Here is a 48,002-nt window from a genome sequence, read left to right on the forward strand (position 1 = left end):
CCGCCGCGGCCGGAAGGCGCAGCAGCACCGGGTCGACCGCAGCGGGACCGGAACCGGCGGCACGCGCGGCCGCCGTCGCGCCGGCAACGCCCGCGGAGCCCGCAGCACCAGACCGCGCCGTGCGAGTACGCGCGTGCACCCTGCTCATCCCTTCAGCCCCGTCGATGCGACGCTCTCCACGATCTGCCGCTGGAACGCCAGGAACACCACGAGCAGCGGCACCACGACCATGGTGATGGCGGCGAACACGATCACCGCGGGTGCGGCGCCGAAGCCGTTCTGCAGCGTGACGAGCCCGAGGGGCAGGGTCATGTTCTCCGGGCTGGACAGGAAGATGAGCGGCCCGAAGTACCCGTTCCACGAGGCCTCGAACCCGAGGATCGCGAGGGCCGCGACCGCGGGGGCCGAGAGCGGGATGAGCATCCGGAACAGGATCCACAGGTGTCCGGCACCGTCGAGCCGCGCGGCCTCGTCGAGCTCGCGCGGGATCGTCTTGAAGTACTGCGACAGGAAGAAGATCTGGAACACGTTGATCAGCGCGGGCAGCCACAGCGACGCGAGGGTGTCGACGAGTCCGAGCTGTCGCATCATGATGAAGATCGGGATGATGACGAGCTGTCCCGGCACCATGAGCGCCGACAGCATCACGACCAGCAGCACGCGGCTGCCGCGGAAGTCGATGCGCGCGAACGCGTAGGCGGCGAGCACCGAGAAGAACAGCGCTCCGACGGTGGAGATGAGCGCCAGCGCGAGCGAGTTGCCGAACTGCTGGAAGAACGGCATGTACTCGAACACGTCGGCGAAGTTCTGCGTGGTGAACGGGATCGGCAGCCAGCGCGGCGGGTCGGCGAACGCGAACTCCGGCTCGGTGAAGCTCTGCACGATCAGCCAGAACAGCGGCGACAGCATCAGGATGCCGAACACGACGAGCACCACGTCGACGATCACGCCGCCGACGGTGGGGCGGTGACGGCGGCGGCGGCGCTGTCGTTCGACGCGGGTGAGCACGTCGGTCCGCGGCTCCACGGTGGGGGGAAGAACGGTCATGATTCGTGCACCCACTTCCGTCGGCCGAGGAACTGCAGCACGGTGACGCCCATGATGATGACGAACACGAGCAGGGCGACCGCGGCGGCGTACCCCATGTCGAAGGCCTGGAAGCCCTTCTCGTAGAGGTACATGATGATCGTCGTGGTGGAGTTCTGCGGTCCGCCCTTGGTGATGATCTGGATCGGGTCGAAGATCTGGAACGCACCGATGAAGGTGATGATCGTGGCGAAGAACATGGTGGGCGACATGAGCGGCAGCGTCACGTTCCAGAAGATCTGCCACGAGGTCGCGCCGTCGGTGCGGGCGGCCTCGACGAGCTCGGTGGGCACGGTCTGGAGTCCGGCGAGCATGATGATGAACGTGAAGCCGACCGTGTGCCACAGGTCGATGAAGATGATCGCGGGCATGGCCCAGGCGGGGTCGGCGAAGAAGTTGGGCAGCTCGATGCCGAACGTCGCCGCGTACTGCGCCACGTAGCCGAACGTCGGGTCGAGCACGTACTTCCACAGCAGGGCGACCGCGGCCCAGGAGATCAGGAACGGGAAGAAGATCGCGACGCGGGCGAAGTAGCCGAGCACGCGGCTCGCGACCCGGTTGACCGCGAGGGCGAGCAGCAGCCCGAACACCAGGTGGGTGACGATCGAGGCGAACGCGAACACGAACGTGTTCAGCAGCACCTGCGGCAGGATCGGGTCGGAGAACAGGCGCACGAAGTTGTCGGCGCCGACGAACTCCGGGGTGGTCAGCATGTCCCACTTCAGGAACGCCAGGGCGATCGCGAACACGAACGGCCCGGCGACGAAGACGAGGAACAGCAGCAGCGCGGGACTGACGAACATCCAGCCCGCGGTCGCGGTGCGACGCCGCAGGAGCTCTGCTCCCGGGCGCCGCACCGTGGGGGCGGCGGCGATGCTACTCACCGACCAGCTGCTCCAGCTCCGCCTGCGCCGCGTCGAGGGTCTTCTGCGCCTCGCCCTGACCGGCGATGATCGTGCCCCACGCCTCCTCGATGACCTTCTGCGCCTCGGCGCCCTGGTCGATCGAGGGGATCGGGGTGGCGAAGTCCATCGCCTCGCTCAGCCGGATGGTGCCCTCGGGGGCGTTGTCGGTGAAGGCGGGCGAGTTCGCGACCGACTCCCGCGCCGGCACGATGGTGCCGCCGATCTCGGCGAAGTAGCTGCCGGCCTCCTCCGACATGAGGAACTTGATGAAGGTCCACGCGGCCTGCTTGTTGTCGCTGTTCTTGGCGATGTTCCAGGCGTCCCAGCCGACCGGCGAGCCGTTGCCGGTCTTGGTGGGCCAGTTCACGACCACGGTCTTGTCGACCATGTCGAGCTCGCGCACACCGAGCACGGGCCAGCGTCCTCCGCTGAGGATCGCGAGCTTGCCCTGCTTGAACGCGGTGTTGCCGTCGAACTGGCCGCCGGGCTTGGGGGCCAGGCCCATCTCGACGAGGCTGCGGGCGAACTCGGCCGACTCGACCGCCTCCGGGGAGTTGTAGGTGGGCTCGCTCCAGTCGGCGTTGAACGTGCTGCCGCCGTTGGTGGTGAGCCACGGCATCACGTCGACGAAGTAGCCGGAGCCGGCGCCGACGAGGTAGGCGCCGGTCTTCTCCTTGATCTGCTTCCCGGCCGCGACGAACTCGTCCCACGTCCAGTTGCCGTCTTCGGGGATGGCGACTCCGGCCTTCTCGAACACGTCTTTGTTGAGGTACATGGCCATGGTGTTGAACCCGCCGGGGATGAAGACGGTCTCGCCGTCGGGGCCCGCCGCGAACTCCTCGTTGAACTTTTGCAGGTTGGGGCTGATGTCGTCCCAGTAGTCGTCGACGACGTCTTGGTCCTGCTCGATGTAGGGCGCGAGGTCGGCGAGGATGCCCTTCGAGGCGAACAGCCGCTGCCCCTCGGTGGCGACCTGGATGATGTCGATCTTCTGTCCGCCGGCGAGACGCGTCGCGACCGTGGTGGAGAACGTGGCCCAATTGCCGCTGGGGATGCCGACGGCCTTGAGCTTGATGTCGGGGTACTGCTTGTTGAACTCGGCGAACAGCGCGTTGAACGCCTTCTGCTGGTCGGCGTCTCCCATGTAGACGAAGTTGAGCTCGCCGCTGTCGGGCTCCCCCTCGGCTCCGGCGCCTCCGCCCCCGCCGCCGCCCCCGGAGCATCCGCTGAGGGCGATGCCCGCCACCACCACGGATGCTGCGACCTTCCACATGCGACTGCGTGTCTTGCGCATTGGTCCTCCTCAGGACGTCACTCGTCTTCGAGTCATGCTGTGTCCCGGCTGCCGCCGGGTGGGGGTGCCGACCAGCTCGCGTCGATCCACTCTGATCGGGTATGCGCCAGGTTAGGCGAAATCGATTTCATGCGCAATAGTCGGCGACGGGCTGCTCATCCGTCGGCGCGGTCGAGGTCGGCGGCGAACCAGAACACGTTGTACGGATCCCAGAGCGAGAGCGTGAAGTAGATGCGCCGACCGTCGTCCGAGACGTACCGCGGGTCGAGGTAGGGGCCGTAGAGCCCCGGGTAGTCGTCGCCGGGCACGAGCTCGATCGGCTCGCCCCAGGGGCCCCACGGGGTGATGCCCTCGCGGATGTAGGCGTTGCCTGCGTCGGAGTAGGTCATGATCCAGCGCTCCAGGTACGTCGACCACATCACCGACAGCTCGCCGATCGTGCCCTCGACCACGACCTGCGCGTCGTCCAGGTCGTCCGACCACACCGGTTCGTCGCCGTCGAGGCCCGCGAAGTAGGAGTAGGAGCCCTGGTCCTCCACAGCCTCCTCGGTGGCCGGCACCCGCATCAGCCGCACCTCCCCGAACCGCCCGGAGGGGATCGCCCACAGGTAGATCCAGTCCTCGCCGTCGGCGGTGACGGGGGCTGTCGCGAACTGCACGAAGCCGGAGTCCCCTGGCCACTCGATGCCCTCGACGGGAGCCCAGGTCTGCCCGTCATCCCGCGAGACGACGAGGGCGGAGCGGTTGGCATCCCACGCGCCGGGGTCGCCCCAGTAGCTCACCGACATGTAGGAGACGTAGATCGTGTCGCCGATCGCGAAGCCCGCGGTGGGGATCTTGGTGACCTCGCCGGAGCCGTTGTTGAGGTCGTGGTCGCCCTCGATCAGCGGGGCCGCGAGCCCGATCCCGTCGGCCACCCAGCCGTCGAAGAAGATGCCGTCGGTCGGGTCGTCGTCGGTCGTCCAGGCGGCCACGTTGGAGCGCCACTGCCCGCCCTGACCGCCGGTCGTGCCCGGTGCGCGCTCGCCGAACGTGTCACCGAAGAAGAACCAGGTGCGGTCGGCCACGGTGGTCATCGAGCCGAGATCGGTGCCGGCGACGCCGACCGCTTCGGTGTCGTTGATGCCCGCCGGTCCGGTCAGCTGCGCGACCTCGGTGAGCCCGGAGATCCCGGTCAGCACGAACGGCTTGTCGGGGTCGGGGTCGAGCTCCACGGGCGCCCCTCCCCCGGCGCACGCGGCGAGGCTCACCGCCAGGGCGGTGGCGGCGAGCAGGGCGGTCGAGCGACGGGCACGGGTGCGGGACATGCGGCTCCTCGGCGAGCGACAGGGGTATGGAGGCCGACGATACCGAAATCGATTTCAGTGCACCAGAGCTTCTGTTCGGGGGCGGATCGCATGGAGCATGGTGGACGGCTTCGCGGTCGTCGGAGGCTCCGTCAGCCCCGGAAGGGACATGACATAATCTCCTCGTCCGGGTTCGCCGATCCTGGATCCGAGCTTTGCCTCAGTCCGAACCTGGCCGCCGACGACGACGTGGCGGCGTCCTCACCCGAAGGGCTATGCATTCGATGATCAGACACGGGCAGGCGGTCGCGGCCTTCTCAGCGCACGTGGCACCGCACTCACGTCCCGTCACACCGATCGCTTCCGCGTGATCACGCTCGGTGAGCTGCTTTCCGCGGAGACTGCAGGGGCCGCCAAGCACGAGAGCCCGCACGTTCGCGATGAGGATGCGTTTCTCGAAGCCCAGGTGAACGCCGTGCTCTTCGACGCCATCACGTCGACACTGGGAATCCTGTGGGATCTTCGGACCGCTCTGCACCTCGACGAAACGAACACGGGGCTTCTCGTTGTAAGAGGCGTGGAGCTGCTGGAGTGGTCCGGCGGAACCGACCAGCAGAGGATGTCGTGGAAGGTGGGCGGCTCCACGGTTCAGTCACTCGGCGCGGGCCTGGAAGTTCATCTCGCACTGACTCCGGGCGCAGATCTCCGGGTCCGTGGGAGGAGCGCTGTCTTCCATTCGCTCGACGTGGTGGCGCTCGGAGAGATTCCCGACTTCGGCTCGCATACGGATCAGGAGGTGCGCAGCATGTCCCCACGGTGGGACTCCGCCGCCCGCGTCGTCCGTACGACACCGTTGGCGCTGGGACCCGGCAGGGCTCCCCGTTGAGTGAAAGGTACGCAATGCCGGAAGGGGAACTGAAGCTCTACCTGAGCTCGAGCGAAGCACTGGTTCTTTACGATTGGTTGGCGTCGACCCATGAGAGAGGCCTACCCGGCCTCGATGATGCCAGCGCTACCGTGCTGTGGGATCTTGAATCTCAATTGGAGCCACTCCTGGTCGATAGCAAGGGGGCCTGATGTCTGCGGATAACTACTTCTCGCTCGGATTGGGGGTCGTCCTCCTTGTTTTCGGCCCGCTCGTGGTGCGCCACCGTCAAAGGCTCTTCGATATCACCGCGGACGCCAATCGCGCCCTCGGTGGCGCCCCGGGCCGCGAGGTCGCCAAACGTGGCAGCGCCGCGTGGGTGGGCGCGTGCGGCATCGCGATGATCGCATTCGGGGTCATCGCACTCCTCGCGGGCGTGTTCGTGCGGGGGTGAGGGAATGCACACGTTCGCGGTGGCGTGTATCGCCAGTGGCATCGCCATCCTCCTGGCGGGATCCACCATGCTCCTGGCACGAAAGCGCCTGCTGAGGTTCGTACGCGCACGCTACGCCGTTGTTCTGAGCGAGGACCAGCTCTCCCCGCGGGAGGTCTCCCGGAGAATGCCCCGAATGCGCGCCATCATCGTCATCGCGACCGGGTTCCTGCTCTTCGGTGGCGCCCTATTGACCCTGGGGTTGTTTCGAGTGCTGGCATGACCGCAGAGATTGATTGGAGTGCCATGAGCGAGGACCTCCTCAGCATCGATCTGGATGGCGATGACATCTCACGCCGGTCGCGGATGACGCTGCCCGAGTTGGATCTCGGCTTGCGGAAGGGGTGGGTCCGCCCTTCCGAGGGGATACGGCTCGTGGATCAGGCGATTCGCGAGGATCAGCGTATGCGACCCGAGGTTTTCGAGTTGACAGCGGCCGACGAGTGGAACTTCGCGGAGAAGGTGAGCCGACTCGTCCCCACGCCCACGGAGGAAAGCGACCGAAGTGCCCTGGGTATCTGGACCTACCTTTTCATGGCGTGGCTCTACGACAATCGAGACAGATTCGCCGACGTGCTCGGCATCGTCGAACTTCTGGCCGCAGATCTGGAGTTTCCGCCCGAGATCTCCGGAATGGTGAGGTGGATGCCGCCACCGGAAGGAGAGGAAGTGGGGATCGATGCTCTGATGCGCCACTGGGAACGGTATGTGGCGTCACGCCGCGAGGTGTATTCCGCACCGGAGCGGATGTTGGATGCTCCCCGTCGGACCTTTCCCGCATGAGCGGATTTATGCCACAGTGTCGGAAGAAACGCCACCATCGACAGGAGCGGTGAGAATGCCCGACATCAGTGTCGATACCGTCGTTCCGAATCTGCTGGTCGGGGTGCTGGTGATCGTGTTGGGCATTGTGGTGATTCGTCACCGCGCCCGTCTCAACGGGTTCATGTTCTCCGCGCAGAAGTCGATGCTCGGCGAGCGGTATGCGCGGGCGTCGGCAGGTCGGCAGACGCCGTGGATGATGGGCACGGTCGGGGTCGGCATCATCTGTATCGGACTGGCGATGACGGCAGCCGGGGTCGCCGGCGCGATCCAGAACATCGTCCTGTGACACGTCGACGGATGCACGGAGTACAGGCGTTCGGCGAGCGCGGCTTCCTGTCTTTCCTTCGCGACAACGCGCGCCCTTCCGGTGACGTCGATCGTGAGCTTCTCCGGGCACTGATTCCGGACGTCAGTATCGATCACCTTCCCGAACGGATCGACCCCAACGCGGATGGTCTCTTTCACCTGGCAGCGATCGTCTGGGATGTCGATGAACGTCTGGCGCTGTCGATGTTCCGTGAGGCCGCGAGCGCCGGGTCGTGGGATGCCCTCGCTGCTCTCGGCGAGGGCGAGAACTGGCTGGGTGATCACGACCAGGCGGTGGTGCACCTTCGAGCCGCACTCGATCTTCGCCCGGACGGTCACGCACGGCTGGAGGGCCTACTCGGGGAGAGCCTGGTCCTCACTACGGAACCCGGCGATCCACGAGAGATCGAGCGCCTCCTCGCGGCGGGCCTCCAGGAGTCTCCGGAGTTCGCGCTTCCGTTGGCGCGGCTCCTGCTGAGTGAGGGGCTGGTCGAGGAGGGGCGGGCATGGACGGAATGGGCCGGCGAGACCGAGGTATACGGAGCGGCGCTCCTCCTCGGCAACCTCCTGAGCGAAACGCCGGACAGCACCGACGCGGCCGAAGCGGCGTACTGGCGCGGGATCGCCACCGGTGACGCGCACAGCGGCCCACAATCTCGCGGTGCTGTTGCAGCAGCGGGGCAACGAGGAACGCTCCAGAGAACTCCATCGACTCGCCCGTTCGATGGGCGACCGTCGCCCTTGGACTGACGGGCGGGCCGTCATGATGATCGCGTCGTTCTCGTCCGCGCCCGCGGAGGCGGCTGATGCACAGAGCGCATCGACCGGAGCACGGATCGGGGCACTTCTGTGGGGAGCAACGGCGACCGGACTGTTCGTGCTGCTGGGGCACGAGAGCAGCATGTGGTGGATCGGGCTTCCCGTCTACGCATTCGTCGCCGCCGCGCTCGTGCGTTCCGCCTGGCTCGGCGTCTGGGTCTCGCCTGGAGCGGTGAAGGTGGTCTCCTGGTTCCGTACGCAGCGCTTCAGGGCCGGCGAGGTGTCGGCTGTGGAGCTGGTCCCCTACTTCGGCATGGGCGGTGCCTCCGTCGGATGGCTGCCTGTCGTCGGGTCCGTCCGGATGATCGAGGTCGAGTTGACGAGCGGTCGGCGCGTCTGGCTGCCCTCAACCATCGGCAGGGCGGAACGGCGTCCTCCGGCTCGCGAGGACGATGCGCGCGGCGCTGGGCCTCAGCATCCATTGACCTCAGCGGTGAGCCGGCAGACGAACACCCTGGCGCGGGAAGGAATGCGTGCTTCTCCCTCCCGGAAGCCCGCAGGCCGTTGCCACTGGTTGACCGACCTCACGGTCGGGAATGATGGGGTCGTGGAGACAATCACCCTCGACGACGTCGACGAGCCCGTCCTCGACCTTCATACGGCGCGCGTCAACGCCGGCGTCTTCGAGGTGGCGGGCTGCGCGGATCTTCAGGGCGGACGGCTTCTCTACGAAGCGAGGCAGGCCGACGGCCGCAGATTCCCCTGGTTTCAGGCGGCCCGCTGGGAGCGCGTTCCCTTCACCGTGTCGATCACCGGCGCCAGTCACTTCCACGTCCACGATCCGGAGGGACTCGGCACGATCGTGCTGGACCGCGTGACGCAGCATCCGGGCTCCGTCATCCTGCGCGGTGTGATTCCGGGCGAGATTCACATCGCGAGGACGGAATCCTCGGCGCCGGTGCTCACCATCGATCGAATGATCAGGCCGGACGAATGTCCACGCTCCTGACGGTCGCCTTCCTGACAATGGGTGCGCTTCTGGTGGCCTCCGCTACCGTCGTCGCAGTTCATCGCGAACGCGTGGGGCGGAATGTGAAAGCCGCGGGGATGGCGGGGCGGCTCGCGCTGCCTGCATCCACGGTCGGTCTGGGCGTGAGCCTGATCCAGTTCCTCGTGGCGATCGGCTGCTTCCTTCTCGCCGTCTCTCTGCCTCGACGGCTGGGCGATGGCCGAGGAGAGGCATCACTCGTGCATCTCGTGGAGATAGGGCCGCCGTGGGGTGAGGTATTGACCGCCGGCGTGGTCGCCGTCGGTCTCGCCACCTGCATCACTGGTGCACTCCTGTTGAGCCGATGCTGGTCGCACCGTGCGACGTGGCACACCGATCGCGGCCTGTCAGGGCTGCCACGTCGCGACCGCCGCCTGCTCTACGGCGGGAGTGGCCTTCTCCTGATCGGAACGGTGGCCTTCGTGGGCGGCGTGCTCTTTCTCTTCTCGGCCATCGCATGACCGACTGCCTCGCCGTCGTGAAAGGAAGGGAACCATGCTGACCCTCGACTACCGGATACATCGGGACGCGAGCGCAGACGACGTGGCGTGGGATCGGATCGACGACGTGTCGCTGGGCTACTGGCGTTTCCTCGGTGACATCGTGCTCACGACGGACGACGCAGACCACAGCATGCGGTGGGGCTGGTTGCCGATACTCGGCTTCGCGCTCCAGATGACGAACGCGGCCCACGTGATCCAGCGCGGTGAACCGCACACGCTGGAGATCCTCGGATCGGAGCGGTGCCTCCACTTCGCCCCGCGAGGAAACCGGATCGAGATCGTCACCGACGACAGCGAACGGCCGGCCTTCGTCTCGGCACAGGAACTGGTCGAGGCATCGGATCAGATGCTCTCTCGACTACGCGCGGAAGTGGAGGGACGGCACCCGGGCCTCCTCACCAACCGCCGCTACCGCGACCTGCTCTCGTTCGACCCGGAGTATCCGACGCGAGCGACAGAGGCGAACCACCGCGCCGCCGGCGGACAGGACTCCTCGTCGTGATGCCGCTCGATCCTGTCGCGCGAGTGCGGCCGGGCTGGCTCGGTGAGCGAGAGTACGAGGCGCCCACGGGCCGGGCGGGGCGGGCAGGTCGACTCGCGGTCGCCAGCGTGTTCACGCTGGCTCTCCCCGCTCTCGCTCTGGTCGGGCCGATGCCGCTGCACGCACCCCTCCCGTGACCGTGCTGCTGCTCGGGAGCATGGTGCTGACCGTGTGGCTGTGGGTGCGACTGCCTTTCACCGGGGTGATTCCGACGGAGCGGTCCGTCGTTGTTCGGTCCTGGTTCTCACGACGAGAGTACGACCGGGCGAGCATTCTTCGGTTTCGTCACGTCGAGTACAGCGGACTGTTCTTCTACCTGGCGTGGCCGAGCGACACCGGGTGGTTGGCGAGCGGCATGGTCGAGGTAGAGCTTCGCAACGGAACCCGAATACCGTTGCGCGCGACCGTCTGCGGGATCGCTGATGCCCGGCGAATCGCGGAGGCCCTCAATCGATGGGGGGGGGAGCGGGTGTCGGCGACGGCCGCGGCCCCCGCCGCCGCCGGGATTATGGCGCGCGTGGAGAGTCACCCTCGACGAGGTCTCAGTCCTGGCCCTGGGCAGGGACGATGACGTCGACCGGTGGAGCGAGAACGCGGCAGATGGATGGTGACACGGTGGCGGAAAAGCACTCCATCGGCTCGTGGGTGATCGCGTTCTTCCGAGAGGGAGTCCAGACCGGGCTCTTCTTCTGGTACATCGTCGGGTCCCTTCTCGCCGTGTTCGTCGTTCCGGGGGATCGTGCCTCCGCGTTGATCGCTGTCTTCGTCGTCGGGCTGCTGATGGCTATCGTCGTTGTCAGCCGTCTCCGTCGACGGTTGAGGACGAAGAACGAGGATGCGGGAGATCGGTAAGAATCCATGCGCACGCTCGGGTGGTTCCTCTTCCTCACGATTCGCGGGGTTCTGCTGTGGATCCTCGTCCCCTTCGCATCCCTCTCGTGGCTGTGCGTCCACTCGTGGCTTCAGAGAGCCACACTTCGGCAATCGATCTGCTGGTACGAGACGAACGTCAATCTCGTCATCGCTCGAGGACTCCTTCGCCCCTTCCTCGGTTCCGACGTCCGCAGCGGGAGATTCGCTCCCCTTTCGCAGATGGCCACGCTTCCTCCGCACAAGATCCATTTGCTACTCACGGCAACATAGGTGAAAGGACTCACCGTCGAATGATCCTCGGCGTTGTTATCGGGCTCGTGATCGTGACGGTCGGAGTCGCACTTCTTCTCGCCAGGCACGCGTTCTTGCGGTTCGCCCTGCGGTGGTTCCGACGGTTCTACGGTCAGCCCGTGGCCGACACGTTCGAGCATCGCGGAGAGAAGGGGATCATCGTTGGCGGCGCCGGATTCATCGTGTTCGGGATCGTGCAGATCGTCGTCACCGTTGTCGGGCACTCCTAGCGATCACCATCACAACCGTGGGTGGGGGCGAAGCCGCCCCCACCCACGCCCCTCCGGGGTCTCAGCCGGCCGTGGCGTTCTCGTAGGCGCGCATCGCGGCGTCCTGCGCATCCTTCAACGCGTCCTCGGGAGACTTGTCGCCGAGCAGCGCCGCGGTGATGGCGTTGTTCAGCTCGTTCTGGATCTCCTGCCCCGCGGGCGACGAGCCGAACGACTTCCCGTAGTCGACCACGTCGTAGAACGTGGAGATCACCTGGTCGAAGCCGGCGTTGCCGCTCTCGGTCACGAACTTCTCGCGGATGGCCTGGTCGGCCGAGGGCGAGCCGGTGAACAGCCCGGTGTTGATGCCACCCTCCTCCTCGATGGTCTTCGCCCGCGCGTCGCCCGCCGCCATCCACGCGTCGTCCGAGGTGAGGTTCACCATCCACGCGCACGCTGCCGCGGGATTCTTCGCCCCGACGGGGATCACGAACGCCGTGCCGGACGCGACCGAGAACGGCTCCCCGTCGCTGTTGAGGAACGGCACCGCCTCCAACTGGATCTGGTCGGCGTAGGGGCTGAGCACGTTGGGGTACCACTGGGCGTTCACCTGCGAGCCGACCTGCTGCGCCACGAACTGGTTCTGGTCGCCGAACGCGTCGAACGAGTCGGTGAAGCTCTTCACCGCCGCGAAGCCGCCCTGCGCGTCGGTGATCTGCTTGAGCATCTCGATGCCCGCGACGTTGCTCGGGTCGTCCAGGGTGGGAGCGCCGTCGGCGTCGTTGAGCTGACCGCCCATGCCGAGGATCCACAGCCCCGCCTGTCCGGTGGCGACCGGGTCGAAGCCGAGCCGCGACGGCACGCCGCCCGACTCCTGGTACATCTTCGCGATCGCGCCGAGCAGCACGTCGGGCTGCGAGGTGTCGATCTCCTCCGCGGTCACCCCGGCCTCGTCGAGCACGGCCTTGTTCAGCAGGATCGCCGGCGGCTGGTAGAACTGCGGCACGGCCCACACCGCATCCTCGTAGGTCACGTCGTCCACCACGAACGGGTACCAGTGGTCGCGCGGCGTCACGTCCTGCGCGGCGAAGCACTCGTCGAGCGGCATGATGAGGTCTTGCGCGGCGTAGGTCGTGACGTAGCGGCGGTCCATCTGCACCACGTCGGGCACGTCACCGCTCGCGATGCGGGTGGTGAACTTCTGCGCGTCGAAGGCCGTCGCGTCGAGGTCGACCTTCACGTCGCTCAACTGCTCTGCCGCATAGTCCATGCGCGAGGTGCCGACGTCGTCGGCGTTCTCGAACCCCCACGCCTTCAGCGTGCCGCTCGGCTCCGCACCGAAGTCGGCGTCGGCGGCCTGGTCTCCCCCTCCTCCCCCGCCGCAGCCGGCGAGGACGAGGACGGATGCGGCGGTGACCGCGGTGATTCCCCACATGCGTGTGCGCATGACTGCTCCTTTCGATCGGTGGTGCGTTGTCAGCCCTTGCGCCCCTGGGTGGCGACGCCCTCGATGAAGGAGCGCTGCCCGAAGGCGAAGAGGATGAGCATGGGCAGCGTCACCAGCAGCGACGCGACCATGACGTACTGGTAGTCGCCGTGGCCTCCCGCCGTGGGGCTGTACTTGGTCATGGCGTAGGCGATGCCGAGCGGGGCGGTGAACTGGTCGACCGACCCGGCGTTGAGGTAGATGAGCGCGGCCTGCAGGTTGTTCCAGCTGGCCTGGAACTCGAACAGGAACACGATCACGAACGACGGGATCGACAGCGGCATCGCGATCCGCCAGAACAGCCCCCACGCGCTCGCCCCGTCGAGCCGCGCCGCCTCGAACAGCTCCCGCGGCAGCCCGAGGAAGAACTGCCGTTGCAGGAAGATGTAGAACGCCGACCCGAACAGGTTCATACCCCACAGCGGCACCCAGGTGCCCAGCAGCCCGGTCTCCTTCCAGATCAGGTAGATCGGGATCATGGTCACCGCGCCGGGCAGCATCATGGTCGCGAGCACGAGGCCGAACAGCAGGCCGCGGCCGGGGAAGCGGAAGTACGCGAAGCCGAACGCCACGATCGAGCTGGAGATCGCCACGGTCCCCGCGGCCAGCAGGGCGATGGCGATGCTGTTGCCCATCCAGCTCAGCAGCGGCAGCTGGTTCCACACCTCGACGTAGTTCTCCGGCACGAACGTCTTCGGGATGAGGGCGTTGTCGAACACCTCGCCGCGCGGCTTGAGGCTCGCCGCGATCAGCCACACGAACGGGTAGAGGAACAGCAGACCGAACAGCACGAGGATCACGTTCAGCACGATGCGGCCGGCGAGGCTCTTCGGCTGGTGGAGCCGGCGGCGCCAGCGCCCGCGCGTGGGGACCGTGGTGGTGAACGTGCCGGGGCTCTTCTCCCGCTCGACCTCGACGGGTTCCGGGCGCAGTGTCTGCGACATCAGCGGTCTCCCTCGTAGTAGACGAAGCGGTTGCCGACCTTCACCTGGATCAGGGTGATCAGCATGATGATCACGAACAGCAGCCACGCCATCGCCGCCGCGAATCCGAAGTTGAACTGCCGGAACGCCTGCTGGAACAGGTAGATGGCGTAGAACAGCGACGCCTCCGGCGAGGAGTTGCTCTGGTCGCGCCAGAACAGCAGGTACGCCTGGTCGAAGATCTGGAACGCGGCGATCGACAGCACGATCACGTTGAAGAACATCGCCCCGGAGATCATCGGCAGGGTGATCGAGAAGAACTTGCGGACGGGCCCCGCGCCGTCGAGCGACGCCACCTCATACAGCTCGACGGGCACGTTCTTCAGCGCCGCGAGGAAGATCACCATCGTCCCCGCGACCGTCCACAGCGTCATCATCACGATGCTCGGCTTCACCCACGCCGGGTCGACCAGCCACTGCGGCCCCTCGATGCCGAACAGCCGGAGGAACTGGTTCACCGCGCCGGAGTTGCCGTTGAGCAGCAGGAAGAACACCGCCGCCGTCGCGACCGCCGGGGTCATCTTCGGCAGGTAGTACAGCACCCGGAAGAACCCGGCGCCCCGGCCGACACGGTTGAGCAGCATCGCCAGCACCAGCGCGAACACGATCTCCAGCGGCACGGCCATCACCACGTAGAAGAGGGTGTTCGCGAGCGAGACCCCCACCCGCGGGTCGTCGAACAGGTTGGCGTAGTTGTCGATGCCGATCGGGCGGGCGGTGTTCGTGGCCAGGTTGTAGCTGCTGAACGAGATGTAGAGGCTGTAGATCATCGCGCCGGCCGTGAACACCAGGAACCCGATGATCCAGGGCGAGATGAACAGGTACCCCGCGAGGGCCTCGCGGCGGTTGTAGCGATCGCGCGTGCGTGGCGTCCGTGCCATCCACCCGCTCCTTCCCTGCGATGATCCGGCGTACGGGGGCACGCCGGAGAGACCGTGGTGCCCGGGCTGCCGGGCACGCGCGATGCCGGATCGGGGCCGCCCGTGCTGCGCGACGGGGGGAGGCGCAGTCGGCGGTCCGAGCCTTGAATCGGACAGTAGGACCGGAGAAGCGTTTCGCCACGGGGCTTGCGCAGAACCGTTTCCTGTGGTTCACCTGGACGCGCCTTCGACGGCCGCACCACGCCGCCGATATTCCGCCTAGGATGACCGGAAGTGACCGTAGGAGGGGCGGGCGATGTTCGACGAGCGACGGCGCCAGGCAGCGCTCGAGGAACTGGGGATCCTTGACACACCACCGGACGAGCGAGTGGACCGGGTGGCGCGACTGGCGAAAGAAATGTTCGGGGTACCGATGGTCAGCGTCTCGCTGATCGACCGGGACAGGCAATGGCGCAAGGCGCAGATCGGCCTCGGGGGGAACGAGGCCCCGCGCGAGGACTCGTTCTGCGACTACACCGTGTCGCAGGACCGGACGGTGGTGGTGGAAGACGCGAGCGCCACCGACCTGTTCGCCGAGAACCCGTTCGTCACGGGCGACCCGCACCTGCGGTTCTACGCCGGGCACCCGCTGCACGCCCCGGGCGGAGAGCCCATCGGCACCCTGTGCGTGCTCGACACCGAGCCGCACGTGCTCACCGACTCGCAGCAGGATCTGCTCCGCGACCTCGCGTTCTGGGTGCAGACCGAGCTCGCGCAGGACGCCGACATCGACCACGCCGCGGTCGTGCAGCAGGCGTTGCGGCCCCGCGTACTGCCCGAGGTCGAGGGCTACACGATCGCGGCCGGCGCGGCCCCGCGGGGCATGCTCGCCGGCGACTACTTCGACTTCTCGCGGCACGGCGACGCCCTGCGCGTGACCCTGGCCGATGCGATGGGCAAGGGCACCGGTCCCGCGCTCGTGGCGGCCACGGTGCGCGCATCGCTGCGCACGGCCCCGGAGCGTCCGCTCACCACGGCCGTCGCCGACGTCGACCGGCTCCTGGAGGACGACCTCGCCGACACCTCGATGTTCGTCACCGCGGTGGTCGCCGAGCTGCAGCCCTCGACCGGTGAGCTGCAGGTGATCGATGCGGGGCACAGTCTCGCGTTCGTGATCCGCGCCGACCGCTCCTGGACCCCGCTGCGCTCCACCAACCTGCCGCTGGGCATGGGCATGGGCGTCGCTGACCCGCGGGAGCCGATCACGACGACGCTGGAGGCGGGCGACACCTTCATCTGCTGCAGCGACGGCCTGCTCGACGTGCTCGACGAGGACGACCCCTTCGCACACGTCGACCGCGTGCTCGCCGCACTCGGCCCCGACGGCGCGGTGCAGGAGGCGCTGCGGCTGGCGAACTCGGACGAGCGCGCCACCGACGACATCACCGTCGTGGTGGTGCGGAGGGACTCGTGACCGCCCGGTTCGCGACCATCCGCATCCTCGCGCTGCTGTCGGTGCTGCTCGGCGTCAACTACGTCGCCTGGCGCTGGCTGGAGTCGGTGAACTGGTCGGTGTGGTGGATCGCCGTGCCGCTCGTGATCGCCGAGACCTACAGCCTCATCGACACGTTCCTGTTCTGCCTGACGATGTGGCGCGCCAAGGAGCGCCCGGCCCCGGTGTCGCCGCCGCAGGGCACGGTCGACGTGTTCATCACCACGTACGACGAGCCGATCGAGCTCGTCATGACCACCGCGCGGGCCGCGAAGCGCATCGCCTACCCGCACACGACGTGGATCCTCGACGACGGGGCGCGCCCCGAACTGGAGGCCGAGGCCCGCGCCGCCGGTGTCGCCTACCTCACCCGCTCGGAGGACTGGACGGGAAAGCCCCGGCACGCGAAGGCCGGCAACCTCAACAGCGCCCTGTTCCAGACCGACGGCGAGTTCCTGCTCATCCTCGACGCCGACCAGGTGCCCGACCCGCTGATCCTGCACCGCACGCTCGGCTACTTCGCCGACGACCCCGAGGTCGCGCTCGTGCAGACGCCGCAGTGGTTCGTGAACGTCGACGAGGCCGACCCGCTCGGCAGTCAGGCACCGCTGTTCTACGGCCCCATCCAGCAGGGCAAGGACGGCTGGAACGCCGCGTTCTTCTGCGGCTCCAACGCCGTGCTGCGACGTGAGGCGCTCATGCAGCTCGGCATCGTCGGCTACGTGCGCGAGGTGACGGAGTCGGCCGCGAAGGCGCTCAAGACCTCCGAGACCCTGATCGCGAAGGAGGCGGAGGCCGCGACCGACCCCGCCCTGGCGACCGAGCTCGGGGCGCTGCGCATCGCGATCTCGCGCGGCCGGAAAGACCTCGCCGCCGGGGAGTCGGTCGCCGAGGTGGCGGCACGCGTGGGCGACGCCGTCGACAACGCCTCCCGCATCCTGGTCGCGCACGACCTGGACAGCATCCGCGCCGACCTGGCCGAGATCGGCGCGCTGCCGATGCAGCACGATGCCGAGCTCGGGCTCGTCGTGGTCGACGAGGCCGGGCTCGACGCCCTGGCGGCGTCGGACCTGTCGCCCATCACCGCGGTGGAGGCCGTGCGCGGACTGCTCGACACGCTGCGGCTCGACCGCGGTGACGAGGCGCAGCCGATCCTCCCGCTCGCCACGATCTCGGTCACGGAAGACATGGCGACCGCGATGCAGCTGCACGCCCTCGGCTGGCGCAGCGTCTACCACCACGAGATCCTGGCCCACGGGCTCGCCCCGGAAGACCTGCGCACCATGCTCACGCAGCGCCTGCGGTGGGCACAGGGCACGTTGCAGGTGATGCTGCGCGACAACCCGCTCGCCAAGCGCGGCCTCTCGGTCGGGCAGCGGCTGATGTACTTCGCCACGATGTGGAGCTACCTGTCGGGCTTCGCGGCGATCGTCTACCTCGCCGCGCCCGTGATCTACCTGGTCTTCGGGGTGCTCCCGGTGACCGCGTGGTCGGTGGACTTCTTCGCGCGATTCCTGCCGTACTTCCTCATCAACCAGGCGCTGTTCCTCGTGGTCGCGAAGGGCGTGAAGACCTGGCGCGGCCAGCAGTACTCGCTCGCCCTGTTCCCGGTGTGGATCCGTGCCTGCTGGACGGCCTTCGCGAACGTCGTGCTCGGCCGGCCGCTGTCGTTCGCCGTCACCCGCAAGGACGGCCGCGACCCGCGCGGCGTGCCGTGGGGCGAGATCTGGCCGCAGCTCACCGCCATGATCGTGCTCGCCGTCGCGCTCGTGATCGGGGTGGTGCGGGTGTTCCTCGGCACCGCCGATGGCACGGGCACCCTCGTCAACACCGCCTGGGTGCTGTACGACCTCGTCGTGCTCAGCGTCATCATCCAGGCCGCCCGGTACCGCGGTCCCGCCGCGGCCATCCTCGAGAAGGAGTCGAATGAACGTCAGCACTGACACCAGGGACGGCTACGCCGTCGTCGCCATCACAGGGCGCCTCACCGCGTCCGGCGCACCCCTGCTGCGCAACGCCGTGAGCGACCTCGTCGCCGCGGGGCAGCCGCGCATCGCGATCGACCTCAGCGGCACCGAGTTCGTCGACTCCTCGGGCCTCGGCGCCCTCGTCGGCGGGCTCAAGAGCGCCCGCGTGGCCGGGGGCGACCTGCGGATCGCGGCCGTGCCGGAGGCCGTGCGCACGGTGCTCCACCTGACCAACCTGGATCGCGTGCTGCGCGACTACCCGACGCCGGAATCGGCGTTCGATGGCCGCTGAGGTCCGGGCGTTCCACGTCGACGGGCCCGCCGGGCTCGCCCTGGTCGACAGCGCGCTCGACGCGCTCGACCGGCTCTGGGCCGACGGCCCGGAGATCCCCGCCGAGGACCAGGTGCTGTTCGCGCTGGCCGTCAGCGAAGTGACCACCAACATCGCGCAGCACAACGAGCGCACCGACGTGGTGTTCAGCGTCGACGTGCGCGTCTCGGCGGACGAGCTGCGCGCCTACATCCGCGACACCGCGCCGCCCGCCCCGATCGACTGGGACACCGTGTCCATGCCGGGCGAGGACAGCGAGAGCGGGCGCGGCCTGGCGCTGTCGCAGGCCGCGCTCGACGAGTTCCGGCACGTGCCGGGCGACGCCGGAAACACGTGGGTGCTGGTGCGGCGGGTCGGCGTCGACCGGGGCGAGGGCTGAGCGGTCAGGCGAGCCAGGCGGGAGCTCGGCCCCGCAGCACGGCCCCGTCGATCGAGAAGCGCCCGGCACCGGTGAGCGCGAGGGCCAGAGCGGCCGCGCCCAGCACGGCCACGAACTCGTAGCCGCCCTCGCCCACCCAGAGACCGGCGGGCAGGTGCACGAGCACGAGCGCGACCAGCATGTCGATCGCGAGCACCACGCCGACCGGGCGGGTGAACAGCCCGAGCATGAGCAGGATGCCGCCGATCAGCTCGACGAAGGCGACCACGGGCGCGGCGATCTCCGCGAACGGCACCCCCATGCCGGCGAAGCTGCCGACGGTTCCGGGGATCGTGTACTCGAAGATCTTCTGGGCGCCGTGGGCGGTGAAGATCGCACCGGTGACGACCCGGAGGATCAGGAGTCCCAGCGAGGGGGCGGGGCGGTGGGCAGTGGTGTTCGTCATGAGGAGTTCTTCCGTCGTGGCAGGACACCCGCGCGCGGCGCGGACCAGGGGGTTCCCTGCCCCCACGCTAGAAACAGCGGCTTTCCATCCCCTGAACGTGTCGGGCGCAGGTCACGCCGAGCCGCGCGGGTGCCACAGCACCAGCTCGGTCGAGCGACGCAGTCGTCGTCCGCCGGGCATCGGGACCACGCCGGACGAGCCGGCCGCGAACACCCGCACGCCCGGGCGGTTCTCCCGCTCGGCGCGCAGCGCGGCCTCGAGCGCGACGACGCGCCCGCGCAGCATCCGGTTCTCGTCCTCCAGGTCGAGGAGCTTGGCGATCGCGGGCAGGCTCATCCCCTCGGAGGAGAGCTGCGCGACCTCCCGCAGCTGCTCGATGTTCCGCGACGAATACCGCCGGGAGCCGCCCGGCGTGCGGCCGGGCACCACGAGCCCGATGCGGTCGTACTGGCGGAGGGTCTGCGGGTGCAGGCCCGACAGCTCGGCGGCGGCGGCGATCGCGAAGACGGGGGTGTCGGCGTCCATCACGCACTCCACCCCCGTCCCTCGGCGTTCGCACTCATCGGCGGGCCTTCGCCATCAACTCCGCCCGCGGGTTCTCCTGCGGCTCCAGCTGCTGGAACTTCTCCAGCGCCTCACGCGCGGCGTCGTCGAGGTGCGTCGGCACCGCGACCTGGAGCTCGGCGAGCAGGTCGCCCGTGCCCTTGGAGGTCGCGACACCGCGGCCCTTGACGCGCAGCACGCGCCCGGACGGAGTGCCAGGGGCGACGCGCAGCTTGACCACGTCACCGCCGAGCGTCGGCACCTCGATGGTGGCACCGAGCGTGGCCTCGGTGAACGTGACCGGCACGACCACGCGGAGGTTGAGGCCGTCGCGCGTGAACACGGGGTGCGGTCGCACCGTGATCTGCACCACGATGTCACCGCTCTCCCCGCCGTCCGGCGACGGACGACCCCGGCCACGCAGCCGGATCTTCTGCCCGTCGGCGACGCCCGCGGGGATCTTCACCTTGAACGGCTTGCCGTCCTCACCCTGCAGCGTGATGGTCTCACCCTGCACGGCAGTGGTGAAGTCGAGCGTGGTGCGCGCGGTCACGTCGGCGCCGCGCTGCGGTCCGCCGAAGCCGCGGAACCCGCCGCTCGGCTGACCGAACCGGCCGCCGCCGAAGCCGCTGCCCTGCCCCTGGTTGAACATCGCGAAGATGTCCTCGAAGTCGGCGCTCTGGCCTCGCCCCTGCTGTCCGAACCGGCTGAAGACGTCTTCGAACCCGCCCGCCCCGGAGCCGCTGGCCGTGAAGCGGGCGCCCGAGCCCATGGCGCGGATCTCGTCGTACTCCTTGCGCTGCTCGGGGTCGGAGAGCACCGAGTAGGCCTCGCTGATCTCCTTGAACTTGGCCTCGGCCTTCGCATCGCCCTGATTGGAGTCGGGGTGATACTTGCGCGCGAGCTTGCGGTACGTCTTCTTGAGGTCAGCGTCGCTGACGTCCTTCGTGACCCCGAGGGTCTTGTAGAAGTCCTTGTCGAACCAATCCTGGCTGGCCATCGATCACCTACTCCGCAGGGACGGCGACGACGACCTTCGCGGGACGCAGCTCGACGTCGCCCAGGCGGTACCCCACCTCGACGACCTCGAGCACCGTGGCCTTCTCGACGCCGGGGGTCGGCTGCTGGAAGATGGCCTCGTGGCGCTGCGGGTCGAATTCCTCGCCCTTGTCGCCGTAGGCCACGACTCCGAGACGCTCCACCACGGCGCGCACCTTGTCGGCGATCACGGCGAAGGGGGTGCCCTCCACCAGGTCGCCGTGCTGTTCGGCGCGGCCCAGGTCGTCGAGCACGGGGATGAGGCCCTTGGCGGCCTCGCCCTTGGCGCGCTCGATCTCGATCTGGCGCTGTTCCTCGGTGCGGCGGCGGTAGTTGGCGTACTCGGCCTGCAGGCGCTTGAGGTCGTTCAGCAGCGTCGACTCGAGGTCGGCGAGCACGGCGTCTTCCGCCGCGGCCTCGCCGGTCTGCGTCGCGCCCAGGATGTCGTCCACCGTCAGGTCGTCGGGGGCGCCGTCGACCGGCGTCTCGTCCGACCCTTCGGCGGCCTGCGCCTCGCGGGAGTCCGGGTTCTGCGGCGCGGGGCCGGACGCCTGAGCGTCCGACCCCTCGCTGCGACCTTCGGCGGACTCAGGATTCTGGTTCTCGTCGAAGTTCTTGTCGGTCATGGTTACTTCTTCTCGTCCTCGTCGTCGACGACCTCGGCGTCGATGACGTCTTCCTCGGAGGAGGGGGCGTCACCGGCCGGGGCCTCGCCGTCAGCCGAAGCGCCGGCGGCGGCATCCGCCTGCGAGGAGGCGTAGATCGCCTCGCCGAGCTTGGACTGCGACTGGTTGAGCTTCTCGAACGCGGTCTTCACGGCCTCGTCGTCGTCGCCGGCCAGGGCCGTCTTGAGGGCATCGACATCGCCCTTGACCTCGGTCTTGACGTCGTCGGGGAGCTTGTCCTCGTTCTCGGAGATCAGCTTCTCGATGGAGTACGCCAGGGTCTCGGCCTGGTTGCGGGTCTCGGCGGCCTCGCGGCGTGCCTTGTCCTCGGCGGCGTGCTCCTCGGCCTCGCGCACCATGCGCTCGATGTCTTCCTTCGACAGCGACGAGCCGCCGGAGATGACGATCGACTTCTCGGTGCCGGTGCCCTTGTCCTTCGCGGACACGTGCACGATGCCGTTGGCGTCGATGTCGAACGTGACCTCGATCTGCGGGATGCCGCGCGGAGCCGGGGCGATACCGGTCAGCTCGAACGTGCCGAGCGGCTTGTTGTCGCGCGTGAAGTCGCGCTCGCCCTGGAAGACCTGGATCGCCACGGACGGCTGGTTGTCGTCGGCCGTGGTGAAGGTCTCGCTGCGCTTGGTCGGGATGGCCGTGTTGCGCTCGATGAGCTTGGTCATCATGCCGCCCTTGGTCTCGATGCCGAGGGAGAGCGGGGTCACGTCGATGAGCAGGACGTCCTTGCGCTCGCCCTTCAGCACACCGGCCTGCAGTGCGGCACCGACGGCGACGACCTCGTCGGGGTTCACGCCCTTGTTGGCCTCCTTGCCGGTCTCGCGCTTGACGAGCTCGGCGACGGCGGGCATGCGGGTCGAACCACCCACGAGCACGATGTGGTCGATGTCGGACACCTTGATGCCGGCCTCGCGGATCACGTCCTCGAACGGCTTCTTGGTGCGGTCGAGCAGGTCCTTCGTGAGGTCCTCGAACTTCGCGCGGGTGATGGTCTCGCTCAGCGACACCGGACCGGACTCGGTCAGCGACAGGTACGGCAGGTTGATGCTGGTCGAGGTGGAGCTGGAGAGTTCCTTCTTGGCCTGCTCCGCGGCCTCCTTGAGGCGCTGCAGCGCGATCTTGTCGCCCGAGACGTCGACGCCCGTGGTCTCCTTGAACTGCTTGATCAGGTAGTCGACGAGGCGCTGGTCCCAGTCGTCTCCACCGAGGCGGTTGTCACCGGCGGTGGCGCGCACCTGGATGGTGGAGAAGTCGTCGTCCTTGCCCACCTCGAGGAGGGAGACGTCGAACGTTCCGCCACCGAGGTCGAAGACGAGGATGAGCTCGTCTTCCTTACCCTTGTCGAGGCCGTAGGCGAGGGCCGCCGCGGTCGGCTCGTTGATGATGCGGAGCACGTTGAGGCCCGCGATCTCACCGGCCTCCTTGGTGGCCTGGCGCTCGGCGTCGTTGAAGTACGCGGGGACGGTGATGACCGCGTCGGTCACGGTGTCGCCCAGGTACGACTCGGCGTCGCGCTTGAGCTTCTGGAGGATGCGCGCGGAGATCTCCTGCGGCGTCCACTTCTTGCCGTCGACCTCGAAGGTCCAGTCGGTGCCCATGTGGCGCTTGACCGAGGCGATGGTCCGGTCGACGTTGGTGACGGCCTGGCGCTTCGCGGTCTCGCCGACGAGCACCTCCCCGTCCTTGGTGAAGGCCACGACCGAGGGGGTCGTGCGGAAGCCTTCGGCATTGGCGATGACCTTGGGCTCGCCGCCCTCGAGGACGCTGACGACGGAGTTGGTGGTTCCGAGGTCGATACCGACAGCACGTGCCATGTGTTCTCTCCTTTGTTGGGAAGTCTGTTGTGGTTCGGAAAACCTGCGGCGATCAGGGAAACCTGAGTCGCGATGGCTCAAGTGTACTCCCGGCGCACGACCGTGTCAAACAAACTTGATATGGCTCGGCTCAACTTTGTATCGCCGGGGTCGACGGAGTGTCCGTGCAGGATGGACGGATGATCCGTGCCGTGCTCTTCGACCTCGACGGCGTCATCCGCCACTTCGACCACGACCCCGGGTTGGAGGCTCGGTACGCCCTCCCGGACGGCACGATCGCCCGCACCGCCTTCGCCGCACCGCTGATCGATGCGGTGACCACGGGTCGCCTCACCCGGGAGGAGTGGATCACCCGGGTCGGCGAGATGATCGGCTCCGCGCCCGCAGCACGGGAGTGGGGTCGCACGCCGTTCGCCGCGGACCTCGACATGCTCGCACTCGTGGACGGGCTGCGGTCCCGTGGCGTGACCTGCGCCATCCTCACGAACGGCACCGACACCATCACCGCAGAACTCCGCGACAGCGGCATCGGGAAGCACTTCGACCGGGTGTTCAACTCCGCGGAGATCGGGCACGCCAAGCCCGACATCCGGGCGTTCCGACACGTGGCGGCGGTCCTCTCCGTCCCGCCGGAGGAGATCCTCTTCATCGACGACTCGCCGAGCAAGCTCCGTGGTGCGCAGGACCTCGGCATGAGCACGCACGCCTTCACCAGCGTCGCCGCCGTCCGCACTGCGCTCACCGATGCCGGCCTCCCCGTGTCCCGCGCGTAGCCTCACCCCGTCAGCATCCGCGGGATTACGGCGAGCACGCGACACGTTGTCCCCAGTGACCGGAAGGACAACCATGCGCGCACCCGCGGTCGACGCCGCCGAGGCCAGGGCCGGGCTCACCGCCCTGTTGGCCTCCGACCCCGGTCGACTCCGGCGTCGGAGCATCTCACTGGGCGCCCCGGTGGGCGACGCCGACGACGTGGCGCAGGACATCGCCTCGCGCGCGTGGCAGTCGGTCCCCGGCGTGCGTTCGGCCGCACCGGGATCGCTCTGCGCGTGGCTCGACGCCGTGGCCCGCAGCGTGGTGATCGACAGCGCCCGCCGCTGCCACCGCACCCCGCTGCACGACGACATCGACACGGTCGCGATCGAAGCGCCGCAGCGCGTGGAGGACGAGGTCGCCGCGAAGGAGCAGCTGTGCGAGGTGCGAGCGGCCATCGCCCGCCTCCCCCGCAGCCTGCGCGAACCGCTGCTGCTGCGCGTGGAGCACGAGCTGAGCGCCGCCGAGATCGCGGAACGCCTCGGCATCACGGTGCTTGCGGTACGCCAGCGCCTCGCGCGTGCCCGGCACCTGCTCTCAGCCTGACTCGGGCGACCCGCTCGGCCGACCCTCCCCTCTCCGAGAGACGGGAGGGGGATCGCCGGTGCGGGGCGCCGCACGGGCGCCCCGCACGCAGCCGGTCAGACGGTGCCGAACGGGTTGTCGATCGCGATGCGCCAGCCGTGGGTCTCGTCGTACACCGCGACATCGGCCGTGGCGCCCGCGAGCGACACCGGAGAGCCGTCGGGAGCGGTGCCGTCGAGCGTCCAGTCGGCCACGACGAGCCCGACCGTGCCGTTCACGAACACGTTCCGGACGGTCATGGTGATCGGACCGCCGAGGCCGACGAACTGCTCCAGGCCCGCGCGCACCTCCGCCGGCTCGGACACCGGCTGACCCGGAGCGGGCACGAGCACCACACCGGGAGCGTTGAGCGCGAGCAGTCCCTCGATGTCGCCGGCGTTGAACCGCTCCATGAAGGCGATGTGCAGCCGGTCGAGCGACGTGACGGGTTCGGTCATGATGGTTTCCTCTCTGTGCGACGCCCGAGGCGCCGGGAACCGGGGTGGCTCCGCAGAGAAGGACGCTCCCCGCCGGGAAACGTGACATCGGATCCGGAACCAGTCCGGATCCGGCTCACTTGCCGCCGGGAGGACCGATCAGCAGCAGGATCACGTAGAGCGCGACGATGCCCACGACCAGCAGCACCGCGAGCACCCACGGGCGGCGGAGGAACCAGCGCATCAGCCGGTCGTACCAGCGGCGGTCGCGCGGGTCGTCGGTGGGGTCGAGCCGCCAGTCGCCGCGCAGCCGACCGGAGCGGTGCAGCCAGACCTCCATCGGGATGGTGGCGTAGGGGATCACGGCGCTCGCCACCGCCAGTACGCCGACGCCCGGGTGCCAGCGCTGATTGAGCGCGACCAGGACGGCGGTGGCGGCATAGGCGAGGAACACGAACCCGTGGATGCCGCCGCCGACCGTGACCACGACCCCGGGGGCGCCGACCGCCCTGGCGATGATCGCGGCGATCAGGATCGTCCAGGTGATCGCCTCCGCGATCGCCAGGACACGGTACAGACGGCCAGGGGTGCGGAACACGGGACTCCTCGGGTGGGGTACCCCTCCAGAGTATCCGCGCCGTCCTCGGGCGCCGAATCGCGGCTCCCACCGGAATACCGGACGAGGGAGGGGCGTTTCCGAAGGCATGGTGACAGTGGACCCGGACGCGCTCTCGCACGTGCTCGACGCCGTGGAGCTGCGGGTCGGCGTGGCGCGGCGCATCCCGCTCGCCGCCGGAGGGCTGCTCCCGATCCCGGCCGGGCCCACGACGCTCGTCTACCTCGCATCCGGCAGCGTGCAGGGGCATCCGCCCCTCGGCGACGGCTGCCGCCTCGGCGTCGACCCCGACTCCCGCCGCCTCACCCTCGAGCCCCGGGAGCGCCGCGACCACCTGGTCGCCGGTGACGCGTTCCTCACCCTCGGCCGCACCGCGTTCGTGCTGGAGGCCGACCGCGACACCACGCTCATGGTGGTCGACCTCGAGTTCGCCGACGCCACATCACCGCTGCCCGCCCTCCTGCCGCCGTTCCTCACCGTCACCGGATTCGACGCGCTCGAGCCCGCGGCCGCCGCGCTCGCCGAGAACATGGGCCTCGTCGACCCCGCGGCCTCCCCCGCCCGGCAGGGCGACCCCGTGATCTGCCGCATGATGGCGAAGACCGTGCTGATGTCGGTCATCCGCGCCTGGGCCGCCAACGGCTGCGCACCCGCGGGCTGGCCCTCGCTGTCGAACGACCCGTTCCTCGACCGCGTGGTCGACGCCATCCACCAGGAGCCAGGACGCGACTGGACGGTCGAGCGCCTCGCGGCCATCGGCGCCATGTCGCGCTCCACCTTCGCCGAGCGGTTCCGCGTCGCGGTCGGCCGCTCCCCCGCCGACTACGTCACGGAGGTGCGCATCGACGCGGCCAAGCGCCTGCTCGACGCCGGGCGCTCCGTGTCGGACGTGTCGCGCGAACTCGGCTACGCGTCCGACGAGGGCTTCAGCCGCGCATTCCGCCGCCGCACGGGTATGACCCCGTCGTCCTGGCGTTCCGCCGCTCGCACTCCCGCCCTGGTCTGAGCGCCGACCCCCGCCGCCGACGTCCCGGTGACCGATCGCGTCTCAGCCCGATCTCGATGGCGGGCTGCCCACGACTCCGCAGATCCGCGGCGATGCGCCTGCTCGGGCTACGGGCAGGCGACACATCGCCGGGAAACTGCGGAGTTGTGAACCGGGACCGCGGGAGGCGGCGCCGCCCCTTGTGCCCCGTCAGCCCCGCGTGCTCAGCCGGTTCGAGAGGCCGAACAGCACCGCACCCGCGAGCAGCGACACCGCGCCGATCACGTAGGCGAGCTCCACGCTCAGCGTGTCGACGAGCAGCCCGCCCAGACCCGCGGCGAGGGTGATCGCACCCTGGAACCCGACGACCACGAGGCTGCCGCCCGCCTCCAGGCGATCCGGCATGCGGTGCCCGACCCACGTGTTGATCACGATCAGCCACGACGAGAAGACGAAGCCCCAGACGAGCACGACCACGCCGACGCCGATGATCGACCCGGAGAAGAGGATCATCGAGATGACCGCGGCCGCGATCACGAGCGGCGCGAACACGGCGAAGAACGCGAACGACCGGTCGATCACCAGCCCGATCGAGATGTTGCCGAGGAGACCGCCGACGCCGAACAGCGCCAGCAGCACCACGATGGTCGAGGCGTCGACGTCGGGGATGCGCTCGAGCGCCAGCCGCACGTACGTGTAGGCGAGGAAGTGCCCGAGCACCACGAGGACGTGCCCGACCATGCCCAGCCCGATACCGGGGCGGCGGACCGTGTCGACGAGCAGCCGCAGGCTCGACGCCCGCTCGGCCGGCACCGCCGGCAGCGCCCAGCGCAGTGCGACCGCCAGCACCACCATCAGCACGCCGGCGAGCGCGAACACCATCCGCCAGTCGACGACCTCGCTGAGCATCACGCCGATCGGCACCCCGGCGACCGTGGCCAGCGACACCCCGGCCGAGGTGAACATGACCCCGCGGCCCAGGTGCTCCGGCCCCGCGAGCCGTGCGGCGACCGTGATCGACATGGTCCAGTAGGCGCTGATCGCCGCGCCCAGCAGGAACCGGGCGGCGAGCACGAGCAGCAGGTTCGGCGCGATCGCGACCACGAGGTTCGACACGGCCGCGGCGAGCGCCATCCACACCAGCAGCGACCGGCGGTCGAGGCGCGGGAAGATCAGCCCGATCGTGGGCGCGACGACGAGTCCCACCAGCGCCGTGACCGTGACCGTCTGCCCCGCCTGACCCGGGGTGACCCCGAGGCCCTCGGCCATCTCGGTGAGGACACCGTTGGGGAGGAACTCGGCGGTCACGAGCAAGAAGCCCATGATCATGAGCGCGATGAGTCCGCCGTAGCGGATGCGGTCGGCCCGGGTGGGCGCCGCGGTGGGGACGGGGGCAGTCGTGGTCATGGTTCCACCCTTCCGGCGCCCGTGCGTCCGCGCCCGACCGGTCGTCCGCCGCGTCCGACCGATCGTCCGACCCTGGACACGCGCCCGCGCACCCCCGTAGGCTCGTCGTCGCACCGGGAGTCGCCCGGGAAGCCCGCGCGGAAGGAGGCGATGAGATGAACACCGTCGTCGTCGCGCCCTTCGCCGACCACCTTCCCCTCGAGGCCGCCCGCTCCTGATCGCCGTGCGGCCTCCCTTCCCGGAGCCACACCGTGACCGATCCCTCCGCTTCCCCGGAAGCCGCGTCCTTCGACGCCTCCCCCTTCGATTCCCTTGAGACCTCCCTGTCCTTCGCCGACGTCGAACCCGCTGACGGGCAGCGCTGGACCACCTGGCCCTCCGCCACCCCGACCGAGCGCGGCCCCGAGCCGCGGCCCGCGTGGGTCGTGACCTCGGCGGGCGCGCTCGACACCGAGCTCGGCATCCTCAAGACGGGCAAGGAGGCAGACGTGTTCCTGCTCGAACGCGCCGTTCCCGACGACCCCGCGCAGCGCACGCTGCTGGCGGCGAAGCGGTACCGCGGCGAGGGGAACCGGAGCTTCCACCGCTCCGCCGTGTACACGGAGGGCCGCAGCACCCGGAACACCCGCGACACCAGGGCCCTGGCCCGCAAGTCGGAGCACGGTCGCGCGGTGGCTGCGGCGCAGTGGTCGTTCGCGGAGTTCGAGGCGCTGTGCCGCCTGTGGCAGCTCGGCGCCCCGGTGCCCTACCCCGTGCAGGTGAGCGGGACCGAGGTGCTCATGGAGTTCCTCGGCGATGACGACGGCACCGCAGCCCCGCGCCTCGCGCAGGTGCGCGCCGACCGCGACACCCTGCAGGAGCACTACGCGCAGGTGGTCGAGCTCATGCGGGTGTTCGCCGCGGCGGGTTTCGCGCACGGCGACCTGTCCGCGTACAACCTGCTCGTGCACCAGGGGCGGGTGCGGGTGATCGACCTGCCGCAGATCGTGGACGTGATCGCGAACCCGCAGGGGCTCGACCTGCTGCACCGCGACTGCGTGAACGTGTGCGACTGGTTCGCGCGGCGCCGCGTGGAGTGCGACGCCGAGGAGCTGTTCGCCGACCTGCTCGCGGCGCTGTACTGACCCGTCGCGTCAGGAGGCCAGGCGGGCGGCCAGCAGCGTCACGAGCTCGTACACCACGTGGCTCGCGGCGATCCCGGTCATCTGCGCGTGGTCGTAGGCGGGCGACACCTCCACGACGTCGGCGCCCACGATGTCGCGGTCGCGCAGCGCGCGGAGGATGCGCAGCAGCTCACGGCTCGTGAGTCCTCCCGCCTCGGGGGTCCCGGTGCCGGGGGCGTGCGCGGGGTCGAGCACGTCGATGTCGATCGACACGTACAGCGGCTTGTCGCCGATGCGCGTGAGGATCCGGTCGATCGCGGCTTCGACGCCGTGCTCCTCGATGTACTCGCTCGACACGATCGAGAACCCCAGGCGCTCGTCGTCCTCCAGGTCCTGCTTGGAGTAGAGGGGTCCGCGCGTGCCCACGTGGCAGCTGGCGGTGAGGTCGATCAGCCCCTCCTCGCTCGCGCGGCGGAAGGGCGTGCCGTGCGTGATGGGCGCGCCGAAGTAGGTGTCCCACGTGTCGAGGTGCGCGTCGAAGTGCAGCACCGCGACCGGCCCGTGCTTCGCGGCCACGGCGCGCAGCAGCGGCAGGGCCACGGTGTGGTCGCCGCCGATCGTCACGATGCGCTGCACCTGCTCGCCGAGCGCCGTCGCCGCGCGCTCCACCTCGGTCACGGCCTCGGTGAGGTCGAAGGGGTTCACGGGGATGTCGCCCGCGTCGACGACCTGCGCGAGCTGGAAGGGCGACACGTCCTGCGCCGGGTTGTACGGGCGCAGCAGACGCGACGACTCCCGCACGTGCGACGGACCGAACCGCGTGCCGGGGCGGTAGCTCACGCCGGAGTCGAACGGGATGCCCACCACGGCGATGTCGGCGCGCGGCACGTCTTCGATGCGGGGCAGGCGGGCGAAGGTGGCGATGCCGGAGTACCGCGGGTTCACGGAGGCGTCGACGGGGCCGATGGTGTCGGTCATTTCTCGTTCCTGTTCGTTCGGGGTGTCGAGGGCTCAGAGGGCGTGCTGCGGCAGGTGCACGAGCTGCACGCCGCCCGCGGCGATGGCGGCGCGGATGCTCGGGGCGATGTCGTCGCGTCTCTCGACGCGACGCCCGGTCGCGCCGAACGCGGTGGCGAGCGCGGCCCAGTCGGGCTGCACCAGATCCACGCCGATCGGGGCCATGCCGCGGTCGACCTCGTTCTGGCGGATCTCGGCGTAACCGCCGTTGTCGACGCACACGACCGTGAGGTCGAGGCGCTGCTCGACCGCGGTGACGAGCTCGTTCACGCAGAACATGAGCGCGCCGTCGCCGATCACCGTGACCACGGGGCGCTCGGTCTGCGCCACGGCGGCGCCGATCGCGGCGGGCAGCCCGTAGCCGAGCGTGGCATAGGTGGGCGTGTAGAGCAGGGAGTGCGGATGCTCCTGTCGCAGCACGCTGCCCAGCGCCATGTACACGATCTGCGACGAGTCGCCCGCCACGATCGCGTCGTCGGGCAGTGCCTCGGCGATCACCTCCGCGAGCGCCACCGTCTCGGGGGCCGTGGCGCGGGACTCGTCCTCGATCGCGGCCCGTTCGGCCGACAGGTCGCGCGGTGTCGGGGCCGTGTCGGGCAGGAGCGGCAGCAGGGCATCGGTCACCGCGGCCGCGTCGCCCGTGATCCCGACGGTCGCGGTGAGGTTCTTGTCGCGCTGCGCCGGGGAGATGTCGATGCGGATCACAGCGCCGCGGGCCTCGAGGCGCGGGGCCCACAGCTCCGCCTCCCCGAGCTTCGAGCCGACCACGAGCAGCACGTCCGCGGCCTCGGCGACGGCTCGCGCGGCGGCGAGGCGCAGGTTCGAGCCGAGCGACAGCGGGTGGCCCTCGTCGAGCACGCCCTTGCCGTTCAGGGTGGTGAGCACGGGGGCGCCCAGGCGCTCGGCGATCGCGGTCACCTGATGCACCGCGTCCACGGCTCCCCCGCCGGCGACGATCACCGGACGTTCGGCGGCAGAGAGCAGCCGGCCGGCCTCGGCGAGCGCGACCGGGTCACCGGCCACGCGCTCGGGCATCGGACGGGGCGCCCGGGCGGCGGCGGGCACGTCGGCCGGGGCCTCCAGCACGTCGAGCGGGATCTCGATGTGCACGGGGCGCGGGCGCCCGGTGCGGAAGAGGTGGAAGGCGTCGTGCACGGCCTCCACCCCCTCGGCCGCCGTGGTCACCCGGCGCGACCACTCCGCGATCGCGCCGACCATGGCCGTGGCGTCCTTCGTCTCGTGCAGGGTGCCCACGTCGGCGAACTCCGCGCCGAGCGGCACCCCGGGCGACAGCACGATCAGCGGACGCGACTCGCAGAACGCGGTGCCGATCGCGCTCAGGGCGTTCTGCAGCCCGGGGCCCGACGTGGTGATCACGACGCCGGGGAGCCCGGTCTGCTGCGCCCAGCCGTCAGCGCCGTAGCCGGAGCCCTGCTCGTGCCGGTTGGTGACGGCGCGGATGCCGAGGTCGGCCAGGGGGCGGTACAGCTCCAGGTTGTGCGTGCCGGGGATGCCGAACACCGCCGTCACCCCGTAGCCGCGGATGGTCTCCAGCACCGCGCGGCCCGCCGTGTCGGCGTACGGGGCGGTGGGGTTCGCGTCGGCGCTCATGCTCGTATCCTCGTTCAGACGGCGGCCGTGGTGCGGGCGGCGACGTGGCGGCGCACGCCGTCGACCCAGGTCTCGCGCACCTCGATGGCCGCGATCTCCTCGGCGGGCACGGCCAGCGGGTCGTCCGAGAGCACCGCGAAGTCGGCGAGCTTGCCCACTTCCAGCGAGCCCAGGTCGTCTTCCCGCCCGATCGACACGGCCCCCTCGATCGTGTGGGCGCGCAGAGCGGCGAGCGCGGAGATGCGCAGGTCGTCGGGCCCGAGTCGGTGGCCGCGGCGGGTGACGCGGGTGACCGCCGTCTGGATGGCCTCCAGCGGGATCGGCTCGGCGACCGGGGCGTCGGAGGAGATCGTCATGGGCACGCCCGCCCGCTCGAACTCGCCGAGCGGGTTGAACCGCTCGCCCGGGGTGCCGATGGCCTCCTCCACGCCCTCGCCCCAGTTGAAGTAGTGCTGGGTCTGGTTGACGGGACGGATGCCGGCGGTCGCCATGCGCGCGATCTGCTCGGGCGTGGGCAGGCCGCAGTGCTCGATGCGGTGCCGGGCGTCCGCATCGGGACGTTCGGCGAGCGCGGCCTCGATCGCCGACACGACCATCTCGATCGCGGTGGGCGACTGCGCGTGCGTCGCCGTCTGGAGCCCCGCGGCGTGCGCCTTGCGGATCAGCTCGGCGTAGTCGGCGGGCTCGTGGTACAGCTGGCCCGTGCGGCACGGGTCGCCCACGTAGCCGTCGGGGAAGTACGCGGTCCAGCCGCCGAGGGTGCCGTCGGCGTAGAACTTGATGCCGGCGAAGCTCAGGTGCGCGTTGCCGAACTGTCCGACGAGCCCCATCTCGAGCGCCTCGTCGAGCAGATGCGACAGCAGGTACATCGACACGCGCAGCTCGAGTCGCCCGGCCTCCGCGAGCCGCAGGTACATGTCGAACTCGCGGCGCGTGACCTGGCAGTCGCCGATCGAGGTGACACCGCCCGCAAGGAACCGCTGCGTCGCGGCGTCGAGCTGCCGCAGGTGCTCCTCCGGCTCATCGGCCAGGTGGAAGTTCGGGCCGTGGTGGCCGATCTTCACCCCGTGCACGCCCGTCAGGATGTTGCACGCCGCGTCGGACAGCTCCCCGGTGAGCTCGCCGTCGGCGTCGCGGAAGAACTCCCCGCCGTCCGGGTTCGGGGTGTCGCGGTCCACGCCGTTGATGTCGAGCGTGTACGAGTTCACGACGCCGCCGTGACCCGAGGCGTTCATGAGGTACACCTCCCGGTCGGACGCGACCTCGTCGAGCTCGAACCGGGTGGGGTGGCGCTTCTCGGCGAGGTTGCGCTGCTCGTAGCCGTAGCCGCGCACCGGGCGACCGGCGGGGAGCCCGGCCGCCGCGGCCTTCAGCAGGGCGACGATCTCGGGGATGCTGCCCGCCTTCTCCGGCCCGCAGTCCACCCACGTCATCATCTGCCCGAACATGAGCGGGTGCGCGTGCGCGTCGACGAACCCGGGCACCACGACCGCGTCGCCGAGCTCGACGCGCTCCGGGGTCAGCCCGGCCCTGGCTGCCACGTCCTCGCACTCCGCGACCGTGCCGAGGGCGACGATGCGCCCCCGGTCGGTGAGCATCGCGGTCGCGGTGGTGTCCGCCGCGTCCGCGGTGTGGATGGCGCGGGCGGTGACGAGGGCGGGGGCGGCCTGGGCCGAGCGGTCGAAGGGGGTGAGCTTGCGCATGAGGAGCCTGTTCGCGGTGGGGTCGTGCGGGTGGGGAGGCGGAGCCGATCAGGGCAGGCGGTTCGCCGTGGTGTCGGTCCGGGCGGTGAACGAGGCCGTGACCGGTGCCTCGTCGGAGTGCTGCGGCGCGAGGCGCGTGCAGATCCCGGCGATCACGGCCATGCCGACGAACATCGCGATCACCGACCAGACGCTGCCGGTCCAGGCGATCAGCTGCGTCGCGAACCAGGGCGAGAAGCCGGCCCAGATCGCGGCGCCCACGCCGTAGGAGAGGGCGATCGAGGTGTACCGCGCCTGCGGGCGGAACATCTGCGCGAGGATCGCGGCGATCGGGGCGTAGGTCGCGCTCATCGCGATGCGCACCAGCGAGGCGAGCAGGAAGATGAGCGGCTCGACCCGTCCCGGCATCACCAGCAGGAACGGCGCGAACGTCAGCACCGAGGTGATCAGGCCGATGTACATCACGTTCTTGCGGCCCCACTTGTCGCCGAGCCAGGCGACCGGCAGCGTGACCACGAACTCCACGAACGAGGCGATCGTCATGGCGTCGAGGATCACCTGCTCGCTGATCGCGATGGGCTCGCCGGTCGCGTAGGCGGTGGCGAAGGTCGTGGCCAGGTAGTAGCCGCCCGTGGAGATGGGCAGGATGCCGATGCCGAGCAGGATCGGCTTCCAGTTGACGCGCAGCGCGAAGGCGAGGGGCATGGACTGCTTGCGGCCCTCGATCTTCTCCTCGAAGACCGGCGACTCCTCCACGCGGTAGCGGACCCACAGGCCGACGGCGATCAGCACGATCGACAGCAGGAACGGGATGCGCCAGCCGCCGTCGATGATGAACGTGTCGCCGCCGCGGGCCATGATCGCGAAGATGCCCGAGGCGAGCAGCGCACCGGCGGGGTTGCCGAGCTGGGTGAAGCCGCCGTAGAACGTCTTCGACTTCTCCGGGGCGTGCTCGACGCTCATGAGCACGGCGCCACCCCACTCGCCACCGACCGCGAGGCCCTGGATGGCGCGCAGCAGGATCAGGAGGATCGGCGCGAGGATGCCGATGTTCTCGTAGGTGGGGAGGCAGCCGACGAGGACGGTCGCGGCGCCCATCAGCAGCAGTGTGATGACGAGCGAGACCCGGCGGCCGAGCTTGTCGCCGATGTGGCCGAAGACGATGCCGCCGAGGGGACGGACGAGGAAGGCGACCGCGAACGTCGCGAACGCCGCGGCGGTCTCGGCGAGGGGGTCGTCGCTCGGGAAGAACAGCGGGCCGAAGACGAGGGCGGCGGCCGTGGCGTAGACGTAGAAGTCGTACCACTCGATCGTGGTGCCGACGAAGGCGGCGATGCCGGCGCGGCGTGCGCGGCTGTGGACGCCGCTTCGGGGGGTGGGGGTGGTGGTCATGGACCCGCTCCTTCGCGGATGGTGTCGGATAGCGATCGATGCTAGGGACGCGACGACCCGGCGGCAAGGGCAGAACTCCAGCGAGAACGGGGATTCACTGGACTTCTGGTCTCTTGGGCGCGCAAAGCGGGCCTTCCCGCCGGTCGCACACGGGGTTACGCTGAGGTTCTGCGCGCGTCGTCGTGCAGACCGGGGAAACTGACGGATCGGGACGCAGCCATGGATTTCGACGCCGAACTCATCCGCGCGCTCCAGGAGGACGGGCGCGCGAGCATCCGCGCCCTGGCCGAGCGGCTCGGGCAGTCCAGGGCCGCGGTGGCCGCACGACTGCGCACGCTGCTGGCCGACCGCACCGTGCGCGTGGTCGCCGCGGTGGACCCGGTCTTCCTCGGCCAGCACGTCCTGGCGCACGTGTCGATCCGCACCGACGGCGCCGTCGAGGTCGTGGCCGAGCACCTGCGCGACATGAGCGAGACCGTGCTCGTGTCGGCCGTCGGCGGCGCGCACGACATCGTGACCGAGGTGCGCGTCGGGTCGATGTCGGAACTGCACGACCTGCTCGCCCGCATCCGCGGCAGCGCGGGCGTGCTCGACATCAACACCATCATCTACTCGACCGTGATCAAGGGGTTCTTCGTGTCGGAGTACCACGGCGGGGTCACGCTCGACGCGATCGACGAAGCCCTCGTGGAGCACCTGCAGGCCGATGGCCGCATGAGCTTCCGCGCGCTCGGCGAAGAGGTGCGCCTCTCCCCCAGCGCCGTCGCGACCCGGGTGCAGCGGCTCATCGACGCGGGCGTCATCAAGATCAGCGCGGTCGAGGCACGCGGCCTCGCGCACCGGCAGCTGTCGATGGGCGTGGGCATGACCCTCGGCGACGACGACGAGGCCGTGATCGAGGAGCTGCGACGCGGTCGCGGTGTCGACTTCGCCGCCCGCACGCTCGGCCGCTTCGACGCGGTCGCGACACTCGTTGAGCCCTCGGCCGGCGCCCTGTACGCGAGCCTGGAGCGCCTGCGCGCGCTGCCCGGAGTGACCCGGATCGAGGCCTGGCTCCACCTCGCGGTGCTCAAGGAGGACTACGCCCGCACGCTCCGCCCGCTCCGCACGGAGTGAGCGCGAAGTCGCCCGGGTCGGGGGTCACGCGGCATGCACCGCGTCGAGCGCGGGTCAGGCGGCGGGGCGGACCGCGTCGAGCAGGGCCGACAGCGCGGGCGGCATCCGGTCGAGCGGGAGCAGGCCGACGATGTCCGCGGCGAACCGCGCCTTGCGGCCCGCGGCCGTCCCGGCGAAGCGATGCAGCTGATCCTCCACGACCCTGCCCCGCTGCGCCGGCTGCCCCTGGAACACGCGGAACCGCCCGAGCTCGCCCCGCGCCGCCAGCGCTTGCTCCACCAACGGAACCCCGGCGGCACGGATCACCTCGTCTTCGAGGTCGCGCTCACAGCCGAAGAACCCTGCATCGGCGGGCACGCCCGTGGCGTCGATCGCGCCGTCGTCGCGCAGGACCCGGGTCACGTACGCGCCCTCCGCCGCGTCGTAGAGGCCGACCACCCGCACGGCAGGCTCGACCGCGCGGAGGGCCGCGAGCCGGGAACGGAGGTTCGTGATGCCGTCGAGGTCGACCAGGTCGAGGTCGTCGAGCGTCTCGCCGAGGCGCTGCGCCGCGGCGAGGAACGCGAGCCGGTCGCTCGCCCCCTCGAACAGCACGACCGTGCCGCCTCCTCGCCCCGCACTCGCCGCCATCCCTCGACCCTACGCACCCGGTGTCCGTCCCGCTTCGACCGCACCCGACGCGGATGGCCGCGCGTCAAGGGTCTGCCGTTGGAGGGCCCGCCGCGGCACACTGCCGACATGGAGCAGCCCGACGAGCCGGACGCGGCCACGGCACCGGAGCGCACGCCCGATGGCCACCACATCGTCGTGAACGGACGCCGGTGGCGGGCGACCGACCCGGCGATCCCCGACAAGCTGCGCCAGGAGCTGGTCGACGAGCTGATGGCCGCGCGGCGCGCCGTCAAGGCGGCGGAGCCCGAGGCGCGGCGCCGCGTGCACGATGCGAAAACCGCCCTCGGCGAACGCGGCGCCCCGTGGTGGGAGCAGCCGACGCCCGAGGAGTCCGCGGAGCGCATCGCGGCCGCCATCCGCACCCTCACCCGCAAGAGGGAGGGGTCGTCGATCTGCCCGAGCGACGTCGCCAGAGCCGTCGGCGGGGAGGCCTGGCGCAACCGGATGGACGAGGTGCGCCGCGTGACCGCCGCGCTCGCCGACCGGGACGAGGTCGTGGTGACCCAGAAGGGCGAGCCGGTCGACATCGCGTCCGCGCGCGGCCCGGTGCGCATCCGCCGCGGCCCCGCCCTCTGACCCGGGCGGAGTGGGTTGAGCCGGGGTGCCGCGCGGGACACGGCGCGCCGTCACCGGGCGTTCACCGGGCCCCGCCAGACTGCGAGCATGAGCGAACCCGAATCCCGCAGCGGCGCACCGGAGCCCGCAGCGACCGCGAACAGCGGAGCCGTCGCCGTGGTCGGCCTCGACCTGCGCGGCGAGACCCCCGCCCCGAAGAAGCAGGTGTACTCGTGGGCCCTGTGGGACTGGGCGACCCAGCCGTTCAACACGGTGATCCTCACGTTCGTGTTCACGGCGCTCTACCTCGTCAGCCCCTCGTTCCTGCCGCCCGAGGTCGCCGCGCTCGACGAGAACGACCCGCTACGGATCGCCGCGGAGGCCGACCTCGCGTCCGGCCTCGGTCTCGGCCTCACGGTCGCCGCCTTCGGCATCCTCCTGCTCGCCCCGGTGCTCGGTCAGCGGGCGGATGCCGCCGGACGCCAGAAGCTGTGGCTGGGCATCGGCACGGGCGCACTGATCCTCTGCATGTTCGGGCTGTGGTTCGTCGAGCCGGTCCCCGCCCTGTTCTGGGTGGGCGTGGCGCTGATCTCCGCCGGGTCGGTGTTCGGCGAGATCGCAGCGGTGAACTCCAACGCCATGCTGATCGGCATCGCGAACCCGAAGAACGTCGGACGCATCTCGGGCCTCGGCTGGGGCTTCGGGTACCTCGGCGGCATCATCGCGCTCGTGATCGTGGTCGTGCTCGACACCTTCGACTGGTTCGGGATGCCGACCGACAACGGACTCGCGTACCGCCTGATCGCGGTCGGCTGCGCGGTCTGGGCGATCGTGTTCGCCATCCCAATCTTCCTCAACGTGCCGGAACCGTCGCTCGGCCGCCCGGAGCGGAAGGTCGGCTTCTTCCGGTCGTACCTGCTGCTGGTGCAGGACGTCGTGGGGCTGTACCGCGACCCGGAGACCCGCTCGACCTTCTGGTACCTGCTCGCGAGCGCGGTGTTCCGCGACGGCCTGGGCGGGGTGTTCGCGTTCGGCGCGATCATCGGCACGGCCGTGTTCCGGTTCGGCACGCAGGACATCATCGTGTTCGGCATCGCGGCGAACCTCGTCGCGGGGGTGTCGACGATCCTGGCCGGACGACTCGACGACCGCCTCGGCCCGAAGCGCATCATCCTCGGCTCGATCGCGGCCATGATCGTCGCGGGGCTCGCGGTCTTCCTGCTGCGCGACGCCGGCGCGATCGTGTTCTGGGTGGGCGGACTCATCCTGTGCGCGTTCGTCGGACCGGCGCAGGCCGCCGCGCGGTCCTTCCTGGCCCGCGTCACCCCGGCCGGCCGCGAGGGCGAGATCTTCGGCCTGTACGCGACGACGGGACGGGCGGCGAGCTGGATGGCCTCCGCCGCCTGGACCGTGCTGATCGCCCTGACCGCGCAGACGGCGTTCGGCATCCTCGGCATCGTGATCGTGCTGATCGCCGGGTTCCTCCTGCTGCTGCCGGTGAAGGCTCCACGCTAGGACGCGACCGCCCCGCGGGGCAGGAGTAGCGTGACCGGGGTGACCGTGCTGCTCGCCTTCCTCGCCAACGTGCTCGTCGCGATCGCGAAGACGGTGGCCGCGGTCATCACCTCGTCCGCGTCGATGGTCGCCGAGGCCGCGCACTCCTGGGCGGACGCGGGCAACGAGGTGTTCCTGCTGATCGCCGACCGGCGCGGCGCGAAGACCAAAGACGCGCGGCATCCGCTCGGCTACGGCCGCAACGCCTTCGTGTGGTCGCTGATCGCCGCGTTCGGCATCTTCACCGCGGGCTCGATCGTGTCGATCATGCACGGCATCCAGGAGCTGTCCGACACCGGGCCGGTGGAGAGCCCGGTCGTCGCCTACGTCGTCCTCGGCATCGCGTTCGTGCTCGAGGGGGCCTCGTTCACGCAGGCGATGATCCGCTCCCGCCGCCTGGCGCGCGAGCGCGGCAGCTCCACGTGGGACTTCGTGCTGGAGACGAGCGACACGACCCTCCGCGCCGTGTTCTTCGAGGACTCAGCGGCCCTCGTCGGCCTGGTCCTGGCGGGCGGCTCGATCCTGCTGCACCAGCTCACCGGCGTGGCCGCCTGGGACGCGATCGGCTCGATCCTGGTGGGCGTGCTGCTCGGGGTGGTCGCGGTGATCCTGATCGGACGCAACATCGCATTCCTCGTCGGCACGAGCGTCTCCCCCACCCTGCGCTCGCGGGTCGGCACGGCGCTGCTGGGGCTGGACGACATCGAACGGGTGACCTACCTGCACATCGAGTACGTGGGGCCGAACCGGCTGTTCCTCGTGGCCGAGGTCGACCTGTCGGGCGACGCGCGCGAGCACGACGTGGCGCGTCGGCTGCGCGAGGTGGAGCGGCGGATCGAGGCGCACGACGCGATCGAGGCGGTCGTGCTGTCCCTCTCGGTGGACGACGAGCCCTCGCTCGACTTCGCGCGCGCCTGAGTCGCGGAGCGAGACCCGCGGAGCGAGACCGGCGGAGCGGGGTCGGAGGCGCGAGACCGGCGGAGCGAGACCGGCGGAGCAGGAATCGTCGCGGCGTCAGCGCGGCCAGTTGTCGGCGAGCTTGGTGAGCAGACGCGCGAGTTCGGTGCGCTCGTCGTCGGTGAAGGGCGCGAGCGCCTGGGTGAGCAGCTCCCTCCTCTCCCCGCGCAGACCACGCGCGAGCCGGCGGCCCTCGTCGGTCAGCGCGATCCGGGTGCGGCGCGCGTCGTCCGGGTCGGCCTCACGACGCACGAAGCCGCCCTGCACGCCCTGCTGCACGAGGCGCGACGCGCGGGGCTGATCCACGCCGATCGCCTGGCCGAGCGCGCTCACGCTCAGCGGTTCGGGCGCCGAGGCCAGCGCCTCGAGCATCCGCATGCGGGCGGGGCCGCCGAGGCGTCCGGAGGGGTCGGCCATCCACGGCGGCATCCCGGGGTGCCCGCGGTGATGGCCGAAGTGCTCGTCGGCACCGTCGGCGTGCGGGCCGTCGTGACCTCCGCCGGGCCAGCCGTGGGGTCCGCCGCGTCCGCGCGGTCCGTGCTCGCGCTGACCGGGCCGGCGCCCGCGGAGACGAGACAGCGCCTGGGCGATCGCCTCGGCGGGGTCGTGCGGTTCGGAGTCGCGGGAACGGGTGGCCATACCTCGATTTTACATGCGACTTGACATGCTTTAGATCTGCATGTCACACTACATGTACATGCCGAATCACATGGATATGTCACCTGACATCCACCGGCCACCACCGCGGCCCACCAGCCGCCCCTGAACAGAGGACAACCCCATGAACACCACCACAGACACCACAGAGACTCCGCAGCCGCCGCGCCCCTTCGGTTACTGGCTCAAGGCCGTCGACCGCCTCATGGCGGCCGAGTTCGCCGCCGCGTTCGACGACGAGGGCATCACCCGGCGCGACTGGCGCCTGCTCAACGTCGTCGACGGCTCGGCCGAACGCGAACGCCCGCTCCGTGCGCACAAGCTGCGCCGCGTGATCGACCGCGGGTGGGTCGTCACCGACGGCGAGGGCTGGTCCCTCACCGACGACGGCCGCGCCGCGAAGGAGCGCCTCGGCGCACTGGTCGACGACATCCGCGCCAAGGTCGTCGACGCCGTCCCCACGGACGACCTCGACACGACGCTCGCATCGCTCGAGGCCATCGCCCGCGCGTTCGGGTGGGAGGAGGGCACGCCCCTCCCCCGCACGCACCGCGGCCCGCGGGGCCACCGGCACGGTCACGGTTTCCGCGCCCCGTTCGGCCACCACGGCTTCGGTCGCCACGGCTTCTACGGGCACGACGACGGCTACGACGTCCGCCACGGCCACAGCCACGGCCACGACGGCCACGCGATGCCGGAGGGGCCGTGCGGTCACGGCCACCCGGGCGAGCGCCGCGCACGTCACGCGTTCGAGCGCGGCTACGACGCCGGGTTCCGCCGCGGTCGCGCCGCCTGACCGCCGCACCACAGGGCGCCTTCCCGTCTGGGAAGGCGCCCTGTCGCGCGCCGGGGCTCTACATCTCGAGGTCGAGGAGCGCCACGGCATCGTCGGGGGCGCCGACAGCACGGAGGCGTCCGCGCATCGCCGCCGCGGCGAGGGCATAGGGCCGTTCGTCGTCGAGGAGCAGCGAGCGCGAGTTGGCTTCCTCGTTCAGCGCGACGAGTTCGAACGCCAGCACCTCCACGTCGTCGACCGCGATCTCTCCGACCGCGATGGCGTGACGCAGCTGGGCCTCGATGTACCCGTGCCAGTCGGTCAGGGCCGCGCGCACGGCGTCGGTCACCGGCCCGGTCTTGGAGTCGACGTCGGCGGAGGTCGCGGCGAAGAAGCAGCCTCCGGTGAACACGCGGTCCTTCGAATAGAGCAGCGAGTGGCGCAGCAGCGCCGCGAGGCGTCGCACGCCGCGGGGCTCGGCACGGGCGGGCTCGACGATCCGTGCGAGGAAGATCTCCCTGGCGGCTTCGATCGTGGCGAGCTGCAACCCCTCTTTGCTGCGGAAGAGCGTGGCGATGCTGCTCTTGCTCGATCCGGACGCCGCAGCGAGCCGACCGATCGTCAGGCCGTCGAGACCCTCGACCGACGCCAGGTTCGTGGCGCTGTGGAGCACGACGCGGCGGGAGGCATCACCCCGTACCCGTCGGCCGTCCAGGATCGGGCTCTCGGACATCCCCCTAGTATACGAACGATCGTTCGCCTAGTATACGTATGATCGTTCGTATTGTTCCGGCGAAGGAGTCACGATGCCGTCCCTGCCCGTCCTGCTCGCCCGCACCGTCCCCCTGCTCGCCCGCGTCTCGCCACGGCTGGCGGGCGCCGTGGCGCTCCGCCTGTTCTTCACCACCGGGCCCCGCATGCGCGTGCGCCCCGCCGATGCGCCGACCCACAGCGACGCCCGCCGCGGCACCGTCACGGTGCGCGGCATCGAGGTCACCACGTACGAGTGGGGTCGCGGGCCGCGCACCCTGCTGCTCCTGCACGGCTGGCGCGGCCGGGCGTCGCAGTTCGCGCCGCTCGTGCGCGAGCTGGTGGCCGAGGGGTTCCGCGTGCTCGCCTTCGACGGGCCGGCACACGGATCGTCCGGCGGCCGCGCGACCGACGTGCGCGACTGGGTGACGGTCGCCGAGCGACTGCAGGCCGAGCACGGCCCGTTCGAGGCGCTGATCGGCCACTCCTTCGGCGCGCTGGGCGCCCTCACCGCCGCCCGCACGACCGTGCCGGTGCCCGCGGTGGCCGCGCTCGCCGGTGCCGCGGCGCCCGAGGCCTTCCTCGCCCAGTTCGCCAGCGACCTGCGCCTCGACGAGCCCACCGCGCAGAACCTCCGCGAGCGGTTCCACCGCCGCCTCGCGATCGACGAGGCCGCGGCGGCCGAGCGCTTCGACGCCGGACGCCACCCGTTGCCCGACGGCACCGCGCTGCTCGTGGTGCACGACCGCGGCGACCGCCGCCTGCCCGACCGTGACGCCCTGCGCCTGCACGCCGCGCACCCCGGCCGCTCGCGGATGCTGCGCACGGTGGGCCTCGGTCACACGAAGGTGCTCTCGGCCGACCCCACCCTCGACGCGGTCGTGGCTCTCGTCACGGGCGGGCTGCCCGCGGTCGACGCGCTCGGCACCGCCACGGCAGCGACGCCGCCGACGCGGTCGCACGTGGCCGATGACGCAGAACCCGCGCACGCCCCGAGCCCCACCGTGGGGCCCGCGCACGCCGCACACCCGACCTCCGGGTCGTCGCACGCTACACACCCCACCCCCGAGCCGTCGCACGCCGCACACTCGACCGCGGAGTCCGCCGCCCGCGCCTGAGTCCAGGCCCTCCACCGACACCGCGGGCGCCCCCACGCAGACCGGGAGACCGATCCGATGGCGCCGGACGCCGGCGAGCCCGAAGATCCGGCGTCAGACCCGCAGCGGAGTCAGCGCGGGCGCCGCGTCGGCGAGGGTCGGGAACCCGGCGTTCACCAGGACCACGAGCGCGACCACGGCGGCGACGAGCAGCAGGAACAGGAACACGAAGATGAGGCCGGCGAGCACGCGGTAGCTGCCGCCCTCCGGCACCTCCGGAGCGAGCGACGGCTGCGACCAGTCGTCGGCCGCCGCAGCGGGCGGCTCTCCCTCGAGGATCGCGGGCGTCGGGCGCTCGCGCTCCGAGCGGCGCGTGGGCGGCGGAGGCGGCGGGAGCACGGCGTCCGCGGGCGGGATGTCGGCGGACGGCGGGTCGAGCAGGCCGTCCGGGATCGGGGTCTCCGGCGGGGCCGGGGGGATCACGTCGTCGGCCGGGCGGATCGCCGCGGACTCTGTCGGGACGGCCGCACCGGCAGCATCCGGCTCATCCGGGGCCACCGGCTCGTCCGGGGCCGCGGGCTCATGAGGCAGCAGGGGCTCGGGCGTCACCGGGCCGTCCGGGGCCACAGGTCCACCCGGGGTTCCGGGCTCCTCCGGGGTCCGCCCGTCGCCGTCGCTCATGTCAGCCTCCGATCGCTCCCACATCGGTCACGCCCACGTCGGTGCGGTGGAAGTTCTGGAACGACCGCGACGCGGTGGGCCCGCGCTGCCCCTGGTACCGGTTGCCGTAGGGGCCGGAGCCGTAGGGGTTCTCGGCGGGCGAGGTGAGCCGGAAGAAGCACAGCTGCCCGATCTTCATCCCCGGCCACAGCTTGATCGGCAGGGTCGCGACGTTCGCCAGCTCCAGCGTCACATGACCCGTGAACCCGGGGTCGATGAACCCGGCCGTGGAGTGCGTGATCAGGCCGAGGCGCCCGAGCGAGGACTTGCCCTCGAGACGCGCGGCGATGTCGTCCGGCAGCGTCACCTGCTCGAACGTCGCCCCGAGCGCGAACTCGCCGGGGTGGAGGATGAACGGCTCGTCGGGATCGACCTCGATGAGCCGGGTGAGCTCGGGCTGATCCACCGACGGATCGATGAACGGGTACTTGTGGTTGTCGAAGAGGCGGAAGTAGCGGTCCAGGCGCACGTCGATGCTGGACGGCTGGATCATCTCCGGCTCGTGCGGAGCCAGGCCGACACGGCCCGACGCGAGTTCTGCCCTGATGTCGCGATCGCTGAGAAGCACGGCCTCAGCCTAGTCACCGCACGGGTCGCGCCTCACGCGACCTGCGGCATCCGCGTCACAGGGCCGGGGCGCTGCGACGCGAGAGCAGCGGGAGCAGCGCGGCCGCCGTCACGGTCACCGCCGCCGCGACCACCGCCACCAGGAAGCCGCCCGTCACGAGCACGGCCGCGATCGTGCCGAACACCGCGATGCCGAGTCCGCCGCCCAGGGCGAAGCCCACCTCTTGCACCGCCCCGACCTGTCCCGCCTGGTCCTCGGTCGTCACCTCGAACAGCGTCGCGGCGGCGAGGGTCCCCGCGATGCCGAACCCGAGTCCGACCAGCACGAGCGGCAGCGCCACGATGCCGGGGTCGAACGCGAGCCACATGAGCCCGAGCGCCTGCAGCAGCAGCACCAGCACGGTGAGTGCGTTCGCCGACAGCCAGCGCAGCGCGAGCGGCGCCAGCACCCCGCCGATCGCGATCGCCGCGGCCTGCGGCAGCAGCGCGATTCCCGCCTCGGCGGCACTCTGTCCCCGCGCATCCTGCAGGTGCAGGCTCACCAGGAGCACCGACGCCGACGACGCCCCGCTGCTGACGATGATGCGGACGATCGCCGGACTGAATCCCGGCACCCGGAACAGCGCCAGGTCGAGCAGCGGGAGGGGCAGCCGACGCTGCCGCCGTACGAAGAACACGAGGCTGGCGACCGACACGACCGCGGCCACCGCGGCCGACACGGGAGCGGCCAGCACCTCGTGCAGCGCGAAAACGAGGGCGCCGAGCGCGACGATCGACGACAGGATGCTCGGCACGTCCCACGACGGCGGCTGCGTGCTGCGCGAGTCCGGCACGAGCCACAGGGCGAGCAGGGCGGCGGCCACCGCGAGCGGGACGCTGCCCAGCAGCAGCCACCGCCAGCCGGGGCCCTCCGCGAGGAGCCCGCCGAGCACGGGGCCGAGGGCGCTGCCGGTGCCGAAGGTGGCGGTCCAGAGCCCGTACGCGAGCACGCGCTCCCTCGCCTGGAAGGTCGCACCGATCGTGGCCACGACACCCGCGACCACGAAGGCCTCCGCGACGCCGAGCAGAGCCCGGATCACGATGAGCAGCAGGCCGCTGGTGGCGACGCCGCCGATGCCGTTGAGCACCGCGAATCCGACGAGCCCGATCACGACGATGGTCTTGCGCCCGAACGCGTCGCCGATCCGCGCCGCCAGGATCAGCGTCGCCGCGAGCGACAGCGCATAGACGTCGACGAGCCAGAGACCCTCGGTGTCGGTCAGCGCGAGGTCGTCGCGGATCGCGGGCAGCGCCGTGGACACGCTGCTGATGGCGAGGGCGCCGATGAGCACGCCGAGCAGGAGCGGCACCATCGCCATCCAGAGCCGGAGAGAGGAGCGGACGGGGACGACGACGGGGCTGGTGGTCACGGTCTCAGTCTGTAAAGTACAGGCAAAGGCCACAAGTACCGACATTGTCGTCACGTACTTACCGTTTGGATACTGTGGAGGCACGATGCGCGAGAAGACGGCCAGGATCGTCCGCGAGTGGACCGAGACCTGCGACGCGGAGGTCTCGATCGCCGTGCTCGGCGGCGCGTGGAAGCCGAGCATCCTGTCGCTGCTCGCCGAGCACGGCGTGCTGCGCTTCGGTGAGCTCGGGCGCCTGCTGCAGGACCCCACGTCGCGCGTGCTCACCCGGCAGCTGCGCGAGCTGGAGGCGGACGGCCTGATCACCCGCACGGTCTACCGCGAGGTCCCGCCCAAGGTGGAGTACCGGCTGAGCGAGCTGGGTGCGACCGCGACCCCGCTCGTCGACGCGCTCACGCGGTGGGGCACGATGTACGCGGGGCAGCAGCGCGACACCCCCGCGACGGCGGACGCCACGACCTGACGCCGCGGTTCACGCTTTGGCCATCGCCCCGGAGACGGGTAGGCTTGCCCTCACCTGCTCTCGGGCGGGTTCGGGGCTGTAGTTCAATGGTAGAACTTCTGCTTCCCAAGCAGACAGCGCGGGTTCGATTCCCGTCAGCCCCTCCACTGTGACTTCCAAAGCTACTCCGGACATTCTTGAGCTACTCCAGACTGGAATTTTCGCAGTGCACCGCGCCAGATGCGTTTTCGAGGCCGGCACTCATTGACTCGAAGTGACGAACGCCCGCACGTCTCGTGTAGAAGCCCTCGGCTGCGCTAGCGTGGCTGCGAGTTGACGGCGAATCGCCATGTGACGCTTCGCGAACAGGAGGAGTGGGAACGGACAGACGCAGAACGGAGACAGCGGCTGTTGTCACGACCGCCCGCGGCCTCCAGATACACAACCGCTCGGCGTGAGCCCTGAAGGTGCGAGCGAATGTCGAGGCCTGGATCCCCCCCCCTGCCCTCGACACCGAAGTCGCTCGATACACCGAAGACGGCGAGATCGACGATGCCTTCTCAGCCTGTATCGCAAAAGTGAAGCACTATCAGGATGTGAGACCGGCGGCTGTACTCGCGCGGCGGACACCCCGTGGAGTCAGCGGGAGGATCCCACCTTCAGCACTCCCGTTGGCATCGTCCAATTCCGACCGTCACGCAGCGTTGAGGCGACCACTCGCTCGAGCCGCGACTTCGTCGGCAGCGCTGGGTCTATTACCTCGATTAGCGGGCGACGGAAAACGAACCTCGCAGCCTCCTCGCTGGCCAGCGGCGTCTCCTCCTCGTCGGAGACGATCTCGAACCGCTCGGCGAATGCCGCGATGTTCGACCCGGCTAGCGCCGATGACAGTCGGGGATCGAGCAGCCAGCTTGTACAGGCGAATCGCCCGCTCCCGGTCAGCTCAGAGGCGCACGCCAGTGAGGCATCGACACCAGCTGGCAACAGTGGTCCGAGTTCAGGGACGTGCAGGTGGTGACCGTGCTCGCTCTCGCGCATTGAGACCTGAAGCCGCCCGGCGCTGAGCACGTCCGCTCGCATCAGCTCGAGCATCCATGGCGCAATCGCCGCGGCGCCGTACAGTCGATGCTTCCGTCCGACGTCGACCAGCGTCTCGCGTGTCACGTCGGCGGGGACTTTGGCTTCGCGGTGGCGCTCAAGTGCGACGGGTACGAGCTCGACCAGGGCGCGAGCCACAGCGACGTCCGAGGCCCCAGCATCGATGGGGTGGGGCACCCCTTCAGTGCGGCGGATCAGCGCTTCGAGCCTGTCGACGAGCTCCCATGGCACTGGCTCGTCGCGTTCGACGGCTTCGAGATCGAGCAGGGCCGCGTGCTGCGTCACGAGGCCGTCCTCGCGTCCGATACAGATCGACTCTGACCGCCCTCGAAGTACGCGACCAGCTCCGGTGAGAGGGGCGGCACGTTCTGCACGTGACCACCTGATCGAATCGACTCGGTCGCCGCGATCCCCGTAGCCACAGCGTCCCTCGCGGCGACGGGAGACGTGTCGGTACGGCCACCGTGCCGCACGAATCGGAGGAACTCGGCGATCAGGAGATCATCAGCTCCTCCGTGGATCACGCTGGCTCCCTCGGCGAGCTCGGTTACGCGGTGAACCTCATCGGGCTCTCCTGCACCGTGTGTGCGTCGACGCCAGATCCGCACCTCTGCACCGATCTCATCTCCGAAGTTCTCCAGCCGGCCCTCGGTGCCGATAACCGTGTAGTTGCGCCAGTAGTC

General features: G+C 70.1%; 53 protein-coding genes, 1 tRNA gene and 1 pseudogene. 28 read left to right on the forward strand and 27 right to left on the reverse strand.

What is annotated here, in order from left to right; genetic code table 11:
• Positions 1 to 144: 144 nt before the first annotated feature.
• The 4 genes from DW297_RS01185 to DW297_RS01200 form a co-directional block, all read right to left on the reverse strand.
• Positions 145 to 1,047 carry a carbohydrate ABC transporter permease gene (locus DW297_RS01185; protein WP_136028683.1) on the reverse strand — a complete coding sequence of 301 codons (903 nt, stop codon included), beginning with the start codon at positions 1,045 to 1,047 and terminating at the stop codon, positions 145 to 147.
• A complete protein-coding gene (locus tag DW297_RS01190) occupies positions 1,044 to 1,970 on the reverse strand; it encodes a carbohydrate ABC transporter permease (RefSeq protein ID WP_205828199.1) in 927 nt (308 codons plus the stop codon). The genes DW297_RS01185 and DW297_RS01190 overlap by 4 nt, the downstream gene beginning before the upstream one ends.
• On the reverse strand, positions 1,963 to 3,285 hold the full coding sequence (locus DW297_RS01195) for an ABC transporter substrate-binding protein (protein WP_205812626.1): 1,323 nt from the start codon (positions 3,283 to 3,285) through the stop codon (positions 1,963 to 1,965). Before DW297_RS01195 ends, DW297_RS01190 begins: the two co-directional genes overlap by 8 nt.
• A gap of 155 nt (positions 3,286 to 3,440) precedes the next feature.
• Positions 3,441 to 4,592, reverse strand: coding sequence for a DUF4185 domain-containing protein (locus tag DW297_RS01200; protein ID WP_136028684.1), 1,152 nt, complete (start codon positions 4,590 to 4,592; stop codon positions 3,441 to 3,443).
• 346 nt (positions 4,593 to 4,938) lie between these two features.
• On the opposite strand from DW297_RS01200, the gene DW297_RS01205 reads away from it, so the two are divergent.
• The 12 genes from DW297_RS01205 (at position 4,939) to DW297_RS01260 (ending at position 11,305) form a co-directional block, all read left to right on the forward strand.
• Positions 4,939 to 5,457 (forward strand): hypothetical protein, encoded by a 519-nt coding sequence (locus DW297_RS01205; RefSeq protein WP_136028685.1) that lies wholly within the window; start codon positions 4,939 to 4,941, stop codon positions 5,455 to 5,457.
• A gap of 190 nt (positions 5,458 to 5,647) precedes the next feature.
• The gene (locus DW297_RS01210; protein ID WP_136028686.1) at positions 5,648 to 5,890 is read left to right on the forward strand and encodes a hypothetical protein; all 243 of its coding nucleotides are present in this window, start codon (positions 5,648 to 5,650) and stop codon (positions 5,888 to 5,890) included.
• Positions 5,891 to 5,894: 4 nt separating this feature from the next.
• Positions 5,895 to 6,152: a hypothetical protein gene (locus DW297_RS01215; protein WP_136028687.1), complete on the forward strand. Its 258-nt coding sequence runs from the start codon at positions 5,895 to 5,897 to the stop codon at positions 6,150 to 6,152.
• Positions 6,149 to 6,712 carry a DUF2247 family protein gene (locus tag DW297_RS01220; RefSeq protein WP_136028688.1) on the forward strand — a complete coding sequence of 188 codons (564 nt, stop codon included), beginning with the start codon at positions 6,149 to 6,151 and terminating at the stop codon, positions 6,710 to 6,712. The genes DW297_RS01215 and DW297_RS01220 overlap by 4 nt, the downstream gene beginning before the upstream one ends.
• A gap of 55 nt (positions 6,713 to 6,767) precedes the next feature.
• Positions 6,768 to 7,040 (forward strand): hypothetical protein, encoded by a 273-nt coding sequence (locus DW297_RS01225; RefSeq protein WP_136028689.1) that lies wholly within the window; start codon positions 6,768 to 6,770, stop codon positions 7,038 to 7,040.
• Positions 7,041 to 7,051: 11 nt separating this feature from the next.
• Positions 7,052 to 7,810, forward strand: coding sequence for a hypothetical protein (locus DW297_RS01230; protein WP_136028690.1), 759 nt, complete (start codon positions 7,052 to 7,054; stop codon positions 7,808 to 7,810).
• Positions 7,722 to 8,828 (forward strand): hypothetical protein, encoded by a 1,107-nt coding sequence (locus DW297_RS01235; RefSeq protein WP_136028691.1) that lies wholly within the window; start codon positions 7,722 to 7,724, stop codon positions 8,826 to 8,828. Before DW297_RS01230 ends, DW297_RS01235 begins: the two co-directional genes overlap by 89 nt.
• Positions 8,813 to 9,328 carry a hypothetical protein gene (locus DW297_RS01240; RefSeq protein WP_136028692.1) on the forward strand — a complete coding sequence of 172 codons (516 nt, stop codon included), beginning with the start codon at positions 8,813 to 8,815 and terminating at the stop codon, positions 9,326 to 9,328. The genes DW297_RS01235 and DW297_RS01240 overlap by 16 nt, the downstream gene beginning before the upstream one ends.
• Positions 9,329 to 9,362: 34 nt before the next feature.
• Complete coding sequence (locus tag DW297_RS01245) at positions 9,363 to 9,872, forward strand: hypothetical protein (protein WP_136028693.1); 510 nt, start codon at positions 9,363 to 9,365, stop codon at positions 9,870 to 9,872.
• A 196-nt stretch (positions 9,873 to 10,068) separates the two neighbouring features.
• Positions 10,069 to 10,482, forward strand: coding sequence for a PH domain-containing protein (locus tag DW297_RS19405; protein ID WP_446724353.1), 414 nt, complete (start codon positions 10,069 to 10,071; stop codon positions 10,480 to 10,482).
• A 29-nt stretch (positions 10,483 to 10,511) separates the two neighbouring features.
• Positions 10,512 to 10,763: a hypothetical protein gene (locus DW297_RS01255; RefSeq protein WP_136028695.1), complete on the forward strand. Its 252-nt coding sequence runs from the start codon at positions 10,512 to 10,514 to the stop codon at positions 10,761 to 10,763.
• A gap of 311 nt (positions 10,764 to 11,074) precedes the next feature.
• Positions 11,075 to 11,305: a hypothetical protein gene (locus DW297_RS01260; protein WP_136028696.1), complete on the forward strand. Its 231-nt coding sequence runs from the start codon at positions 11,075 to 11,077 to the stop codon at positions 11,303 to 11,305.
• A 61-nt stretch (positions 11,306 to 11,366) separates the two neighbouring features.
• Here the strand turns inward: DW297_RS01260 and DW297_RS01265 are convergent, their stop codons facing one another.
• Genes DW297_RS01265 through DW297_RS01275 form a run of 3 tightly spaced genes read right to left on the reverse strand, consistent with a single transcriptional unit; the run spans position 11,367 to position 14,634 of the window.
• On the reverse strand, positions 11,367 to 12,731 hold the full coding sequence (locus tag DW297_RS01265) for an extracellular solute-binding protein (RefSeq protein ID WP_136028697.1): 1,365 nt from the start codon (positions 12,729 to 12,731) through the stop codon (positions 11,367 to 11,369).
• Between the two features lie 29 nt (positions 12,732 to 12,760).
• Positions 12,761 to 13,714, reverse strand: coding sequence for a carbohydrate ABC transporter permease (locus tag DW297_RS01270; RefSeq protein WP_136028698.1), 954 nt, complete (start codon positions 13,712 to 13,714; stop codon positions 12,761 to 12,763).
• Complete coding sequence (locus DW297_RS01275) at positions 13,714 to 14,634, reverse strand: carbohydrate ABC transporter permease (RefSeq protein WP_136028699.1); 921 nt, start codon at positions 14,632 to 14,634, stop codon at positions 13,714 to 13,716. Before DW297_RS01275 ends, DW297_RS01270 begins: the two co-directional genes overlap by 1 nt.
• Positions 14,635 to 14,929: 295 nt before the next feature.
• Between DW297_RS01275 and DW297_RS01280 the strand changes: the two genes are divergently transcribed.
• From DW297_RS01280 to DW297_RS01295, 4 genes are read left to right on the forward strand one after another with little or no spacing between them, the layout of a single operon-like run.
• Positions 14,930 to 16,087 carry a PP2C family protein-serine/threonine phosphatase gene (locus DW297_RS01280; RefSeq protein ID WP_136028700.1) on the forward strand — a complete coding sequence of 386 codons (1,158 nt, stop codon included), beginning with the start codon at positions 14,930 to 14,932 and terminating at the stop codon, positions 16,085 to 16,087.
• Positions 16,084 to 18,048, forward strand: a complete 1,965-nt coding sequence (locus DW297_RS01285; RefSeq protein WP_136028701.1) for a glycosyltransferase family 2 protein — start codon at positions 16,084 to 16,086, stop codon at positions 18,046 to 18,048. Before DW297_RS01280 ends, DW297_RS01285 begins: the two co-directional genes overlap by 4 nt.
• On the forward strand, positions 18,032 to 18,364 hold the full coding sequence (locus tag DW297_RS01290) for an STAS domain-containing protein (protein WP_025102664.1): 333 nt from the start codon (positions 18,032 to 18,034) through the stop codon (positions 18,362 to 18,364). Before DW297_RS01285 ends, DW297_RS01290 begins: the two co-directional genes overlap by 17 nt.
• Entirely contained in the window at positions 18,354 to 18,782 is a 429-nt protein-coding gene (locus DW297_RS01295) for an ATP-binding protein (RefSeq protein WP_136028702.1), read from the forward strand. The genes DW297_RS01290 and DW297_RS01295 overlap by 11 nt, the downstream gene beginning before the upstream one ends.
• A gap of 4 nt (positions 18,783 to 18,786) precedes the next feature.
• Here the strand turns inward: DW297_RS01295 and DW297_RS01300 are convergent, their stop codons facing one another.
• The 5 genes from DW297_RS01300 to dnaK all read right to left on the reverse strand — a co-directional run bounded on the left by DW297_RS01300 (position 18,787) and on the right by dnaK (position 23,302).
• Positions 18,787 to 19,227: a DoxX family protein gene (locus DW297_RS01300; RefSeq protein WP_136028703.1), complete on the reverse strand. Its 441-nt coding sequence runs from the start codon at positions 19,225 to 19,227 to the stop codon at positions 18,787 to 18,789.
• A gap of 111 nt (positions 19,228 to 19,338) precedes the next feature.
• Positions 19,339 to 19,752, reverse strand: a complete 414-nt coding sequence (locus DW297_RS01305) for a heat shock protein transcriptional repressor HspR (protein WP_136028704.1) — start codon at positions 19,750 to 19,752, stop codon at positions 19,339 to 19,341.
• Between the two features lie 34 nt (positions 19,753 to 19,786).
• The gene (locus DW297_RS01310; protein WP_136028705.1) at positions 19,787 to 20,770 is read right to left on the reverse strand and encodes a DnaJ C-terminal domain-containing protein; all 984 of its coding nucleotides are present in this window, start codon (positions 20,768 to 20,770) and stop codon (positions 19,787 to 19,789) included.
• Between the two features lie 7 nt (positions 20,771 to 20,777).
• Positions 20,778 to 21,434 carry a nucleotide exchange factor GrpE gene (locus DW297_RS01315; RefSeq protein WP_136028706.1) on the reverse strand — a complete coding sequence of 219 codons (657 nt, stop codon included), beginning with the start codon at positions 21,432 to 21,434 and terminating at the stop codon, positions 20,778 to 20,780.
• 2 nt (positions 21,435 to 21,436) lie between these two features.
• Positions 21,437 to 23,302, reverse strand: coding sequence for a molecular chaperone DnaK (gene dnaK, locus DW297_RS01320; RefSeq protein WP_136028707.1), 1,866 nt, complete (start codon positions 23,300 to 23,302; stop codon positions 21,437 to 21,439).
• Positions 23,303 to 23,481: 179 nt separating this feature from the next.
• Here dnaK and DW297_RS01325 point away from each other — a divergent pair, with 179 nt between their 5' ends.
• Positions 23,482 to 24,075 carry an HAD family hydrolase gene (locus tag DW297_RS01325; RefSeq protein ID WP_136028708.1) on the forward strand — a complete coding sequence of 198 codons (594 nt, stop codon included), beginning with the start codon at positions 23,482 to 23,484 and terminating at the stop codon, positions 24,073 to 24,075.
• Positions 24,076 to 24,148: 73 nt separating this feature from the next.
• The gene (locus tag DW297_RS01330) at positions 24,149 to 24,661 is read left to right on the forward strand and encodes an RNA polymerase sigma factor (RefSeq protein WP_168442765.1); all 513 of its coding nucleotides are present in this window, start codon (positions 24,149 to 24,151) and stop codon (positions 24,659 to 24,661) included.
• 95 nt (positions 24,662 to 24,756) lie between these two features.
• Here DW297_RS01330 and DW297_RS01335 read toward each other — a convergent pair whose 3' ends face one another.
• Complete coding sequence (locus DW297_RS01335; protein WP_136028710.1) at positions 24,757 to 25,137, reverse strand: YybH family protein; 381 nt, start codon at positions 25,135 to 25,137, stop codon at positions 24,757 to 24,759.
• 115 nt (positions 25,138 to 25,252) lie between these two features.
• Positions 25,253 to 25,714, reverse strand: a complete 462-nt coding sequence (locus DW297_RS01340) for a DUF3817 domain-containing protein (protein ID WP_136028711.1) — start codon at positions 25,712 to 25,714, stop codon at positions 25,253 to 25,255.
• Between the two features lie 106 nt (positions 25,715 to 25,820).
• Here DW297_RS01340 and DW297_RS01345 point away from each other — a divergent pair, with 106 nt between their 5' ends.
• Complete coding sequence (locus tag DW297_RS01345) at positions 25,821 to 26,738, forward strand: helix-turn-helix domain-containing protein (RefSeq protein WP_136028712.1); 918 nt, start codon at positions 25,821 to 25,823, stop codon at positions 26,736 to 26,738.
• 189 nt (positions 26,739 to 26,927) lie between these two features.
• On the opposite strand, the gene DW297_RS01350 is transcribed toward DW297_RS01345, so the two are convergent.
• Positions 26,928 to 28,124: an MFS transporter gene (locus DW297_RS01350; RefSeq protein ID WP_136028713.1), complete on the reverse strand. Its 1,197-nt coding sequence runs from the start codon at positions 28,122 to 28,124 to the stop codon at positions 26,928 to 26,930.
• Between the two features lie 251 nt (positions 28,125 to 28,375).
• Here DW297_RS01350 and DW297_RS01355 point away from each other — a divergent pair, with 251 nt between their 5' ends.
• Positions 28,376 to 29,248, forward strand: coding sequence for a serine protein kinase RIO (locus DW297_RS01355; RefSeq protein WP_136028714.1), 873 nt, complete (start codon positions 28,376 to 28,378; stop codon positions 29,246 to 29,248).
• Positions 29,249 to 29,257: 9 nt separating this feature from the next.
• On the opposite strand, the gene speB is transcribed toward DW297_RS01355, so the two are convergent.
• The 4 genes from speB to DW297_RS01375 are packed head-to-tail and all read right to left on the reverse strand — an operon-like array spanning position 29,258 to position 34,950.
• On the reverse strand, positions 29,258 to 30,205 hold the full coding sequence (speB, locus tag DW297_RS01360; RefSeq protein WP_136028715.1) for an agmatinase: 948 nt from the start codon (positions 30,203 to 30,205) through the stop codon (positions 29,258 to 29,260).
• Between the two features lie 33 nt (positions 30,206 to 30,238).
• Entirely contained in the window at positions 30,239 to 31,855 is a 1,617-nt protein-coding gene (locus DW297_RS01365; RefSeq protein ID WP_136028716.1) for a thiamine pyrophosphate-binding protein, read from the reverse strand.
• 14 nt (positions 31,856 to 31,869) lie between these two features.
• The gene (locus DW297_RS01370; RefSeq protein ID WP_136028717.1) at positions 31,870 to 33,558 is read right to left on the reverse strand and encodes an amidohydrolase; all 1,689 of its coding nucleotides are present in this window, start codon (positions 33,556 to 33,558) and stop codon (positions 31,870 to 31,872) included.
• A gap of 48 nt (positions 33,559 to 33,606) precedes the next feature.
• Complete coding sequence (locus DW297_RS01375) at positions 33,607 to 34,950, reverse strand: MFS transporter (protein ID WP_136028718.1); 1,344 nt, start codon at positions 34,948 to 34,950, stop codon at positions 33,607 to 33,609.
• Between the two features lie 219 nt (positions 34,951 to 35,169).
• On the opposite strand from DW297_RS01375, the gene DW297_RS01380 reads away from it, so the two are divergent.
• Positions 35,170 to 36,066 (forward strand): Lrp/AsnC family transcriptional regulator, encoded by an 897-nt coding sequence (locus tag DW297_RS01380; RefSeq protein WP_136028719.1) that lies wholly within the window; start codon positions 35,170 to 35,172, stop codon positions 36,064 to 36,066.
• A gap of 54 nt (positions 36,067 to 36,120) precedes the next feature.
• On the opposite strand, the gene DW297_RS01385 is transcribed toward DW297_RS01380, so the two are convergent.
• Positions 36,121 to 36,696 (reverse strand): ATP-dependent endonuclease, encoded by a 576-nt coding sequence (locus DW297_RS01385; protein WP_136028720.1) that lies wholly within the window; start codon positions 36,694 to 36,696, stop codon positions 36,121 to 36,123.
• A gap of 108 nt (positions 36,697 to 36,804) precedes the next feature.
• On the opposite strand from DW297_RS01385, the gene DW297_RS01390 reads away from it, so the two are divergent.
• The 3 genes from DW297_RS01390 to DW297_RS01400 all read left to right on the forward strand — a co-directional run bounded on the left by DW297_RS01390 (position 36,805) and on the right by DW297_RS01400 (position 39,765).
• Positions 36,805 to 37,314 (forward strand): DUF3253 domain-containing protein, encoded by a 510-nt coding sequence (locus tag DW297_RS01390; protein ID WP_136028721.1) that lies wholly within the window; start codon positions 36,805 to 36,807, stop codon positions 37,312 to 37,314.
• 87 nt (positions 37,315 to 37,401) lie between these two features.
• Positions 37,402 to 38,808, forward strand: coding sequence for an MFS transporter (locus tag DW297_RS01395; RefSeq protein WP_136028722.1), 1,407 nt, complete (start codon positions 37,402 to 37,404; stop codon positions 38,806 to 38,808).
• 39 nt (positions 38,809 to 38,847) lie between these two features.
• Entirely contained in the window at positions 38,848 to 39,765 is a 918-nt protein-coding gene (locus DW297_RS01400; protein WP_136028733.1) for a cation diffusion facilitator family transporter, read from the forward strand.
• A 96-nt stretch (positions 39,766 to 39,861) separates the two neighbouring features.
• Here the strand turns inward: DW297_RS01400 and DW297_RS19135 are convergent, their stop codons facing one another.
• Positions 39,862 to 40,443 (reverse strand): MarR family winged helix-turn-helix transcriptional regulator, encoded by a 582-nt coding sequence (locus tag DW297_RS19135; protein WP_240744487.1) that lies wholly within the window; start codon positions 40,441 to 40,443, stop codon positions 39,862 to 39,864.
• Between the two features lie 142 nt (positions 40,444 to 40,585).
• Here DW297_RS19135 and DW297_RS01410 point away from each other — a divergent pair, with 142 nt between their 5' ends.
• The gene (locus DW297_RS01410; RefSeq protein WP_136028723.1) at positions 40,586 to 41,257 is read left to right on the forward strand and encodes a hypothetical protein; all 672 of its coding nucleotides are present in this window, start codon (positions 40,586 to 40,588) and stop codon (positions 41,255 to 41,257) included.
• 58 nt (positions 41,258 to 41,315) lie between these two features.
• Here the strand turns inward: DW297_RS01410 and DW297_RS01415 are convergent, their stop codons facing one another.
• The gene (locus DW297_RS01415; protein WP_136028724.1) at positions 41,316 to 41,969 is read right to left on the reverse strand and encodes a TetR family transcriptional regulator C-terminal domain-containing protein; all 654 of its coding nucleotides are present in this window, start codon (positions 41,967 to 41,969) and stop codon (positions 41,316 to 41,318) included.
• A 73-nt stretch (positions 41,970 to 42,042) separates the two neighbouring features.
• Between DW297_RS01415 and DW297_RS01420 the strand changes: the two genes are divergently transcribed.
• A complete protein-coding gene (locus tag DW297_RS01420) occupies positions 42,043 to 43,104 on the forward strand; it encodes an alpha/beta fold hydrolase (protein ID WP_136028725.1) in 1,062 nt (353 codons plus the stop codon).
• A 93-nt stretch (positions 43,105 to 43,197) separates the two neighbouring features.
• Here DW297_RS01420 and DW297_RS01425 read toward each other — a convergent pair whose 3' ends face one another.
• The 3 genes from DW297_RS01425 to DW297_RS01435 are packed head-to-tail and all read right to left on the reverse strand — an operon-like array spanning position 43,198 to position 45,779.
• Positions 43,198 to 43,764: a hypothetical protein gene (locus DW297_RS01425; protein ID WP_136028726.1), complete on the reverse strand. Its 567-nt coding sequence runs from the start codon at positions 43,762 to 43,764 to the stop codon at positions 43,198 to 43,200.
• A 1-nt stretch (position 43,765) separates the two neighbouring features.
• Positions 43,766 to 44,371 carry a dCTP deaminase gene (gene dcd / locus DW297_RS01430; RefSeq protein ID WP_136028727.1) on the reverse strand — a complete coding sequence of 202 codons (606 nt, stop codon included), beginning with the start codon at positions 44,369 to 44,371 and terminating at the stop codon, positions 43,766 to 43,768.
• A gap of 55 nt (positions 44,372 to 44,426) precedes the next feature.
• Positions 44,427 to 45,779: an MFS transporter gene (locus tag DW297_RS01435; RefSeq protein WP_168442766.1), complete on the reverse strand. Its 1,353-nt coding sequence runs from the start codon at positions 45,777 to 45,779 to the stop codon at positions 44,427 to 44,429.
• A gap of 85 nt (positions 45,780 to 45,864) precedes the next feature.
• On the opposite strand from DW297_RS01435, the gene DW297_RS01440 reads away from it, so the two are divergent.
• Together DW297_RS01440 and DW297_RS01445 are read left to right on the forward strand one after the other, a co-directional pair.
• A complete protein-coding gene (locus tag DW297_RS01440; protein WP_136028729.1) occupies positions 45,865 to 46,242 on the forward strand; it encodes a winged helix-turn-helix transcriptional regulator in 378 nt (125 codons plus the stop codon).
• A 72-nt stretch (positions 46,243 to 46,314) separates the two neighbouring features.
• A tRNA-Gly gene (locus tag DW297_RS01445) sits at positions 46,315 to 46,388 on the forward strand.
• 472 nt (positions 46,389 to 46,860) lie between these two features.
• Here the strand turns inward: DW297_RS01445 and DW297_RS01450 are convergent.
• Together DW297_RS01450 and DW297_RS18700 are read right to left on the reverse strand one after the other, a co-directional pair.
• Positions 46,861 to 47,604 (reverse strand): acyltransferase domain-containing protein, encoded by a 744-nt coding sequence (locus DW297_RS01450; RefSeq protein ID WP_136028730.1) that lies wholly within the window; start codon positions 47,602 to 47,604, stop codon positions 46,861 to 46,863.
• Positions 47,601 to 48,002 (reverse strand): annotated as a pseudogene (locus DW297_RS18700) (gfo/Idh/MocA family oxidoreductase); the annotation flags it as partial. The gene DW297_RS01450 and the pseudogene DW297_RS18700, both read right to left, overlap by 4 nt.

The sequence above is a fragment of the Microbacterium sp. PF5 genome (genome assembly GCF_004794315.1).
Classification (GTDB): Bacteria; Actinomycetota; Actinomycetes; order Actinomycetales; family Microbacteriaceae; genus Microbacterium; species Microbacterium sufflavum.

What these genes read in the sequence shown, in the direction of transcription:
- DW297_RS01185 (WP_136028683.1), bottom strand. Translation starts at nt 1,047, where the DNA reads ATGACCGTTCTTCCCCCCACCGTGGAGCCGCGGACCGACGTGCTCACC.
- DW297_RS01195 (WP_205812626.1), bottom strand. Translation starts at nt 3,285, where the DNA reads ATGCGCAAGACACGCAGTCGCATGTGGAAGGTCGCAGCATCCGTGGTG.
- DW297_RS01200 (WP_136028684.1), bottom strand. Translation starts at nt 4,592, where the DNA reads ATGTCCCGCACCCGTGCCCGTCGCTCGACCGCCCTGCTCGCCGCCACC.
- DW297_RS01210 (WP_136028686.1), top strand. Translation starts at nt 5,648, where the DNA reads ATGTCTGCGGATAACTACTTCTCGCTCGGATTGGGGGTCGTCCTCCTT.
- DW297_RS01215 (WP_136028687.1), top strand. Translation starts at nt 5,895, where the DNA reads ATGCACACGTTCGCGGTGGCGTGTATCGCCAGTGGCATCGCCATCCTC.
- DW297_RS01220 (WP_136028688.1), top strand. Translation starts at nt 6,149, where the DNA reads ATGACCGCAGAGATTGATTGGAGTGCCATGAGCGAGGACCTCCTCAGC.
- DW297_RS01225 (WP_136028689.1), top strand. Translation starts at nt 6,768, where the DNA reads ATGCCCGACATCAGTGTCGATACCGTCGTTCCGAATCTGCTGGTCGGG.
- DW297_RS01230 (WP_136028690.1), top strand. Translation starts at nt 7,052, where the DNA reads ATGCACGGAGTACAGGCGTTCGGCGAGCGCGGCTTCCTGTCTTTCCTT.
- DW297_RS01240 (WP_136028692.1), top strand. Translation starts at nt 8,813, where the DNA reads ATGTCCACGCTCCTGACGGTCGCCTTCCTGACAATGGGTGCGCTTCTG.
- DW297_RS01245 (WP_136028693.1), top strand. Translation starts at nt 9,363, where the DNA reads ATGCTGACCCTCGACTACCGGATACATCGGGACGCGAGCGCAGACGAC.
- DW297_RS19405 (WP_446724353.1), top strand. Translation starts at nt 10,069, where the DNA reads ATGGTGCTGACCGTGTGGCTGTGGGTGCGACTGCCTTTCACCGGGGTG.
- DW297_RS01255 (WP_136028695.1), top strand. Translation starts at nt 10,512, where the DNA reads ATGGATGGTGACACGGTGGCGGAAAAGCACTCCATCGGCTCGTGGGTG.
- DW297_RS01260 (WP_136028696.1), top strand. Translation starts at nt 11,075, where the DNA reads ATGATCCTCGGCGTTGTTATCGGGCTCGTGATCGTGACGGTCGGAGTC.
- DW297_RS01265 (WP_136028697.1), bottom strand. Translation starts at nt 12,731, where the DNA reads ATGCGCACACGCATGTGGGGAATCACCGCGGTCACCGCCGCATCCGTC.
- DW297_RS01270 (WP_136028698.1), bottom strand. Translation starts at nt 13,714, where the DNA reads ATGTCGCAGACACTGCGCCCGGAACCCGTCGAGGTCGAGCGGGAGAAG.
- DW297_RS01275 (WP_136028699.1), bottom strand. Translation starts at nt 14,634, where the DNA reads ATGGCACGGACGCCACGCACGCGCGATCGCTACAACCGCCGCGAGGCC.
- DW297_RS01280 (WP_136028700.1), top strand. Translation starts at nt 14,930, where the DNA reads ATGTTCGACGAGCGACGGCGCCAGGCAGCGCTCGAGGAACTGGGGATC.
- DW297_RS01290 (WP_025102664.1), top strand. Translation starts at nt 18,032, where the DNA reads ATGAACGTCAGCACTGACACCAGGGACGGCTACGCCGTCGTCGCCATC.
- DW297_RS01295 (WP_136028702.1), top strand. Translation starts at nt 18,354, where the DNA reads ATGGCCGCTGAGGTCCGGGCGTTCCACGTCGACGGGCCCGCCGGGCTC.
- DW297_RS01300 (WP_136028703.1), bottom strand. Translation starts at nt 19,227, where the DNA reads ATGACGAACACCACTGCCCACCGCCCCGCCCCCTCGCTGGGACTCCTG.
- DW297_RS01305 (WP_136028704.1), bottom strand. Translation starts at nt 19,752, where the DNA reads ATGGACGCCGACACCCCCGTCTTCGCGATCGCCGCCGCCGCCGAGCTG.
- DW297_RS01310 (WP_136028705.1), bottom strand. Translation starts at nt 20,770, where the DNA reads ATGGCCAGCCAGGATTGGTTCGACAAGGACTTCTACAAGACCCTCGGG.
- DW297_RS01315 (WP_136028706.1), bottom strand. Translation starts at nt 21,434, where the DNA reads ATGACCGACAAGAACTTCGACGAGAACCAGAATCCTGAGTCCGCCGAA.
- dnaK (WP_136028707.1), bottom strand. Translation starts at nt 23,302, where the DNA reads ATGGCACGTGCTGTCGGTATCGACCTCGGAACCACCAACTCCGTCGTC.
- DW297_RS01325 (WP_136028708.1), top strand. Translation starts at nt 23,482, where the DNA reads ATGATCCGTGCCGTGCTCTTCGACCTCGACGGCGTCATCCGCCACTTC.
- DW297_RS01330 (WP_168442765.1), top strand. Translation starts at nt 24,149, where the DNA reads ATGCGCGCACCCGCGGTCGACGCCGCCGAGGCCAGGGCCGGGCTCACC.
- DW297_RS01335 (WP_136028710.1), bottom strand. Translation starts at nt 25,137, where the DNA reads ATGACCGAACCCGTCACGTCGCTCGACCGGCTGCACATCGCCTTCATG.
- DW297_RS01345 (WP_136028712.1), top strand. Translation starts at nt 25,821, where the DNA reads ATGGTGACAGTGGACCCGGACGCGCTCTCGCACGTGCTCGACGCCGTG.
- DW297_RS01350 (WP_136028713.1), bottom strand. Translation starts at nt 28,124, where the DNA reads ATGACCACGACTGCCCCCGTCCCCACCGCGGCGCCCACCCGGGCCGAC.
- speB (WP_136028715.1), bottom strand. Translation starts at nt 30,205, where the DNA reads ATGACCGACACCATCGGCCCCGTCGACGCCTCCGTGAACCCGCGGTAC.
- DW297_RS01365 (WP_136028716.1), bottom strand. Translation starts at nt 31,855, where the DNA reads ATGAGCGCCGACGCGAACCCCACCGCCCCGTACGCCGACACGGCGGGC.
- DW297_RS01370 (WP_136028717.1), bottom strand. Translation starts at nt 33,558, where the DNA reads ATGCGCAAGCTCACCCCCTTCGACCGCTCGGCCCAGGCCGCCCCCGCC.
- DW297_RS01375 (WP_136028718.1), bottom strand. Translation starts at nt 34,950, where the DNA reads ATGACCACCACCCCCACCCCCCGAAGCGGCGTCCACAGCCGCGCACGC.
- DW297_RS01380 (WP_136028719.1), top strand. Translation starts at nt 35,170, where the DNA reads ATGGATTTCGACGCCGAACTCATCCGCGCGCTCCAGGAGGACGGGCGC.
- DW297_RS01385 (WP_136028720.1), bottom strand. Translation starts at nt 36,696, where the DNA reads ATGGCGGCGAGTGCGGGGCGAGGAGGCGGCACGGTCGTGCTGTTCGAG.
- DW297_RS01390 (WP_136028721.1), top strand. Translation starts at nt 36,805, where the DNA reads ATGGAGCAGCCCGACGAGCCGGACGCGGCCACGGCACCGGAGCGCACG.
- DW297_RS01395 (WP_136028722.1), top strand. Translation starts at nt 37,402, where the DNA reads ATGAGCGAACCCGAATCCCGCAGCGGCGCACCGGAGCCCGCAGCGACC.
- DW297_RS19135 (WP_240744487.1), bottom strand. Translation starts at nt 40,443, where the DNA reads ATGGCCACCCGTTCCCGCGACTCCGAACCGCACGACCCCGCCGAGGCG.
- DW297_RS01410 (WP_136028723.1), top strand. Translation starts at nt 40,586, where the DNA reads ATGAACACCACCACAGACACCACAGAGACTCCGCAGCCGCCGCGCCCC.
- DW297_RS01415 (WP_136028724.1), bottom strand. Translation starts at nt 41,969, where the DNA reads ATGTCCGAGAGCCCGATCCTGGACGGCCGACGGGTACGGGGTGATGCC.
- DW297_RS01420 (WP_136028725.1), top strand. Translation starts at nt 42,043, where the DNA reads ATGCCGTCCCTGCCCGTCCTGCTCGCCCGCACCGTCCCCCTGCTCGCC.
- DW297_RS01425 (WP_136028726.1), bottom strand. Translation starts at nt 43,764, where the DNA reads ATGAGCGACGGCGACGGGCGGACCCCGGAGGAGCCCGGAACCCCGGGT.
- DW297_RS01440 (WP_136028729.1), top strand. Translation starts at nt 45,865, where the DNA reads ATGCGCGAGAAGACGGCCAGGATCGTCCGCGAGTGGACCGAGACCTGC.